63 protein-coding genes and 11 pseudogenes (1 of these 74 only partly in view) are annotated in these 57,671 nt (G+C 33.8%); 56 read left to right on the top strand and 18 right to left on the bottom strand.

The window, feature by feature from the left end:
• The 4 genes in view from pstC to phoU are tightly spaced (at most 40 nt apart) and all read left to right on the top strand, a layout consistent with a single transcriptional unit that may run on beyond the window.
• Positions 1 to 516 carry the 3' portion of a phosphate ABC transporter permease subunit PstC gene (gene pstC, locus JCM21714_RS00540; RefSeq protein WP_035720861.1) on the top strand. It extends 432 nt beyond the left edge of the window, so only the last 516 of its 948 coding nucleotides appear in the window; the start codon falls outside the window, past its left edge; the stop codon is at positions 514 to 516.
• Positions 516 to 1,388 (top strand): phosphate ABC transporter permease PstA, encoded by an 873-nt coding sequence (gene pstA / locus JCM21714_RS00545; protein ID WP_035720863.1) that lies wholly within the window; start codon positions 516 to 518, stop codon positions 1,386 to 1,388. Before pstC ends, pstA begins: the two co-directional genes overlap by 1 nt.
• Positions 1,389 to 1,404: 16 nt before the next feature.
• Positions 1,405 to 2,166, top strand: coding sequence for a phosphate ABC transporter ATP-binding protein PstB (gene pstB / locus JCM21714_RS00550; RefSeq protein WP_035720865.1), 762 nt, complete (start codon positions 1,405 to 1,407; stop codon positions 2,164 to 2,166).
• A 40-nt stretch (positions 2,167 to 2,206) separates the two neighbouring features.
• Complete coding sequence (gene phoU / locus JCM21714_RS00555; protein WP_035720867.1) at positions 2,207 to 2,866, top strand: phosphate signaling complex protein PhoU; 660 nt, start codon at positions 2,207 to 2,209, stop codon at positions 2,864 to 2,866.
• A gap of 39 nt (positions 2,867 to 2,905) precedes the next feature.
• On the opposite strand, the gene JCM21714_RS00560 is transcribed toward phoU, so the two are convergent.
• Both JCM21714_RS00560 and JCM21714_RS00565 read right to left on the bottom strand, forming a co-directional pair.
• Complete coding sequence (locus JCM21714_RS00560; protein ID WP_035720871.1) at positions 2,906 to 3,382, bottom strand: endolytic transglycosylase MltG; 477 nt, start codon at positions 3,380 to 3,382, stop codon at positions 2,906 to 2,908.
• Positions 3,383 to 3,409: 27 nt separating this feature from the next.
• On the bottom strand, positions 3,410 to 3,754 hold the full coding sequence (locus tag JCM21714_RS00565) for a hypothetical protein (RefSeq protein ID WP_035720873.1): 345 nt from the start codon (positions 3,752 to 3,754) through the stop codon (positions 3,410 to 3,412).
• 161 nt (positions 3,755 to 3,915) lie between these two features.
• Here JCM21714_RS00565 and rpmG point away from each other — a divergent pair, with 161 nt between their 5' ends.
• The 6 genes and pseudogenes from rpmG to JCM21714_RS20015 all read left to right on the top strand — a co-directional run bounded on the left by rpmG (position 3,916) and on the right by JCM21714_RS20015 (position 6,546).
• Positions 3,916 to 4,065, top strand: a complete 150-nt coding sequence (gene rpmG / locus JCM21714_RS00570) for a 50S ribosomal protein L33 (protein ID WP_035720875.1) — start codon at positions 3,916 to 3,918, stop codon at positions 4,063 to 4,065.
• Between the two features lie 76 nt (positions 4,066 to 4,141).
• Positions 4,142 to 4,704 (top strand): annotated as a pseudogene (locus tag JCM21714_RS23400) (5-formyltetrahydrofolate cyclo-ligase).
• Positions 4,705 to 4,756: 52 nt separating this feature from the next.
• Positions 4,757 to 4,933 (top strand): protein YqgO, encoded by a 177-nt coding sequence (gene yqgO / locus JCM21714_RS20010; RefSeq protein ID WP_158413454.1) that lies wholly within the window; start codon positions 4,757 to 4,759, stop codon positions 4,931 to 4,933.
• Between the two features lie 77 nt (positions 4,934 to 5,010).
• A complete protein-coding gene (locus JCM21714_RS17885) occupies positions 5,011 to 5,649 on the top strand; it encodes a hypothetical protein (protein ID WP_052000304.1) in 639 nt (212 codons plus the stop codon).
• Positions 5,650 to 5,681: 32 nt separating this feature from the next.
• Positions 5,682 to 6,365 (top strand): rhomboid family intramembrane serine protease, encoded by a 684-nt coding sequence (locus tag JCM21714_RS17890; RefSeq protein WP_268748268.1) that lies wholly within the window; start codon positions 5,682 to 5,684, stop codon positions 6,363 to 6,365.
• A gap of 13 nt (positions 6,366 to 6,378) precedes the next feature.
• Positions 6,379 to 6,546, top strand: a complete 168-nt coding sequence (locus JCM21714_RS20015) for a tetratricopeptide repeat protein (protein ID WP_158413455.1) — start codon at positions 6,379 to 6,381, stop codon at positions 6,544 to 6,546.
• A gap of 47 nt (positions 6,547 to 6,593) precedes the next feature.
• On the opposite strand, the gene JCM21714_RS00585 is transcribed toward JCM21714_RS20015, so the two are convergent.
• Positions 6,594 to 7,466: a hypothetical protein gene (locus JCM21714_RS00585; RefSeq protein ID WP_035720877.1), complete on the bottom strand. Its 873-nt coding sequence runs from the start codon at positions 7,464 to 7,466 to the stop codon at positions 6,594 to 6,596.
• 104 nt (positions 7,467 to 7,570) lie between these two features.
• Between JCM21714_RS00585 and JCM21714_RS00590 the strand changes: the two genes are divergently transcribed.
• From JCM21714_RS00590 to JCM21714_RS00605, 4 genes and pseudogenes are all read left to right on the top strand, one after another.
• Positions 7,571 to 9,028 (top strand): spore germination protein, encoded by a 1,458-nt coding sequence (locus tag JCM21714_RS00590; protein WP_035721779.1) that lies wholly within the window; start codon positions 7,571 to 7,573, stop codon positions 9,026 to 9,028.
• 58 nt (positions 9,029 to 9,086) lie between these two features.
• Entirely contained in the window at positions 9,087 to 9,278 is a 192-nt protein-coding gene (locus tag JCM21714_RS00595) for a YqgQ family protein (RefSeq protein ID WP_035720879.1), read from the top strand.
• A 13-nt stretch (positions 9,279 to 9,291) separates the two neighbouring features.
• Positions 9,292 to 10,249, top strand: a pseudogene (locus JCM21714_RS00600) (ROK family glucokinase).
• A 137-nt stretch (positions 10,250 to 10,386) separates the two neighbouring features.
• The gene (locus JCM21714_RS00605) at positions 10,387 to 12,270 is read left to right on the top strand and encodes an LTA synthase family protein (protein WP_035720881.1); all 1,884 of its coding nucleotides are present in this window, start codon (positions 10,387 to 10,389) and stop codon (positions 12,268 to 12,270) included.
• A 211-nt stretch (positions 12,271 to 12,481) separates the two neighbouring features.
• On the opposite strand, the gene JCM21714_RS00610 is transcribed toward JCM21714_RS00605, so the two are convergent.
• From JCM21714_RS00610 to comGA, 9 genes are all read right to left on the bottom strand, one after another.
• Positions 12,482 to 12,661, bottom strand: a complete 180-nt coding sequence (locus tag JCM21714_RS00610) for a DUF2759 family protein (RefSeq protein ID WP_035720883.1) — start codon at positions 12,659 to 12,661, stop codon at positions 12,482 to 12,484.
• Positions 12,662 to 12,876: 215 nt separating this feature from the next.
• Positions 12,877 to 13,119, bottom strand: a complete 243-nt coding sequence (locus JCM21714_RS00615) for a DUF2626 domain-containing protein (protein ID WP_035720885.1) — start codon at positions 13,117 to 13,119, stop codon at positions 12,877 to 12,879.
• Positions 13,120 to 13,260: 141 nt separating this feature from the next.
• Positions 13,261 to 13,614 carry a hypothetical protein gene (locus JCM21714_RS00620; RefSeq protein WP_035720887.1) on the bottom strand — a complete coding sequence of 118 codons (354 nt, stop codon included), beginning with the start codon at positions 13,612 to 13,614 and terminating at the stop codon, positions 13,261 to 13,263.
• Complete coding sequence (locus JCM21714_RS20020; protein WP_235182524.1) at positions 13,580 to 13,969, bottom strand: ComGF family competence protein; 390 nt, start codon at positions 13,967 to 13,969, stop codon at positions 13,580 to 13,582. The genes JCM21714_RS00620 and JCM21714_RS20020 overlap by 35 nt, the downstream gene beginning before the upstream one ends.
• Before the next feature lie 13 nt (positions 13,970 to 13,982).
• The gene (locus JCM21714_RS19665) at positions 13,983 to 14,294 is read right to left on the bottom strand and encodes a hypothetical protein (protein WP_035720893.1); all 312 of its coding nucleotides are present in this window, start codon (positions 14,292 to 14,294) and stop codon (positions 13,983 to 13,985) included.
• A gap of 17 nt (positions 14,295 to 14,311) precedes the next feature.
• A complete protein-coding gene (gene comGD / locus JCM21714_RS00635) occupies positions 14,312 to 14,749 on the bottom strand; it encodes a competence type IV pilus minor pilin ComGD (protein ID WP_235182525.1) in 438 nt (145 codons plus the stop codon).
• Positions 14,750 to 14,754: 5 nt separating this feature from the next.
• Complete coding sequence (gene comGC / locus JCM21714_RS00640; protein ID WP_035720898.1) at positions 14,755 to 15,063, bottom strand: competence type IV pilus major pilin ComGC; 309 nt, start codon at positions 15,061 to 15,063, stop codon at positions 14,755 to 14,757.
• Positions 15,064 to 15,079: 16 nt separating this feature from the next.
• The gene (locus tag JCM21714_RS00645; RefSeq protein ID WP_235182526.1) at positions 15,080 to 16,126 is read right to left on the bottom strand and encodes a type II secretion system F family protein; all 1,047 of its coding nucleotides are present in this window, start codon (positions 16,124 to 16,126) and stop codon (positions 15,080 to 15,082) included.
• Positions 16,127 to 16,306: 180 nt separating this feature from the next.
• Positions 16,307 to 17,089 carry a competence type IV pilus ATPase ComGA gene (gene comGA / locus JCM21714_RS00650; RefSeq protein ID WP_369403374.1) on the bottom strand — a complete coding sequence of 261 codons (783 nt, stop codon included), beginning with the start codon at positions 17,087 to 17,089 and terminating at the stop codon, positions 16,307 to 16,309.
• Positions 17,090 to 17,216: 127 nt separating this feature from the next.
• Between comGA and JCM21714_RS00655 the strand changes: the two are divergent.
• Together JCM21714_RS00655 and JCM21714_RS00660 are read left to right on the top strand one after the other, a co-directional pair.
• Positions 17,217 to 17,690 (top strand): annotated as a pseudogene (locus JCM21714_RS00655) (shikimate kinase).
• 52 nt (positions 17,691 to 17,742) lie between these two features.
• Entirely contained in the window at positions 17,743 to 17,925 is a 183-nt protein-coding gene (locus JCM21714_RS00660) for a YqzE family protein (RefSeq protein WP_035720901.1), read from the top strand.
• Between the two features lie 270 nt (positions 17,926 to 18,195).
• Here the strand turns inward: JCM21714_RS00660 and JCM21714_RS00665 are convergent, their stop codons facing one another.
• From JCM21714_RS00665 to JCM21714_RS00675, 3 genes and pseudogenes are all read right to left on the bottom strand, one after another.
• The gene (locus JCM21714_RS00665) at positions 18,196 to 18,993 is read right to left on the bottom strand and encodes a YqhG family protein (protein WP_035720904.1); all 798 of its coding nucleotides are present in this window, start codon (positions 18,991 to 18,993) and stop codon (positions 18,196 to 18,198) included.
• Positions 18,990 to 20,646: pseudogene (locus tag JCM21714_RS24605) on the bottom strand (DEAD/DEAH box helicase). The gene JCM21714_RS00665 and the pseudogene JCM21714_RS24605 overlap by 4 nt, the downstream one beginning before the upstream one ends.
• A gap of 347 nt (positions 20,647 to 20,993) precedes the next feature.
• Positions 20,994 to 21,389, bottom strand: coding sequence for a rhodanese-like domain-containing protein (locus tag JCM21714_RS00675; RefSeq protein ID WP_035720906.1), 396 nt, complete (start codon positions 21,387 to 21,389; stop codon positions 20,994 to 20,996).
• A 173-nt stretch (positions 21,390 to 21,562) separates the two neighbouring features.
• Between JCM21714_RS00675 and mntR the strand changes: the two genes are divergently transcribed.
• Together mntR and JCM21714_RS00685 are read left to right on the top strand one after the other, a co-directional pair.
• Positions 21,563 to 21,976 (top strand): transcriptional regulator MntR, encoded by a 414-nt coding sequence (gene mntR, locus JCM21714_RS00680; RefSeq protein ID WP_035720908.1) that lies wholly within the window; start codon positions 21,563 to 21,565, stop codon positions 21,974 to 21,976.
• Between the two features lie 70 nt (positions 21,977 to 22,046).
• Complete coding sequence (locus tag JCM21714_RS00685) at positions 22,047 to 22,940, top strand: patatin-like phospholipase family protein (RefSeq protein ID WP_035720910.1); 894 nt, start codon at positions 22,047 to 22,049, stop codon at positions 22,938 to 22,940.
• Positions 22,941 to 22,954: 14 nt separating this feature from the next.
• Here JCM21714_RS00685 and JCM21714_RS00690 read toward each other — a convergent pair whose 3' ends face one another.
• The gene (locus JCM21714_RS00690) at positions 22,955 to 23,347 is read right to left on the bottom strand and encodes an SA1362 family protein (protein ID WP_035720913.1); all 393 of its coding nucleotides are present in this window, start codon (positions 23,345 to 23,347) and stop codon (positions 22,955 to 22,957) included.
• Positions 23,348 to 23,666: 319 nt separating this feature from the next.
• On the opposite strand from JCM21714_RS00690, the gene JCM21714_RS00695 reads away from it, so the two are divergent.
• The 30 genes and pseudogenes from JCM21714_RS00695 to spo0A all read left to right on the top strand — a co-directional run bounded on the left by JCM21714_RS00695 (position 23,667) and on the right by spo0A (position 47,703).
• Positions 23,667 to 24,047, top strand: a complete 381-nt coding sequence (locus tag JCM21714_RS00695) for a YqhR family membrane protein (RefSeq protein ID WP_235182556.1) — start codon at positions 23,667 to 23,669, stop codon at positions 24,045 to 24,047.
• 47 nt (positions 24,048 to 24,094) lie between these two features.
• Positions 24,095 to 24,526, top strand: coding sequence for a type II 3-dehydroquinate dehydratase (gene aroQ / locus JCM21714_RS00700; RefSeq protein ID WP_035720916.1), 432 nt, complete (start codon positions 24,095 to 24,097; stop codon positions 24,524 to 24,526).
• A gap of 24 nt (positions 24,527 to 24,550) precedes the next feature.
• Entirely contained in the window at positions 24,551 to 25,618 is a 1,068-nt protein-coding gene (locus tag JCM21714_RS00705) for a M24 family metallopeptidase (protein ID WP_035720919.1), read from the top strand.
• 25 nt (positions 25,619 to 25,643) lie between these two features.
• A pseudogene (gene efp / locus JCM21714_RS00710) lies at positions 25,644 to 26,203 on the top strand (elongation factor P).
• A 225-nt stretch (positions 26,204 to 26,428) separates the two neighbouring features.
• A complete protein-coding gene (locus tag JCM21714_RS20640) occupies positions 26,429 to 26,626 on the top strand; it encodes a hypothetical protein (protein ID WP_052000306.1) in 198 nt (65 codons plus the stop codon).
• Positions 26,627 to 26,735: 109 nt separating this feature from the next.
• Positions 26,736 to 27,350: an AAA ATPase domain-containing protein gene (locus tag JCM21714_RS18975; protein WP_235182527.1), complete on the top strand. Its 615-nt coding sequence runs from the start codon at positions 26,736 to 26,738 to the stop codon at positions 27,348 to 27,350.
• Complete coding sequence (spoIIIAB, locus tag JCM21714_RS00720) at positions 27,347 to 27,859, top strand: stage III sporulation protein SpoIIIAB (protein ID WP_035720921.1); 513 nt, start codon at positions 27,347 to 27,349, stop codon at positions 27,857 to 27,859. The genes JCM21714_RS18975 and spoIIIAB overlap by 4 nt, the downstream gene beginning before the upstream one ends.
• A 14-nt stretch (positions 27,860 to 27,873) precedes the next feature.
• Positions 27,874 to 28,080, top strand: a complete 207-nt coding sequence (spoIIIAC, locus tag JCM21714_RS00725) for a stage III sporulation protein AC (RefSeq protein WP_018934528.1) — start codon at positions 27,874 to 27,876, stop codon at positions 28,078 to 28,080.
• Between the two features lie 6 nt (positions 28,081 to 28,086).
• Positions 28,087 to 28,479 (top strand): stage III sporulation protein AD, encoded by a 393-nt coding sequence (gene spoIIIAD, locus JCM21714_RS00730; RefSeq protein WP_035720924.1) that lies wholly within the window; start codon positions 28,087 to 28,089, stop codon positions 28,477 to 28,479.
• A gap of 15 nt (positions 28,480 to 28,494) precedes the next feature.
• A pseudogene (gene spoIIIAE, locus JCM21714_RS24610) lies at positions 28,495 to 29,657 on the top strand (stage III sporulation protein AE).
• A 14-nt stretch (positions 29,658 to 29,671) separates the two neighbouring features.
• A complete protein-coding gene (gene spoIIIAF, locus JCM21714_RS00740) occupies positions 29,672 to 30,280 on the top strand; it encodes a stage III sporulation protein AF (RefSeq protein WP_268748269.1) in 609 nt (202 codons plus the stop codon).
• A gap of 1 nt (position 30,281) precedes the next feature.
• On the top strand, positions 30,282 to 30,929 hold the full coding sequence (spoIIIAG, locus tag JCM21714_RS00745) for a stage III sporulation protein AG (RefSeq protein WP_052000308.1): 648 nt from the start codon (positions 30,282 to 30,284) through the stop codon (positions 30,927 to 30,929).
• 22 nt (positions 30,930 to 30,951) lie between these two features.
• The gene (locus tag JCM21714_RS00750) at positions 30,952 to 31,542 is read left to right on the top strand and encodes a SpoIIIAH-like family protein (RefSeq protein WP_035720930.1); all 591 of its coding nucleotides are present in this window, start codon (positions 30,952 to 30,954) and stop codon (positions 31,540 to 31,542) included.
• A gap of 849 nt (positions 31,543 to 32,391) precedes the next feature.
• Positions 32,392 to 32,883 carry an acetyl-CoA carboxylase biotin carboxyl carrier protein gene (gene accB / locus JCM21714_RS00755; protein ID WP_035721782.1) on the top strand — a complete coding sequence of 164 codons (492 nt, stop codon included), beginning with the start codon at positions 32,392 to 32,394 and terminating at the stop codon, positions 32,881 to 32,883.
• Positions 32,884 to 32,898: 15 nt separating this feature from the next.
• Positions 32,899 to 34,257, top strand: a complete 1,359-nt coding sequence (gene accC / locus JCM21714_RS00760) for an acetyl-CoA carboxylase biotin carboxylase subunit (protein ID WP_035720933.1) — start codon at positions 32,899 to 32,901, stop codon at positions 34,255 to 34,257.
• 30 nt (positions 34,258 to 34,287) lie between these two features.
• Positions 34,288 to 34,683, top strand: coding sequence for an Asp23/Gls24 family envelope stress response protein (locus JCM21714_RS00765; RefSeq protein ID WP_035720936.1), 396 nt, complete (start codon positions 34,288 to 34,290; stop codon positions 34,681 to 34,683).
• A 218-nt stretch (positions 34,684 to 34,901) separates the two neighbouring features.
• A complete protein-coding gene (nusB, locus tag JCM21714_RS00770; protein ID WP_035720938.1) occupies positions 34,902 to 35,282 on the top strand; it encodes a transcription antitermination factor NusB in 381 nt (126 codons plus the stop codon).
• 13 nt (positions 35,283 to 35,295) lie between these two features.
• On the top strand, positions 35,296 to 36,156 hold the full coding sequence (gene folD / locus JCM21714_RS00775) for a bifunctional methylenetetrahydrofolate dehydrogenase/methenyltetrahydrofolate cyclohydrolase FolD (RefSeq protein WP_035720940.1): 861 nt from the start codon (positions 35,296 to 35,298) through the stop codon (positions 36,154 to 36,156).
• A 143-nt stretch (positions 36,157 to 36,299) separates the two neighbouring features.
• Entirely contained in the window at positions 36,300 to 37,655 is a 1,356-nt protein-coding gene (gene xseA, locus JCM21714_RS00780; RefSeq protein WP_035720942.1) for an exodeoxyribonuclease VII large subunit, read from the top strand.
• Positions 37,648 to 37,884, top strand: coding sequence for an exodeoxyribonuclease VII small subunit (xseB, locus tag JCM21714_RS00785; protein WP_035720945.1), 237 nt, complete (start codon positions 37,648 to 37,650; stop codon positions 37,882 to 37,884). Before xseA ends, xseB begins: the two co-directional genes overlap by 8 nt.
• Complete coding sequence (locus JCM21714_RS20650; RefSeq protein ID WP_235182529.1) at positions 37,885 to 38,076, top strand: hypothetical protein; 192 nt, start codon at positions 37,885 to 37,887, stop codon at positions 38,074 to 38,076.
• On the top strand, positions 38,048 to 38,773 hold the full coding sequence (locus JCM21714_RS00790) for a polyprenyl synthetase family protein (protein WP_235182530.1): 726 nt from the start codon (positions 38,048 to 38,050) through the stop codon (positions 38,771 to 38,773). The genes JCM21714_RS20650 and JCM21714_RS00790 overlap by 29 nt, the downstream gene beginning before the upstream one ends.
• Before the next feature lie 694 nt (positions 38,774 to 39,467).
• Positions 39,468 to 40,046: a hypothetical protein gene (locus JCM21714_RS00800; protein ID WP_035720950.1), complete on the top strand. Its 579-nt coding sequence runs from the start codon at positions 39,468 to 39,470 to the stop codon at positions 40,044 to 40,046.
• Positions 40,047 to 40,077: 31 nt separating this feature from the next.
• A pseudogene (dxs, locus tag JCM21714_RS00805) lies at positions 40,078 to 41,981 on the top strand (1-deoxy-D-xylulose-5-phosphate synthase).
• Positions 41,982 to 41,986: 5 nt separating this feature from the next.
• Positions 41,987 to 42,811 carry a TlyA family RNA methyltransferase gene (locus JCM21714_RS00810; protein WP_035721783.1) on the top strand — a complete coding sequence of 275 codons (825 nt, stop codon included), beginning with the start codon at positions 41,987 to 41,989 and terminating at the stop codon, positions 42,809 to 42,811.
• A gap of 62 nt (positions 42,812 to 42,873) precedes the next feature.
• The gene (ahrC, locus tag JCM21714_RS00815) at positions 42,874 to 43,323 is read left to right on the top strand and encodes a transcriptional regulator AhrC/ArgR (protein WP_035721785.1); all 450 of its coding nucleotides are present in this window, start codon (positions 42,874 to 42,876) and stop codon (positions 43,321 to 43,323) included.
• A gap of 18 nt (positions 43,324 to 43,341) precedes the next feature.
• Complete coding sequence (gene recN, locus JCM21714_RS00820; protein WP_035720952.1) at positions 43,342 to 45,063, top strand: DNA repair protein RecN; 1,722 nt, start codon at positions 43,342 to 43,344, stop codon at positions 45,061 to 45,063.
• 130 nt (positions 45,064 to 45,193) lie between these two features.
• A pseudogene (gene spoIVB / locus JCM21714_RS00825) lies at positions 45,194 to 46,500 on the top strand (SpoIVB peptidase).
• Between the two features lie 442 nt (positions 46,501 to 46,942).
• A complete protein-coding gene (locus JCM21714_RS24615; protein ID WP_439644437.1) occupies positions 46,943 to 47,245 on the top strand; it encodes a response regulator in 303 nt (100 codons plus the stop codon).
• 32 nt (positions 47,246 to 47,277) lie between these two features.
• Positions 47,278 to 47,703, top strand: coding sequence for a sporulation transcription factor Spo0A (spo0A, locus tag JCM21714_RS24620; RefSeq protein WP_439644441.1), 426 nt, complete (start codon positions 47,278 to 47,280; stop codon positions 47,701 to 47,703).
• Between the two features lie 58 nt (positions 47,704 to 47,761).
• Here the strand turns inward: spo0A and JCM21714_RS00835 are convergent, their stop codons facing one another.
• Complete coding sequence (locus JCM21714_RS00835; protein ID WP_035720954.1) at positions 47,762 to 48,862, bottom strand: mechanosensitive ion channel family protein; 1,101 nt, start codon at positions 48,860 to 48,862, stop codon at positions 47,762 to 47,764.
• A gap of 177 nt (positions 48,863 to 49,039) precedes the next feature.
• On the opposite strand from JCM21714_RS00835, the pseudogene safA reads away from it, so the two are divergent.
• The 3 genes and pseudogenes from safA to JCM21714_RS00845 all read left to right on the top strand — a co-directional run bounded on the left by safA (position 49,040) and on the right by JCM21714_RS00845 (position 51,137).
• Positions 49,040 to 49,591: pseudogene (gene safA, locus JCM21714_RS00840) on the top strand (SafA/ExsA family spore coat assembly protein).
• 198 nt (positions 49,592 to 49,789) lie between these two features.
• Entirely contained in the window at positions 49,790 to 50,062 is a 273-nt protein-coding gene (locus JCM21714_RS23415; protein WP_369403377.1) for an amino acid kinase family protein, read from the top strand.
• Positions 50,004 to 51,137 carry an aspartate kinase gene (locus JCM21714_RS00845; protein WP_369403410.1) on the top strand — a complete coding sequence of 378 codons (1,134 nt, stop codon included), beginning with the start codon at positions 50,004 to 50,006 and terminating at the stop codon, positions 51,135 to 51,137. Before JCM21714_RS23415 ends, JCM21714_RS00845 begins: the two co-directional genes overlap by 59 nt.
• A gap of 23 nt (positions 51,138 to 51,160) precedes the next feature.
• Here the strand turns inward: JCM21714_RS00845 and JCM21714_RS00850 are convergent, their stop codons facing one another.
• A complete protein-coding gene (locus JCM21714_RS00850; RefSeq protein WP_035720957.1) occupies positions 51,161 to 51,403 on the bottom strand; it encodes a DUF2627 domain-containing protein in 243 nt (80 codons plus the stop codon).
• A gap of 130 nt (positions 51,404 to 51,533) precedes the next feature.
• Here JCM21714_RS00850 and JCM21714_RS00855 point away from each other — a divergent pair, with 130 nt between their 5' ends.
• The 5 genes and pseudogenes from JCM21714_RS00855 to JCM21714_RS00875 all read left to right on the top strand — a co-directional run bounded on the left by JCM21714_RS00855 (position 51,534) and on the right by JCM21714_RS00875 (position 57,656).
• Positions 51,534 to 53,147 carry an AAA-type ATPase lid domain-containing protein gene (locus JCM21714_RS00855; protein ID WP_148294947.1) on the top strand — a complete coding sequence of 538 codons (1,614 nt, stop codon included), beginning with the start codon at positions 51,534 to 51,536 and terminating at the stop codon, positions 53,145 to 53,147.
• 1 nt (position 53,148) lies between these two features.
• Positions 53,149 to 54,222 (top strand): butyrate kinase, encoded by a 1,074-nt coding sequence (gene buk, locus JCM21714_RS00860; protein WP_035720963.1) that lies wholly within the window; start codon positions 53,149 to 53,151, stop codon positions 54,220 to 54,222.
• Positions 54,223 to 54,237: 15 nt separating this feature from the next.
• Entirely contained in the window at positions 54,238 to 55,671 is a 1,434-nt protein-coding gene (gene lpdA / locus JCM21714_RS00865; RefSeq protein WP_035720966.1) for a dihydrolipoyl dehydrogenase, read from the top strand.
• Positions 55,664 to 56,666 (top strand): annotated as a pseudogene (locus tag JCM21714_RS00870) (thiamine pyrophosphate-dependent dehydrogenase E1 component subunit alpha). The gene lpdA and the pseudogene JCM21714_RS00870 overlap by 8 nt, the downstream one beginning before the upstream one ends.
• Positions 56,666 to 57,656, top strand: a pseudogene (locus JCM21714_RS00875) (alpha-ketoacid dehydrogenase subunit beta). Before JCM21714_RS00870 ends, JCM21714_RS00875 begins: the two co-directional pseudogenes overlap by 1 nt.
• Positions 57,657 to 57,671 lie beyond the last annotated feature (15 nt).

Consider the following 57,671-nt stretch of genomic DNA (forward strand, 5'->3'; position numbering starts at 1 on the left):
TTTTTTGCATTAACATTTGTTTCGCCATTATTAGGAAATATATTTTCTGAAATGAGAATTTTTAATGCACTAAGTGCTGGTATAGTTGTTGGTATTATGATTATACCTATGATTGCTTCTTTATCTGAGGATGCAATGAGTGCTGTACCTCATAGTTTACGAGATGGGGGGGCACTTGGATTGGGAGCCACACGTTTTGAAGTTGCGATAAAAGTTGTGTTACCTGCTGCCTTATCTGGTATTATAGCTTCAATTGTTTTAGCACTTTCACGAGCGGTAGGTGAAACGATGATCGTGACGATTGCTGCAGGTGCAACACCTAATTTAACATTTAATCCGACTGAATCAATTCAAACCTTGACTGCATTTATAGTACAGGGTGCTACAGGTGATACCTCTTTTCATTCTATTATTTATAAGAGTATTTACGCCGTAGGATTTACATTATTTATTTTCACTTTGATTATGAATATTCTGTCACAATATATCTCTCGTCGATTTAAGGAGGATTATTAATGACACAACAAATAAATATAAGCCAAATAAAAGGCCGAGTTACGCGTAATAAAATATATAAAGGAATTTTTATTCTGGCTATCAGTTTGGCTATGCTGGCATTAGCAACACTTTTATATCGAATATTAAGTCAGGGTCTTGGCTATTTAAGTATAGATTTTTTAAAGAATTATCCAGCGCCATATATAGAAGAAGCAGGAATATTTGCTGGATTAATGGGTTCTGTTTTTATGATGTGTATCACTGCTCCAGTGTCTATTATATTGGGAGTTTCAACTGCTCTATACCTAGAAGAATATGCGACACAAAATAGATTCACTCGTTTTATCCAGGTAAATGTGCAAAATTTAGCCGGAATACCCTCGATTGTTTTTGGTTTATTGGGTTTAACGTTATTTGTCTATTTATTAGCAATGGGATATACATTAATTGCTGGTGCTCTAACAATGAGTCTACTCGTTCTTCCAGTTATTGTTGTAGCCTCACAAGAAGCAATTCGGTCTGTACCTAAAGAAATAAGAGAAGCATCGATTGCTATGGGTGCTACAAAATGGCAAACCATTTGGCGAATCGTACTGCCTGCATCAATTCCTGGTATAATTACCGGAGCCATCTTAGCATTATCGAGAGCAATTGGCGAAACCGCCCCCCCTTTAATTATTGTGGGTGCCGCTGCCGCTATTTATACTATACCAGATTCCTTCTTGTCCAAGTATACCGTTATGCCGATTCAAATTTATAGTTGGACAGCTCGTCCACAGGAGGAATGGCAATTTGTCGCAGCAGCTGGAATTATAGTATTGTTAGCAATTTTACTATGTATGAACGCAGTCGCGGTTTGGATTCGTAATAAATTTCAAAAAAGATATTAAGAAAGAAGGGCTATTGATGACAGCAGCAAACGTATTTAGTATAGAAGATTTCAATTTATGGTATGGAAACGATCAAGCTTTGTATCACATTAATATGGCAGTTCCAAGAAAAGAAATAACAGCAGTAATTGGACCATCTGGTTGTGGAAAGTCAACTTTATTAAAAACATTAAATAGAATGATAGAAACAATTCCAATTGTGAATACTTCTGGAATTATAAAATATAATGATAATAACATCTTTGAAAAAAAACAAATGGTTGAAGAGTTGAGAACGCACGTGGGCATGGTATTTCAAAAACCAAATCCATTTCCGAAATCGATTTATGAAAATGTAGCATATGGTCCAAAAATTCATGGAATTAAAAAGAAGAATGTATTAGATGAAATTGTAGAAAAAAGTTTACGCGGTGCGGCAATTTGGGATGAAGTAAAAGATCGTTTAAATCAAAATGCTTACGGATTATCAGGTGGACAACAGCAGCGTATTTGTATTGCTAGATGTTTGGCAATTGAACCAGATGTAATTTTAATGGACGAACCAACGTCAGCATTAGATCCAATTTCCACTTTAAAGATTGAAGAGTTAATCAAAGAATTAAAAAAAGATTATACGATTATTATTGTTACGCATAACATGCAACAAGCCGCAAGAATTTCTGATAAAACAGCATTTATGTTAAATGGAGAATTAGTAGAATTTTCTGATACGGATCAAATATTCTCTAATCCTAAAGATAAACGCACGGAAGATTATATTACCGGTCGATTTGGTTAAGCATCATTGAGTAGCGAAATGCAGAGAGAGGACGTGTCAAATGGCAGGAAGAGAAATGTTTCAAACAGAAGTTAAGAAGGTAGAAGAACTTATCATTTTATTAGCAAAGAAATCAAAGGATCAATTACATCAGGCTGTAGATGCTTTATATAATAGTGACATAGAACTGGCTGAACAATTAATTAAAGCTGATAAAGAATTAGATAAACTAGATTTTCAAATAAATGAAGCAGCTATATTGTTAATAGCAAGACAACAACCTGTTGCAACAGACCTGAGAAGATTAGTTGTAGCGATTCGTATATCATCAGATTTAGAAAGAATGGCAGATAATGCTAAAAATATTGCTAAATCTACCATACATTTAGGTAAAGATCATGGTATTAAAATACATCATTCTATCAGAGAAATGGAAGAAATTGCTGAAAAAATGATTGATTTAGCAATTAAGGCGTATGAAAATGAAGATATTACATTAGCTAGAAAATTAGCAGAGATGGATGATTTGATCGATGCCATGTATTCATCTATGTTACGTGAATTATTAGAAGAAACAGCAACAGACCCTCAAAAAATTCAACATATAATGCAAATGGCTTTTAGTGGCCGTTATGTAGAGAGAATAGGTGACCATGCTACAAATGTTGGAGAAGATGTGATGTATCTAGTAAAAGGTGAATCTGCGGATTTAAATGAATAGGTAAACAATAAGAGGATGAACTATTAATAGATCATCCTCTTATTGTTTTGTTAACATATTTGCGATTTCCTCATTATTCATTTGATCATGAAGTGTAAATTGACCGATTTGAATGGATCTGCTTAATTCATTTTCCTTTAGGTATGAAATAAATGCGTCACGATCCGATATAATACTCTGGTCTACTAATAGGTCAACAATATCGGTGATCGACATACCTGATTCGATCGTGATGGTAGCTATGACTGGAGTTTCTTCAAGTGTTGACTGACCATTCTCTTCCTTACTGTCTAAGGAATGTTTTTTCAGTTCCATAACCTCTTGTTCTATATTTGATAACTTTTCCTCCATATTTTGCTGATAGACAAAATAGCCATCCTTTTGAAGTTGATCGATTTTTTCATCTGTAGAAAGATTATCAGAGCTTGCAGATGGGTTTTCTAATAAGAATACTCCACCTAATATAACAGCAGCTACTAACAATCCAGAAGAAAAGGCTCTAATAAATTGCTTCAACATAATCCCCCATTCTCAGTTGATCGTTTAAAATTGTTTAATAATAGAAATAACATCATACTCATTCATATTTATTTGTTTTGCTATGTAATCTGTATCATGACCTTGATTATATAATTCTTTTACTTTTCTCATCACAGGTGTTTGGTGAGGTGAACTTGGATGCATCGATTGTTCGACAGATAAATCGTCTATTAACAATTCTTCCTCTAATACATTGATTTTTTTCTTTAATTGATAGGTCTCCTGTAATGATGAAATCGAAAATTGTTCAAATTGATCCTCTAGTTGTTTGAATTTATCTTGCATAAAGAATGATACTATCCATAGAATAACGGCTATAATAATAATCGTACCTAAAGTAAATAACATGTTGTTCCTCCTAATTAAAACCAACTTCCACATATATAGTTATATCATATTTGAGAATACAATAAAACATATACTTGAAATTCACTTATTTTTTTGCTATTATACTTTTAGGAAAGATTTGATAAAAAAGTAGATGTATGATTTAGTTTGGAGGGAAAACCATGCGCGTTAATATTACTTTAGCTTGTACAGAAACAGGTGATCGTAATTATATTACAACTAAAAATAAACGTCAACATCCTGAACGTTTAGAGCTGAAAAAATATAGCCCACGTTTGAAAAAACATACGTTACATCGTGAAACAAAATAATTACAAAAAAACTCTTACCATTTTATTAATGGTAAGAGTTTTTTAGATATATAAATAGGATAGGATGAATAAGGAGATGAATAAAAAACATATTAGACAGGATACTCTAGCTGCATGGAATAGGATCAGCAATAAAGAGGAGATTGAGCATGCGATGTATACTCGGTTATTTCGACTTGAGATTTGGCAGAAGGCTAATATTATTGGAATCACATATTCTAAAGAATCAGAGTGGAATACAAATGTTCTTATTAATCAGGCATGGCAAGAAAACAAGATAATTACTATTCCACGGACTGATTTCGCATATTCGACGATGCAATTTTATCACTATCAACATGGAGATAGCTTGGAATCACGAGGATGAAAATAAAGGAGCCATTAGCAAATTGTGCAAAACTAGTGAAAAAAAATGAACATGACCTCATTATTATTCCTGGCATCGTTTTTGACACTAAAGGGTATAGAATTGGCTATGGGGGTGGCTTTTATGATCGTTATTTAAGAGAATATCAGGGTCAAAAACTTTCCTTGGCAGCAAGTTTTCAAATCAAGTCAACGATTAGTAAGGAAAAGTACGACATCCCAGTTGACATAATCGTTACAGATTTTGGCACTATTTATTGTAGTCACACATAAAAATATTAAAATGGTGAAATACTTTAGATAATAACTTGAGGGAGTGTCAAAATTGAGATTATCTAAAGTAATGCTGCTTATAACTGCTAGTATAACCATTGTTTTTGTTTTTCGTCATGCGATTATAAACGGATTAGCTAAAATTTCATTCTTGCGGAAGTTAGGTGTGCGGTTAGCGATGAAAATACCTTTCATTCGAAATAAAATGATTGGTTCCATATTTAAATAACTGTGACAAATCCTTATTGTTATTCTCATCTAAAAGATTCGTGGTATGATTAGAATAGTAATAAGGCAGGTGTTACTATGTATATTAAAAATCAACTTATTCAAAAAAAATTAGTACTTCATTTAATGGAAAAAGAAGAATTTGAATTGTTATCGTTCTCTAATACGCGGGAAGAATATTTATTGTGGAAAAAAGAAAAAAGAAAGACAGATATTGTTAGAGTCTCTTTAAACCAATATGACTGGAAGAGAGACTTAGCTTCATCTGTTGAAACCTTTGAGAAACGAGCGGTTCAACAATTGAGACTTCCATTCTTACAAGAACGAATCAGCTTTCATCATATGTTTATATGTGAGAATCAACCTGTTGATGATTGGGAGGAATTAATTTCATCTTCAGGTCGTGCCAATAAAATAGACCAATCATATATTTATATATATGGAAAAGATAAAGAAGAGATAGATCGTTTTTATCAACAAAGCAACGTAAGCAGTTCGTTTCTTTTCTCTGTTCCGGAAAATTTGTTAGAGCTAGAATATCAAATAGAATTACTGAAACAGCGGATCACGCAATTACATAAAGAAGCTGAGAAGGAAATCTTAGCAATGTTTAGTAAAGGTAAACCGCGCTATTCGTATGTTTTATTAGCTATTAATATATTGGTTTTTCTTTTTCTTGAGTATGCAGGGGGGGCTCCACTAATCCCGAAGTTCTAATAGAATATGGAGCTAAATATAATATCGCTATGATGGAAGGGGGGGAGTGGTGGAGAATAATCACTTCCATGTTTCTGCACATAGGAGTTTTACACCTTGCCTTAAATATGCTTGCATTATATTTTGTCGGAACATTGGTGGAACGTATTTATGGTAATACTCGTTTTCTGCTTATCTACTTTTTAGCTGGTATTGCTGGCGGAATAGCAAGTTTTGCTTTAAATCCAAGCATAGCCGCAGGTGCTTCGGGTGCTTTATTCGGTTTGTTTGGTGCCCTATTATTTTTTGGTATTAAGTTTCCAAAAGTATTCTTTAAAACAATGGGTACAAACGTCATATTTGTTGTTATTCTAAATATAGTTTTTGGATTTGCTGTCCAACAAGTTGATAATGCTGCACATATCGGAGGTTTAATTGGTGGCTTTATTGCTTCCTGGATGGTAATGTTTCCAAAAAACAATGTCTATATTCAGCAGCTTATCGCTTTAGCTGTTTATGCTTTCTGCATATTTTCTATGCTGACTTATGGAATCTCAAATGATGAAGTACAATTTAATGAAAGAATGCAGATCCAACGAATACAAGATCTTTTACAAGAAGAAAAATATGAGAAAGTTATCGATATTTCAGATCAAACATTGCCATTTGCAAATGACTTTCTGCAGAATATTATTTTATCGCTCACTTGCCAATGTCCATTTAGAATTATACGATAAAGCTCAAGAAGATTTGGAAGCCGCTGTCCAACAAAAGCCAAATTTTGAGGAAGCATGGTATAACTTGGCATTAATATATCAACAAAACGAGAATTATACCAAAGCATTGGCAGCAATTAAGCAGTTATTATTACTTAATCCCGAAAAAGAAGTATATCAAGATTTATACAAAGAAATCTAAGAAAAGATGCCATAAAATGCTGTTTTTATTTACAAATAATAGATTATTTAATGACTAAGTGATATTTTTTGATATAGTGTTTCTAGTTGGTTTTGTTCGTTGCTAAATAGAACGATTAAATGATCAAGGTCTTTATCAATTAATATCAATGGCATCATTTGATTTTTTGTTTTAGTTTGGTTAGAAATTGGTAAAATATATTCTTTATATATTCCTTCCCATAGTTGTCCAATAATTTTATCTGTTTGTTCTTGCGAAAGCTGACTAATGGGCTGTTCTTGAAATTGCACAATATCGATGAAAGGAATTAAAATATAGTCATCCGCTTGGATATTGGATGCTGTCAACCATTCTTTCCATGTAAATTGAAGCTGCTGATTTGTAGTCTTTTCAATTGTTTCCCTCCATTCTTCTTGTGATGATGAAGAGGGTTCTCTAAATGATTCCAGAGCACTGTAAGGTGAATCAATGACGTAGAGATGATCACTGGACATCTGTTGTATGCTTTTGATTTCATCGTTTGGATAGTGTGCTTCCCCCCCATGATGAAAGCTGAGCGCCTGAAAGTGACTGCTATCGCTTTCCTCGAAAGTCAATTCGAGCTTAATATCCTTTTCCTGTTCCTTCCATAAACCTTTCATACCTTTTAATCGACCATCCATATATAGTAAAGAGACATCTTGCCTTAAGTAGATTACGTCATGAAGGGTACTTTTTGATGTCCATTTAATTAGGTATTGATCATTTCCCGTTTCATGTAATAAGCGTAATTCTGTTGTGGCTGAGTCAAAAGAAATAGATTCATCTAATGGAAAATATTTTATCATTTCTTCGACTGGACGTTGGGATAGTAATAGTAATAGCAGTACTATCATCATACATATACAGGTTATAATCTGTGCTTTTCTTGTTTTTATCATCAAATATCCCTCATTTGGATATTTCAACTTGTCCATTAACATTCCGCATTAATCTTTAGATATGGAGTAAACTAATGCCAGAAGCTAAGAAAGTAGGGATGCTAATGGAGCAAGAGAAACGTTTGTACCATAACTATGATAAAAATGTTCAATATATACACGATTATTTATCAGTAGACAAGAGTTTTGACCTTATTCATCTAGATGTTCAGTATGCCGGTAAAAAGATGGCACTATTTTTAATTGATGGTTTGGTGAAAGATGATATTCTACATTATTTAATGAGATTTTTAGCTGAATTAAAAGATGGTGATTTAGAAGAAAATGCTTTGGATAAGTTAATTAAGAGGAATATTCCATACGTTGAAATTGATGTGGAACAAGACTTAAACAAGGCTGCAGAGTTAGTTTTAGCAGGACCAACAGCATTATTGGTAGAAGGTCTTGACAAGATAATCATGATTGATGCACGGACATATCCTGTTAGAGGTCCTGAAGAGCCTGATTTGGAACGAGTGGTTAGAGGTTCAAGAGATGGATTTGTTGAGACCATCATTTTTAATACAGCACTCATTAGAAGAAAAATACGTGATAAGACGTTGAGAATGGAATATACTTCAATCGGCAGAAGGTCAAAAACAGATATTTGTATTTGCTATTTAGCAGATATTGCTGATTCTGATAAAGTAGAAATGTTGAAGCAACATTTAGATAAAATAGATACGGATGGTTTACCAATGGCAGAGAAAACGATCGAAGAATTTCTGAGTGGTAAAACATGGAATCCGTATCCAACAATACGCTACACTGAAAGACCTGATACTGCTTCAGAACACATATATGAAGGACATATCCTTATTATTATTGATGGTTCTCCTAGTGTGATGATAACCCCTGCAACATATTGGCATCATTTACAACATGCAGAAGAGTATCGTCAAAAACCATTTATTGGAGTATATTTACGAATGGTTCGTTTTTTGGCGGTGTTTGCCTCTTTATTTTTACTACCTTTTTATTATCTATTATCGACTGAGATGGGAATATTACCTGAGGAATTAGCGTTTATAGGACCAAAAGAGATAGGCCTGCTTCCACTAATCGTCCAATTTCTAATAGCGGAGGTTGGGATAGATGTATTAAGAATGGCTGCTATTCATACACCTTCATCATTAGCGACCGCCCTAGGACTGGTATCAGCCATTATTATCGGACAAATTGCAGTGGAAGTTGGTTTGTTTTCCAATGAAGTTGTATTATATCTTGCTGTTGTAGTAATGGGTACATTTGCAACCCCCCCTAGTTATGAATTAAGTCTTGCTAATCGTGTCACCCGAATTATGTTATTAATCATTACAGCGCTATTAGGTGTGAAGGGATTTGTGATAGGTTTTACCTGTTATATATTATATTTAACTAACTTAAAAACCTTTTATATAGGATATTTCTGGCCTTTCATTCCATTTGATGCGAAAGCTTTCATGAACGTATTGATACGCCAACCAATACCACATGATAAGAATCGTCCGTCATTTTTAAACCCTCAAGATCCTGATCGTTAGAAAAGTTTTTTATTTCCTTTTACAATCGCATTTGTTATAATATCCTAGGTGATATGAAATGGAAAGTATTTACGATTTACGAAAACTATTATTAAAATTCGGAACGATCATCTATATAGGTGATCGTTTAGCTGATTTAGAACTCATGGAAGAAGAATTAAATGAGCTTTATCAAATGAAAATGATATCAAACGAAGAATTTATACAAGGAAGTCTACTTTTAATAAGAGAAAAGGAAAAAATTAAATAAAGGGTGAGAATAAATGGATAAAGATATACTAATTGGGGTAGATATTGGAGGAACAACTGTTAAAAATGCCATTATTTCAATACAAGGGGAAATGATCGATAAATGGGAAATTCCAACCGTACTTAAGAACGGTGGAAAAAGCGTCCCACAAGATATCTGGAATTCCATTGAAAAAAATTATCTGAATTAAGTATAAGTAAAGACCGATGTTTAGGGATGGGTGTAGGCGCGCCAGGTTTTATTGAGCCAGGAACGGGTAAAGTTGCTATAGCTGTAAATATTGGATGGAAAGATTTTGCTTTAAAAGATATATTAAGAGATTTATCAGGTTTACAAGTATATGTGGACAATGATGCCAATATAGCTGCACTCGGTGAAAATTGGAAAGGGGCAGGAAACCAAGTAAACAATATGTTAGCTGTTACCTTAGGAACTGGTGTCGGAGGAGGAATCATAGCTAATGGCCAGGTAATTAGTGGAGCTAATGGTACGGGAGCTGAAATAGGTCATATTACCGTTGAAAAAAATGGTGCTTCATGTAATTGTGGTAGAAAGGGTTGTCTGGAAACAGTTGCTTCAGCTACTGGTATTGTTCGACAAGCTGAGGAATTATTAGCTGAAGGTAAAGCCTAAAGTTAAAAGAGAAAAAAAATCAAATTAATAGAATCACAACAAAAGAGATATTTGAAGCTGCAGCAGATGGTGATCAGGATGCGATGCATTTATTAGATCGTACTTTTGATATATTAGGTTTTTCGCTTGCAAATATAGCAGTTATAATTAATCCTGCTAAAATTGTGATCGGTGGCGGTGTATCAAAAGCAGGGGATGCTTTATTATTACCAGTTAAACGCGCATTTGAAACGTATACACTGCCTCGGACAAATGAAGCTTGCGAATTTGTATTAGCTGCTTTAGGAAATGATGCCGGTGTTTACGGTGGAGCATACTTAGTATTACAAAATAATTAACTCAAATTAATAAGGCTTGTAAACTAATTGTAACTTTTTTTAAGATTGTTGAAACTTTTGTGTGATGTTGTTCGTCTATAATAAATAAAGAGAGAAAAATAGAAAATAGGTTCTATCATTTTGAGGAGGATAATCAAATGTTTAATAAAAAGCTACAAATGCCCTTATATTTATTTGCAACGCTATTATTTGGGCTAAAAACATATATAATTTATAGATTTGTGTTTAATATTTCATTAGATAATATGATGCAAGAATTGATTTTGTTTATAAATCCATTTATTGGTGCTCTGTTTTTCTTTATGTTAAGTTTGTTTTTTAATCAAAGAAGACAGATTAAGTTTATAAAGTATGGTATTCTAATTGGATCGATTATTTTATATTTCAATATAGTATTTTATCGAAATTTCTCAGATTTCATTACTATACCTTTATTATTTCAGGGAAGTAATGCTGCAGATTTAGGGAGCAGTGTTCTTGGCTTAATAAAATATTGGGACATTGTATTGTTCGCTGATGTAGTTATTGTCTGGACAGTAGCTAAGAAGTACGGGACTCAAATTACAGGTACTTTCACTAAACGATATAAACGATTAGTTTTGACAACGTCTGTTGTATTGTTAGTTGTCAATTATGGGCTTGCTGAAATGGAAAGACCACAATTATTACAAAGAACTTTTGATCGTGAATATTTAGTGAAAAATATTGGGGGGGTATTTAATTATCTTATTTACGATGCTGTACTTCAATCAAAATCTCAAGCACAAAGAGTTTTTGCTGATGGCAATGAATTAAAAGAGATAAGCGACTATATCAAAGATGAAACTACTACTGATGGTAGTAAAGAAATGTTTGGTATAGCAAAAGATAAAAATATTATCTTTTTAGAGATTGAATCTCTGCAATCCTTTGTGATAAATAATACACTTCATGGTGAAGAAGTTACACCATTTTTAAATGATTTAATTGATGATAGCTACTATTTTGAGAATTTCTATCATCAAACAGCACAAGGGAAGACATCAGATTCAGAATTTTTAATTGAAAATTCCTTATACCCATCACCAAGAGGCGCTGTTTATTTTACACATGCACAAAATGATTATCATTCTTTGCCTGAAATCATCGGTAATAATGGTTATACTTCATCTGTTTTTCATGCTAATGATAACAGTTTTTGGAACAGAGATGTTATGTACGAAAATATAGAATATGATCAATTGTATGATATTGATTCTTATGAAGTTACAGATCAGAATTCAGTTGGTTGGGGTTTAAAAGATAAAGAATTTTTTAAGCAATCTTTAAAATATATTGAAAAAATGGAACAACCATTTTATTCAAAATTTATAACTTTAACTAATCATTATCCATTTGAATTAGACCCAGAAGATGCTACGCTTGAAAAGTATGATTCTAATTCAAAAACATTGAATAACTATTTTCAAACAGTTAGATATACAGATGAAGCAATCGAAGAATTTTTCCAATATATGAAAGATATTGGTTTATATGAAGATTCTGTATTCATTATAATGGGAGATCATTATGGTATTAGCGACTTTCATAAGAAAGCAATGAGCCAATATTTAGATAAAGAATATAACGATTATTTACATGTTCAATTACAAAAAGTACCATTCTATCTTCATATTCCTGGTCAAGAAGGAGAAGTAATTTCAAAGATATCTGGTCAAATTGACGTGAAACCTACCATTTTAAATTTATTAGGTATTGATGACAGTAATGACTTGTCCTTTGGTACTGATTTATTTGGAGATGAACGAAAAGACTTTATAGCGCTAAGAGATGGTAGTTTTATAACCGAAGAATATATATATTCAAATGATTCATGCTATGATCGTCAAACAGGTGAAGTAATTGAAAATACCATTGAAACAGATGGTGAAGAACAATCTGCTTGCCAGCCTTATGTAGAAAAAGTTCAAAAGGAATTAAATTATTCCGATAAAATCATTTTTGGAGATCTATTAAGATTTTATGATTTCGCTGATGAGTAATAAAAAAGAGATGAACATATTAATGTTCATCTCTTTTTTATAAGGTAGGAAAGGCCTCCTGTACTTTTTATAACTTGCAATGGCTACATCAGTTAGTTAAGTTAAGTTCAATATTATGCAATAAAAAATCCGAACGATAATAAATTCTCATTGCAGAATTCGCATTATCGCTCGGATTTTAGTGTTATTCGATTAGTTTTGTACCATTCTTTTAGTTTTGAAATAGTGGACGTATTAATTCCCAATATAAAGTTCCAATAGAAAAGAATCCAAAAACGAGCGCAGCTATACCTGCAAAGGCAACTCCGAACATGTTATGTGCCTTAAATTCACGTACAATAGCAACTACACATAGAATCGTTACTAAAAGAATTATAAATCCTAATTCCATTTTTTATCCTCCTCACATGTGAGAGTGTATCCATTCCAGTTTGAACATTTATCAATTTAATATGTATAGAGAAGATCCATATATATTTTAAAACAAAAAGATTCTTTTGTCTATTATAATTAATAAAGATAATCTATACATAAACAAGATTTTTTGATCGATCTAAAATTAGAGAAAGGCGCTCAGATCTTTACTGGATCAAAGCGCCTTAATCTTTAATGTCCGAAACCAGGAACAAGAATAAAGTTGGTATAGAAAGTAAAACCAATAAAGAATACAGTACAATAAGCACCAAATAAATACATATACATTCTTTCAGATAATTTTAAGAATCCAACACCTAGAAAAAAGATAGTTTGTGCTAAAAACAAATATGCCATATTTATCATATCACCAACATAAAACATTACTGTAAATATTCCTGTCCAAAAAGCGAGCATACGGAAAACTCGATCCATTGTTCCCCCACCTCCTTAAAATCACTATGTATCAATCATATTATAAACGAGTAAATCAAAAATGTAAATTATTCTAATACAAGGATTTTATCTTGTATTAGAATTGTTCATAATATGGCTACATTAATGATATTTTATACATCATTCAGGGTATTTCAAATTTATCGTTCGTGAACTACCCTTAATTGTTTCTAAATTCATTTGAAATACATTATTCAGATCTTCCTCAGCTAATAAGGTGATATGAACACTTCCATCTGGAAAAACATAGTCATAAGGTGGGGGATTTTTCTCCTGTTTAAGGGAGATAATAGCTTTTTGATAAAGCATTTCTAAAAAGTATTGTTCTTCACTTAATTCATTTAGTCTTTGCTGGTGATGAAACTGTTCTATTTGATGAAATGTTAGTAGTAAAGCTATTAGTAAAATAAAACTGGTTAACGGAAATATATAGCCGTCTTCATTTTTCCATTGTTTTAAGAAAAACTTTTTCAAATTGCTCACCACTATTAGTTAGAATTGATATTACAATCTCGTCAGAATATTCTACGGCAGTAAACTGATTAATATTTCGTAATAATTCTTCATGGCCTTTTCCATTAACTTGCCTTCGAATCTTATTATTATGAAAAGAGACTATCACCTCATCTCCTGTGTTTTGCAAGAAATATACTTGATTAAGATGAACGTATATTTTTTGTGACCATTGAACTTCTAATTCCAAAACATGATGAAAATGGCTAACCATTAAAAGTTCTTCTTGATCTTGGTGCCTCCATAAAAGATAAACATGTGATAGCCAGGACATCAATATTAGCAAAAGGAGAATGGATAGTAAGGCTTCTACCATTATATATCCTTTTTCATATGGGCTTCCCATATAAGCATTTCGTTTGTAATCGTTGCTTTGCATTTCTCCAACTAACACATCCTTTAATTAAATTAGTGGTTGTAGTATATCTGAGGGTGACTGGCGTACTAAGTATGTCATTGTATATGATTGTATCCTCAACAATTGGTGATACCATTGTTTTGTGCAATTCTTCAGAAAGAAAATACATGACTATTTCTTCATCATTTGTTATTTTCTTTTCCAGTAGCAATTGGTATTGAATGGGTAATAATGTTAAACAAATGGTGAAAAACAGTGCAACTGAAATTAGTGTTTCTAGCAAGTAAAACCCCCTTTTGATTATGTTTTATAATCATAACATCTTCCTTTGCCAAAAGGACATATTATAAAATAAACACTATAGTCAGTTTTAATTTTTAGAGTACCTGGTTTGTGGAGGTTTCCTTTAGGCGAAAATTGGATTGGCAGCTTTAGTGTAACAGGCTCTATCTCCCATTTAGGCGGATAACTTCGTTCAATGATATTTGTTCCTAATCCACCTTTTCGAATTTGATAGCGATTTTGTTGACGTTCAAAATGAAGATAGTAATTTTCATGTTTTGTCATGGCCAGTTGTTGCAAATACAATAAATCCTTATCAAATTGTTCGATAAATGCTTGATACTGAAAAGTATCATAAGTTTTTAGTGAAATACTAAAACTTATCGCTAGAATGATAGTGGTTAATGAAAGAGCAATAAGCATTTCGATCAGTGTAAATCCGGATTGATTAGTCATCAGCTTCAATTATCAGTTAACCCTAATTTATATGGTTCTGCTGTAATGACTGAAACAATTCTAGTATCGTTATCACATGTTAGGGAATCTACATAATCACCTTCCAAAACAGTAAGATCATCAGGCTTTTCACCATTATCAATTTCGTAAGCAATGACTTGATTTTCTACCATTTGAAGTAGTGCTTCACACCCTTTATCTTGAATCGTATCACTTTTATCAGCTAAATTAGGAACAATTAAAATTAACAGAATACTAATGACAGCTAGTACAATTAACATTTCAATTAAGGTAAACCCTTTTTGATTTTTCATAGAAATTCTCCTTTATTTACATAGTTTTAATATAGTCAAACATCGGTAACATTAATGATAAATAGACAAAAACGATAAATAACGCTAAAACACTTAACAAAATTGGCTGAAGAATGGTTATCCACTTTTTTAAATATGCTTCTATCTGAGCAATTAAATGATCAGCATATAGTGCTAATTCCTGTTGTATTTGAGTTTGGTTTCGATCTTTTATCAAGATTTTGGCTAACTGATCTTCTAGTAGTCTGCATTGTGGCAAAATGGTGGCATAGCTATATCCCTGGGCCAAGTGATCACTAATTATGGTGCTGTAATAATTTACAATATTCTGTTGCTTTTCTGATTTAAGTATTTGCAAGCTATCTTTCATCGTTAAGCCGCTATTAAATAGACTTGCTAAATGATTGGCCATTAGATAGGTAGTTTGCATGCGCTTGTAGTTTTTATAGATAGGAATGTAAAGAAAAAAGGTTATTTTCGCATCAATGTTTAGTAAGTTTTTAAATAATAAGCTGCTGATGAATATCGATATTCCACCAAGTACACTAAAAATGGTTCCATAAAAAATAATATTGATAACAAACTCTGCTGTATGAAATACACTTGTAACATTGTTATTGGTTCCGATTAATTGTGTAAAGGAAGGAAAAATCGATGTTTTCATAAAATAGAGAATGATGAAGAAAAATACAAATAGAAAAAGTGGATAACGCGATAATTTTTTCAACTTTTCAATAAATTGCATGCGCTGTTGCAAAAGCCGACAACACTGCTGTAATCCATTGGTTAAATTACCATGTTGCACAGCTATTTTAAGAAAATGAATAACTTCACTATTGAAATGGACTCTTTCTAATGTATTAACAAATGATTCTCCACCATATAATAAATTTTCCATTTCCTGAAGGAGAGGTCTTAAATGCTTTTCCCATTTTAGAATATCTAATACATCATTAAGACTATAGCCATTGTTTAGTAATTGTTCAAAGCGATGTAAAATATGATATTGATCGTTTAGTGATAAATTATTGTGACGTGTATTATGGATCCATAATATAACCATATGCATAGGCTTTTCTCCTTAGGTTATGGAAAGATGATCGAGATTTGTAATCATGATATTGTAAAATCTGCTCAATATCTTTTGAGTCTAATATTTCCAAGATTGCTGCCCGCTGATCCTTATACTTGGTGAGATTTAATGAAAGGAGCTGTATCGATGCAACTGCAACTAAATTGTGTTCTAAATCGATTTTTTTATTCCCATTTCAAGTAGCCGATGAATTGTTCCTTTTGCATTATTGGCATGTAAAGTCGACAAAACAAGATGTCCTGTGTTCGAAGCACGAAAAGCAAATTTTGCTGTTGCCTGATCGCGTATTTCTCCTACCATAATAATATCCGGATCATGTCTTAGAGCTGCTTTTAAACCTACATCATATGTCATACCTGCCTTTTCGTTTATCTGTACTTGTAATACATTTTCTAACGGTTTTTCGATTGGATCCTCCAATGTAATCGTTTGAAACTTATTATCTGCCATGAAAGCTTTAATAATTGCATATAAGGTGGTAGTTTTACCTGTACCAGTGGCACCGGTTAATAAAATTAAACCAGTTTTGTAATTAAGCCAGTTTTTTATAGTTGTTAGTTGATTGGGAAATAAAAATAGTTGATGCAGGGAATGTACTTGGTGCTGGGGCAATATGCGAATAGCCAAACTTTCTAAATGGTTAGCAGGTAATGTCGATAAACGTAGAGAATACATTTGATTTTGGAATTGATAGTTAATGGAGCCTTGCTGTGGTAAACGATTTTCTCCAATATCCATCTTCCCGGCAAATTTGTAATAAGAAATAATTATCGAATACTGTGGTATAGTAAGGGAAGTATGAAAGATTCTTGTACCGTTGCAACGAAAATATACAAGTATGTTACGCTCGTGAGGAATGAAGTGGATATCTGATGCATAGTCTTTAATGGCAGCCTGCAGTATTTGGTTGGAGATTACCGAGGCTTTATTCAATTAAAAGTTCACCTCCTATTTTTATCATGGTACAATACATATATTCGACATCAATCTCTTTATTCCTTCAAAAAAATAAAAAAAGATGGAGGACTTTAAAATGGAAAGTATATATCTTATTGGTTTTATGGGAAGCGGAAAAACAAGTATCGCAGAAATGTTACAGCAAAAATTAAATTGTAAACTACAAGATACAGATAAAATGATTGAAGATCAATATGAAATGGTGATTCCCCGTATATTCGAAGAAAAAGGGGGGGAAAGAGTTTTCCGAGAATATGAGACTGCGGTTTAAAACAAACAGATAACGAAGATACCATTGTTGCAACGGGGTGGGGGAATTATTGAAAAAGAAGAAAATTGTAACTGGCTTAAAAAACATAGAAATGTCTTCTTTTTAGATACATCCTGGGAAGAAATTAATCGTCGCTTAGTGGATGACGAATTACGACCAATTTGGAATAACCAAAATAGAGATAAAAAACAATTATTAGCAAGGCGGTTACCGGTATATCGCGAAGTAGCGAATTTTATTATTAAAACAGATGGTAAAGCAATCGAAGCAATTGCAGAAGAAATCGTCTCTAAATTAGATGCATAGTATTACATATTGTTGGACATAATATAGGTAAAATTACAAAGGTGTGATTCTATTGCCCAACAATGATTATGTCAAATATATGACCCAAAGAATCGTCAAGTATATGGATACACCAAAAGATGAACGGAAAAACTGGAAAGAACAGCGAAAGCAAGAAAATATACCAGTTTCAAATAAGTGGTTTGGTGTATTACCATTTGCCTTTCGATTGCTTATTCAAAAAAGAAAGCATTAAGTTTTTATCTCCATAAAATCTTTTAAACCTGTTTCTATAAAGAAACAGGTTTTTATTTTTGTCTAGGAAATTATAGAATTAAGCCCTGTGGATAAAGTAAACGCGAGTAGCCACGTCCAGCTCCGAGCGCCAAAAACTAGGCGACTTCACGAATCATCTTACGATAAGTCATCATCGGTTCGCATGCTCTCCGTGATTCCTTTATCTCAGTTGATTCGCTCCAGTCGCTACGTTTTTAACCGGCGCTCTGTGCTTTTGTTCTGTCATTTATTATTTTTTCAAAATGAATTGGGTGGAACTTTCGGTTAAGTAAAATAATCCTGCATTAATCAAGTTAATTTCAATTTTTGGTTCCAGACGTTCATGTAATCTTTCATTCTCTTTTTCAAGAATGTCTCGATTCTCTTCTTGCTTATCAAAAAAGTAATGTACTAATTGTAATTCCTCTTGTAACAAATCTTTCGATTCTCTGGCCCATTGTATATTCGCATCCAACAACTGCTGTTCAATAAATTGAAAGATTCGATTAAATCCACTGATTGGTTTTATGATAGGTGAAATCGTATAACTATAGTCACTCATAGTCCGTTGTAAGACAAATGAATCAATATGTTCCATCATATTTGTTGTAATCGATCCATTTAATAAATGTAAACCGATAGAATAGACTTCCTGCTTTTTTTGACTTCCAATGTAATGTACTGCTACATTAGCAATTAACCATGGTAACAGTGCAGTTTGGACTTGAATATTTGTCTCTTCATATAACATTGTATAGCGAGCTTTCTGTTTGATATGGTTAAATATTTGTTGTAACCGTGGACTACCGAAATGAATCCACTCTTTATTATTTTCTGGTTTCGCTGTACTAGTATCCAATTGTATGGACATCGGTTCTCCCTGACGCCCTGTTTTATCCATATAATGCCAGTAAAAAGGTCGATTCATTAAAACTTGATCTAATTCTCTTGTTAAATGTATAGTCATTTCAGTTCCATTTTCAGTCACAACAACGCACTCGTGACTTGTAAAATATTGTTCTAGAAAGTTGTGTAAATCTGTTATCATAACATTTGCTCCTTATTTGGAGGATCGCTTTGATAGGACTGGATAACTGACGTGAGATTCTCTAGTTTGATTTTTGTTTCTCCGTCTGATTTTGATTCTTGAAATATCTGTTCTACTTCTTTTTCTAAATTTGTGACATTTAAATCAGACAGAATATGATCAAGCTGTCCGATTACATTTTCGAATAATTGAATTTTATTATACAGTAAATTCATGACATGTTCTTCCATTGTACTTTTAATGGCAAAATTATAGATCATAACATTTTGTTCTTGACCATAGCGATGGATACGGCCAATTCTTTGTTCGAGTCTCATTGGATTCCAAGGTAAATCATAATTAATAAGATGATGGCAAAACTGAAGGTTAATCCCTTCACCAGCTGCTTCTGTTGCAATCATTACTTGTGCTTGATTTTGGAAAAGTTGCCTCATCCAATCTTTCTTTCCCTTTTTAAAACCACCACGATAAATAACAGTTGGGATGTTTTCTTTGTGGAGCAGCCACTGTAAGTAAATTTGAGTAGCACGATATTCAGTAAATACTATAAATTTTTCGTTTGATTGATTGATAAGTTCTATAAGTTTTAAAGCTTTTGCATGGTGTGGAAGTTGTTCAATCATGGATAAAATAGTAAAAGCTTCCGGTAATTGATTTTCAGTATATTCATGCAGCCATTTTTTCAAAGATAAATAACAAGCCTCACGAGAACTGCAAAATTCTCTTAAGTAGGTGATAGAGGAGATCGATTTAAATTCCCTTAAAAATTGTTCCATTTTTTTATAGATATTTAATTCTTCTTCAGAAAATGAAATCCAAATGGTCTCAATTTTTCTGACCGTCCAATGTATTCCAGTATCTATTCTTCGGTTTCTTATCATGATTTTACTAATTAATTGTTTTAAATAGGGATCCTCATCAATATTACGGTTTTGTTCACGGTAAGTCTGGATAAAGTCTTCATAAGTACCGAGATAGCCGGGCTTTAGCAAACTAATTAAATTAAAGATGTCTGTCAATTGATTTTGGACTGGGGGTTGCAGTTAGAAGTAAACAATACTTTTTTGATAGCTGTTGTACAAATTGAAAGTTTTTTGTTTTGTGGTTCTTCAATTTGTGCGCTTCATCGACAATTACCATATCATAATTTTGTGCTAATATTGCTTGACGATGCTTTGCTAACTTTGCCGTATCCAGTGTGGTGATTAAAATAGCTGTGTCTTGCCAATTTACACGTTTACTAGCAGTAAGAGCAGGTATTAAAAATTTTTGATTTAATTCAACCGCCCATTGATTAACTAGTGAAGCAGGCACTAATATAAGTACTTTTTGGACGAGATTTCTTAATAAATATTCTTTTAATATAAGTCCAGCTTCAATTGTTTTTCCTAATCCAACTTCATCTGCCAGTAATGCTCTGCCATTCATTTTTTGAATAGCGTTTTTCGCAGATTCTAATTGGTGTGGCAAGAACTCCATGTGTGGCAAGAATTTAGGTGCTGCCAATTCATTAAAGCTTGTTATTTTCATGGTATCTGCAATTTGATATGCCTGCTTAAATAGTTTCCAGTCTGCTAATAGAGCTGGGTTTTTTATTGCTTCAGTATAATTTTCTACAAACGCATTATCTCTGATTACTGGTATATTATGCATCAAAAGCCATCCTATCGTAGTCCAATTTCTCTTTATTGTAGCCTGATAAGATAAAGTTATACGTAAGAGTTCTTAACTACATTCTTTATTTATGATAAAAATAAAGTTAGCTGAAAAGAAAACCCCATGGAAAGGGAAGCGAACAGCCGGAGCGGCTGTTTAGCAGTAAAAATCTTTCAAAATTGCCACAGGCGTTATGGCGCATTATCTTTCTTTTATTCATCAACTTAGTTTGAGAAATATAGAAATTAAATTTTAAACTAATTACTCAGAGGGTGAAATACGTTTATACTTTGATTTATGCGCTTGTTTTTTTTATAAAGAAAAACCGAGTGGTTTCACTCGGTTTAGTAATCTAACTTTTTTGTTTTTTTAATTTTTCCGGACCATTTTTTATAGCCGCCTTGCAATTGATACAAATCCTTGTATCCCTTTTTGTCTAAAATTAATGCTGCTCTCATGGATCTTGAACCATTTTGACAATATAAATAAATAGGTTGGTCTTTTCTTAATTCAGTTAGTCTTTGCTTTAACTGTGTCATGGGAATGTTTCTTGCTCCCAATATATGACCACCATCGTATTCTTTTGGTTCTCTAACATCAATCAATTGAGCTTTTCGATATCCTTCGCGAAATTCACTCTCTGATAAACTATTAAGGATTTTCTTTTGTTTAAAGTAGCGATAGACGGTAAAGATAATGAATATTACCAAAATCCCGATTAAAATGTATAGTTCTGTCAATTTGCATCCCCCATTAAATTTCTTTTCTTACCTCTAACAAGGATTATACCATTTAATAGTATCAAATAAAGCAAAAAACTTCGATAGAGTTAATTATATTAGATGGCTTGTTTCAGTGATAAAACTATTGTATGCTTTTATTTACATAATAAACTTATTATTGGAGGATTGTTATGCCTACACCAACTATGGAAGATTATATAGAACAAATATACATACTGATGGAAACAAAAGGATATGCACGGGTTTCAGCTATTGCTGAAGCACTTCAAGTACAACCATCATCTGTAACGAAAATGGTTCAAAAGTTAGATAGAGATGAATACCTCAATTATGAAAAGTATCAAGGTCTTATTTTAACCTCCAAAGGAAAAAAAATTGGTGAAAGATTAGTTTACCGACACGAACTTTTAGAAAGATTTCTACGAATCATCGGAGTGAAGGAGGAGAATATTTATACTGATGTGGAAGGAATTGAACATCATCTAAGTTGGAACTCGATTGATAGAATTGGTGATGTTGTACAATTTCTCGAAGATCCAGAGCATGCGGAAGTATTGAAAGCCTTACAACCAAAAGATGATTAAATCGTATTGTTCTATCTACTGGTAAATTTATATATATATATATAATATACCAGTTAGTTAGGGTGATAAGATGAAAATTGATGGTGTTTTTTCTGGAGGTGGTGTAAAAGCTTATACCTTCTTAGGTGCACTACAGGCTTTAGAAGAAAAAAACATTCAGTTTGAAAGAGTGGCAGGAACTTCAGCCGGTGCATTATTCGCAACATTTATTGCAGCTGGTTATACTGCGAAAGAAATGAAGGATATATTTTTAGATCTACCTCTGGATAGTTTTTTAGATCAGTCAAAGCTGAGTAGTTTCTTTCCGTTTATTAAATGGTTAACCTTATTTCAAACAATGGGTTTATATCGTGGCAATAACTTTGAATTATGGTTACAGGAAAAACTATCTGATAAGGGAATTATCCATTTTACTGATTTACCATTTGATAAATTAAAAATTGTTGCAGCAGATTTAACATTAAATCAAGTTGTTATTTTTCCAGATGATCTGAAGAGAAATTATCATATAGAACCATCCTATTTTAAAATAGCGAAAGCTGTCCGCAGTAGTATTTCAATTCCATATTTCTTTCGCCCTTCTAAAATAATGAATCCATTAACCAGGCAAAAAAGTTATCTGGTAGATGGTATGATTCTTAGCAACTTCCCATTATGGCTATTTGATAGAGAAGATGCAGCTCGTGTCCGTCCCATATTAGGTATGCAATTAACAGATCAAAAGCAATTTTATCATCATGCAAAAATCTCTAACGCTATTGAGATGTTATTAGCTTTAATGGGCACAATGCGAAACGCTTATGATACCAAGTATATTTCAGAAAATATAGCAAAGGATATATTGTTTTTTCCAATTAATGATGTTAACGCAACGGACTTTAATCTTTCAAAGGAAAAGAAAGAAAAGCTCATTGATTTAGGTTACAAACGAACAATTCAGTATTTATTAAAATGGAGCAGATAAAAGAAGAACAGAACCTATAAAGAGGCTCTGTTCTTCTTTTTCTGTTTATTACCATTTATCACGCGAAGTTGTGGAATGTTTTTTCGGTTTTGTTTCAATGAATGATTAATCTTTTTGTGCGATGTATTTTGTTTGATTGGGGTAGGCTGCATTTTACTATAATTATTACGATAGTTATATTTCTGTTTTGACTGTTTAACAGCTTTTCGGTATTTTCGTATATCATTTGGCTGCCGTTTTCTAATCAGGAAGAAATAAACTAAACCAAAAATAACTGCACCAATAGTTAGCGATAATAAGAGAGAAGTAAGGAAGCCAAGTGCGTTGGTGATTAATGCTGTGACAAAACCTAATATTGCTAAGCCTATCAGAAAATACACCAGAGCAGATGTAATGGTCTTTTTCATGCAAGCATTCCTCCTTTACAATTCATGATATGGGAATTTAGGTTCTTTCTATAGTTATACCCTTTATTAGTTAGTTTTTATACAAGAATATCATATTAATTGAAAAATAATGATACTTACAAGAATTTTTATTTAGATATTGACAGTTTCTGAACATGAGGTAAGCATGAAAAAAAACATTTGTGGTTACGCTATAAACTGAGGTGATCACTTTGAGACGTATAAAACAAGAAGAAAATCTAGAGAAAAAAACTTCTCTAATCCCGAAAGTAATTAGCATCGGTTTTTTGGTGGCCTGTTATGGAGTATAGCTGGAGCGATTACAGGATATTTTAATTTTACAACCATTACACCAAAAAGTTTTGTATTACGATCCTGGTTGCATACAGAATGGTCGGATCGATGGATGGGACAGATCCTTTCAATACTGGTAATCAGTTTATTATCTATTGGCATTGCCTGTTTATATTATCTTTTATTAAAAAAATATGACGGAGTCATGCCAGGAATTATAGTAGGGATTATTATATGGTTTATTTTATTCTGGTTAATGGAGCCGATATTTCCAAATATTCCTGAGTTTTATCGTTTAGATGGAAATACAATTGTTACAACAATATGTTTATTCATACTATATAGTGTATTTATCAGTTACTCTATTTCTTTTGCTTACCTTCAGCATATTGATAAAAAACAGTAAACATTTATGTTATTATGATATAGAAAGAATCTGGATGGAGTGAAAATATGGGGGGGAAATTATTATTGTTAAACGGTCCAAATCTTAATCGTCTCGGTAAAAGAGAACCAGGTATTTATGGGAGTAAGACACTTTCAGATGTAGAGAAAGAGCTTTCTGCTGCTGTGGAACCTTTTGAATATCAAATTGATGCGAAACAGTCTAATCATGAAGGACAACTTATTGATTGGATTCAAGAGTCGGAAGGAAGTTATGATGGAATTATTTTTAATCCGGGAGGTTATACACATACCAGTGTAGCTATTCGTGATGCTATTAGTTCTGTAACCGTTCCTGTAATTGAGGTCCATATTTCTAATGTACATCAACGTGAAGCATTTCGTCATACATCCATGCTGGCACCCGTATGTGAAGGTCAGATAGTAGGATTAGGAACGAAAGGTTATTTCTTGGCTGCAAAGTATTTTATAGAAAATTAGAATAATGTAGAAAGGATTTTTTGAATGAAGCGGTTAGAGAAACTAAGAATTTTAATTAAAGAAGAGCATATAGATGGTTTATTGATAACAAGTGCAGTAAATAGAAGATACATAACAGGTTTTACTGGAACAGCTGGAGTTGCGCTTATCACATCCAATGAAGCATATTTTATTACAGATTTCCGATATACTGAGCAAGCAAATGAACAAGTTACAGGGTTTGAGATTATCGAGCACAAGGGACCAATTCAAGAGACGATTGCGGATATGGTAACGTCATTAAAATTGCGTAATATTGGTTTCGAGAAGAATGATCTAACTTATGCATTGTATGAACAATATAAAAAAGTAATCAATGTTGAATTTATACCAACCAACGAAGTAGTTGAAAAATTACGCTTGATTAAAGACCAAGATGAGATTAATATAATAAAAGAAGCTTGTAAAATTGCAGATAATGCTTTTGATCATATTTTGAGCTATATAAAACCAGGAGTTAAAGAAATTGATGTTGCAAATGAACTAGAGTTTTATATGCGCAAGCAAGGAGCTACTTCTTCAAGCTTTGATATTATTGTAGCTTCCGGTTTCAGATCTGCTTTACCTCATGGTGTTGCATCATCAAAACAAATAGAAATTGGCGAATTAGTGACGTTAGACTTTGGCGCTTTATATAAAGGCTATAGTTCCGATATAACTAGAACGGTTGCTGTAGGAATGATATCTTCTGAATTGCAAACTATTTATCAAACGGTTTTAGAAGCGCAATTAAAAGGTGTGGAGGGATTAAAAGCTGGTATTACAGCCAAAGATGCTGATGCACTTACTCGAGACCATATTGCACAAAAGGGATTTGGTAGCTATTTTGGTCATGCGACAGGACATGGATTAGGGTTAGATGTTCATGAAAAACCGGGATTATCATTCCGTTCTTCGGAAACATTAAAAGCAGGTATGGTTGTAACAGTGGAGCCAGGTATTTATGTGCCAAATGTTGGTGGTTGTCGTATTGAAGATGATATTTTAATTTATGACAATGGTTGTGAACGTTTAACGAATTCACCAAAAGAATTAATTCAATTACCAGTATAATAAGGGAATATAGAGGAGGAATTTGATGATTTCAGTAAATGAATTTAAAACAGGTCTGACCATTGAAGTAGATGGTGGAATATGGCAAGTATTAGAATTTCAACATGTTAAACCAGGTAAAGGTGCGGCATTTGTTCGGTCTAAATTACGTAATTTACGTAATGGTAATATACAAGAAAAGACATTTCGCGGTGGGGAAAAAGTAAACAGAGCGCATATTGAAAATAATAAGATGCAATATTTATATGCGAATGGAGATACGCATATGTTTATGGATACTAATACATATGACCAAGTGGAATTACCTGCTAGCCAACTCGAAAGAGAGTTACAGTTCATTAAAGAAAATATGGAAGTAAATATATTGACATATGGAGCGAAACGATCGGTATCGACTTGCCTAATAACGTTGAATTGGAAGTTACGGAAACAGAACCTGGTGTCAAGGGGGGGGATACAGCAAGTGGTGGTACAAAACCTGCTACATTGGAAACAGGACTTACCGTACAGGTACCATTCTTTGTCAATCAGGGAGATCGCCTAATAATCTCTACAGCTGATGGAAAATACGTTTCTCGAGCATAAATAGAAAACTACTAAGTAGCTTACTTAGTAGTTTTTTTGTCAAAAAAAGGATCAATTTTTAATAAAGTCATGTTTTTATACTTCTTTTTAAAGAGTTATGATATCTATTTCCTCGGATCTAATTCATATGAAAATTGAAGGTGTTCCATTTTAAAAAGGTTATATCTACTATTTTCTCGCATAGAATATTTATAGAAATAGATCAAGGAAAAGAGGAAAATAATTATGGAACAAGTCTTACAAATCCTTCCTAGCGATATTTCTAACTGTATTAAGAAATATATGGATCGAGAACAGATTGATATTCAAGAGATTAGACTTCGAGTCAATCAACCTATCGAAATTAATGATGGTAAGCATGTATTTTGGTTAAAGAATCATTTTTTTCAGCCTCAGATGCTACGCTATTTCTTAACAAGATAAGTGAATTTTCTTTGTACCGCTTAGAAGAAGAGTTAAGAAATGGATTTATAACAATAGCAGGAGGCATCGAATCGGTATTTCAGGCTCTGTAATTGTTGAAAATAGTAAAGTGAAGGCAATTCATCATGTGAGTTCCTTTAACATTAGAATAGCAAAACCGCAATTTGGTATGATTCAACCTTATTTGTCCTACATCTTAACTGATAAGATTCAAAACACCTTAATTATTGGGCCCCCACAATCAGGTAAAACTACATTGCTACGTGATTTAGCTAATTATTGTGCAACTAGCACCTCAACAAGAAGCAGTTATAAAACAGCTATAGTAGATGAACGGTCAGAAATTTGTGCATCAATTAATGGAGTACCGCAACATCTATTAGGATCTCGTATTGATGTACTTGACAGATGTCCTAAAGCAGAAGGTATGATGATGTTTATTCGTTCGATGTCTCCTGAATTAATTATAGTAGATGAGATTGGTAGTCAAAAAGATGTCGAGGCTATTGATGAGGTGATACATGCTGGTGTACAGCTTGTCTGTACGGTTCATGGACGATCATTTGCAGAAATTAGTGAAAGACCGACGATAAAAAATATTATAAAGAATAAAATTTTTCAACGTTTTATGGTGTTATCAAATCAAACAACTGTGGGAGAAGTCATAGAAATATTAGACGAGGAAGGACAGTCTCTCTATCGTTCAAGAGTGATGATCAAATGAAATGGATTGCATCAATTGTACTTATATTCTCATTAACTTTGCTAGGTCATGAGTATGCCAAGAATTTAGCTAATCGACCCAAACTAATTAGGTTATTTAAAACAGCATTACAAATTCTTGAAGCAGAAATTGTATATAGTCATGCCACGATACGAGAAGCGCTAATTTCTGTTACAAAACAAACTCCAGAGCCGATATCTAACCTGTTTCTACATATTGCGAAAGATATTCAACAGGAAAAGGAAGAATTGTTTCCAATATGGGAAAAACATATGGAAGATTTTCATAAGAATTCATCGATACAAAAAGATGATGCAGAGATCCTTAATCAATTTGGAAGAACATTAGGCCAGTACGATATCTACCAGCAACAAAAATATGTAAGGTTAACTATTACTCATCTGGAAAGAAATCTCGTAGAAGCAGAAGAAAAACATCAACGTTACGGAAATATGTCAAGAAGTATAGGCTTTTTAACAGGGATGTTAATCGTTTTACTCTTGTTATAGAGAGGAGTTATCGCGTGATCGGTGACACTAGTGTATTATTTCAAATTGCAGGAATTGGAATTATTGTTGCGATGATTCACACCATATTAAAACAAATGGGAAAAGAAGAATACGCTCAATTCGTTAGTTTAGTTGGATTTATTATTGTTTTATTATTTGTATTGAACAGTATTTCTGATTTGTTCCAACAAATAAGAGCTGTCTTCTTTCTTAAAGGATAAATATATATGGAGATAATCGGTGTAATAAGTATTGGAATTATTGCCACTGTTTTCTTTTTGCTTTTGAAGGACAAGCAGCCTAGTATTGCGTTTCTTATTGTTGTTCTTACTGTATTATACTTTTTTATTTATGTCATTCAGTATGTTCAGGAAATACTTCAATTGATTACGTATTTAGGTGAGAGGGCTAATATTAATGATGTGTATATAAAAACGATACTTCAAATAATTGGTATCTCTTATATCACAGAAATTGGAGCCAATATTGTTAAAGATGCAGGATTAGAGTCAATTGCTGTAAAAATTGAAATGATTGGGAAAGTATTCATTCTTATTTTAGCCATTCCCATATTTAAGTCTCTGATAGAAACAATTATTAATATTTTCCCAGTCTCCTGACAAGGAAGGATTCTTATGAAGCATGTAAAGAAAATTATTTTACTATTTATGGTGATCTCTATCATTCCAATAGAAGTTTCAGCGGAAGTAACCAATCAGAAAGAGGAATACCATAACCTGATCGAAGGAACGGAATTAGAAGCATATTGGGATTACTTGGGGGATGAGTATCAGGACGCACTGCCGGAACTATCAAAAGAGAGCTTATGGAATATGATCAAGGGGGGAAGGCGAAGTTACACTTCAGTCATGGTTGAAAGGATTTCTTCGGTATTTTTTATATGAAATTGTAGAAAACGGTAAATTATTAGCTACTTTAATGTTACTTACATTATTTTGTTTATTATTACAGACGATTCAAAATGCTTTTGAAAATCAGGTGGTAAGTAAAGTAGCATATGCGATCGTATACGTGATGTTGATTATCATTGCATTAAAAAGCTTTCAGTTAGCCAGTAGCTATGTATTAGAAACAGTAGAAATGGCTAAAAATTTCTTGATTGCTTTATTACCATTACTTTTAGGCCTGCTCGCTTCACTAGGACATCTTGTAACCATTTCTTTTTTTCATCCGATCATAATCTTTTTAATACATGCCAGTGTATTTATTATTTCAAAGATTGTTCTGCCACTATTTTTAATTTCAGCAATATTACAAATCGTAAGTACGATAAGTCCTGAATATAAAGCCACCAAGTTAGCAAATTTAATAAAAAATATCGCTATTAGTCTGATGGGGGATTTTGTTAACTGTGTTTTTAGGAGTTATCTCTGTGCAGGGAGCTGCCAGTGCGATTCAAGATGGAATTGCAATGAAGACGGCTAAATTTGTGACAGGTAATTTTATTCCCGTGATCGGAAGAATTTTTACTGATGCAACAGATACAGTTCTCAGCGCAACGATATTAATTAAAAATGGGATTGGTATGGTAGGCGTAGTAATTTTAATAGGTATTGTTTTATTCCCAGCTATTAAAATTTTTGCTATATCTTTAATGTATAAAGTAGCAACAGCAATTTTACAACCGGTTGGAGATGGACCTGTAATTGAATGTCTCGATATCATTGGCAGACATATTCTTTATTTATTTGCTGCACTGTTATTAGTAACATTTATGTTTTTCTTTACGATAGTAATTTTAATTATATCAAGTAATATTACCATGATGGTGAGATAGGGGGGGGCAAAATCATTGAATACTTATCCAATTGGATTCTTCAAATTATTATATATATGATATTAGCCATGCTTGTTGATTTGATTTTACCTAATTCCAACTTAAAGCAATATGTCAAATTAGTTGTAGGTTTACTACTCATTTTAATCATATTACAACCAATACTCTCCATATTTAAAGTGGATGTTCATCAAATGGTAGATCAGTTAATACGTACGAATACTGATCCAACAGTTGAAGCAAATATAGAAAATCAAATGAATAAACAAAAAAGTGAAATAGAACAGATACAAGCTGCATATATATTAGATGAAATGGTTGTCCAAATGGAAAATTTAGTAGAGGAGGAGTTACAGGAAACATACGGTTATCAAATTGTTAATGTAGAAGCAAATTGGATCAATTCTGCAGCAACAGATAGTAAGGAACTGGAACGGGTGGATGTCCAGCTTATTCCCAGTGATGACCAAGAAAATAAGGTAGAAAAGGTGTATATTCAAATCGGTGAGACAGATCCTCCAACGTCAAAAATTCCAAAAGATGAGGCAGATATTAAATTATTTTTAGGAGAAAGATGGGACATTGAAGAGGATATTATTCATATAGCATGGAAGGAGGAATAAGGTGCCTGAATGGATGGATAAGATTATGTCGAGCTTAAAAGTTAGAGATAAAAAACCATCAAAACTTCAATATATCGCATTACTCATTCTACTAGCAGTTTTTATCTTAATGGTAAGTAATTTGTTTGGTGAAAAAGAAAGTGATAATCAACTAACTAATCCTCCTGTTTTAATGGAGGCCTCTGAAGATGAAAACGAACAAGAAACATGGAAACAATCAGAAGGAACAACAGCAAGTTCAAAAATAGCAGATGTAGAAGCTGTATATGAAAAAGATTTAATTCTGTTATTAGAAAAAATAACAGGTGTTGCAGATGTAGAAGTAATGGTTAATTTAGATGCAACAAATGAGCAAGTGTATCAGAAGAATTTAGTAATAGGATCACAAATAACTAATGAAACCGATCAAAGTGGTGGTAATCGAAAGATTGATGATGAGACAAGAGAACAGACTGTTGTCATTATTCGACAAGGTGAAGAAGAAGTGCCGCTTCTAGTACAAACAAAAAAGCCAGAAGTTAGAGGGGGGGTTCTAATTGTTGCAAAGGGTGTGGATAATCTTGAAGTGAAAAAGTGGGTAATGGATGCCGTATCAAAAGTATTAGATGTACCAGCTCATCGAATTTCGGTTATGCCGAAAAACACATAGTTTCTAGGAGGGGGGGAAAAGAATGTTAAAAAAACAAACGGTATGGTTGTTAACAATGTTAAGTTTAATGATTGTTTTAAGTGTGTATTATTTGAATGCTCCAAATGAAGGTGATTTAGCTTTTGTTGACTCTGAAGAACAGCAAAATCAAACTGCCTCATCTTCTGCGGTTGAACAAATGGATGAATTAGTTACAGATGAAATGAAAAACGTAACAGAAGAAGGTAATGTTGAAGAATTAGATACTTCTTCCATCAATTCTAATGAGTATTTCACGGCTGTTCGTATGGAAATAACGAATAAGCGAAGTATAGAGAAAGAAAGACTTGAAGGTATTACTGCATCAAGTGAAAGCAGTTCAGAAGAAGTAAATGAAGCATATGAAGCTATGAAAGAAATCGAAATGCTTAATGAAAAAGAAAGTATTTTGGAAGAAACGATAAAGGTTTTAAATGGATATGAGCAGGTGCTGGTGCGAAATGTGTCCGATAATAATGTTGTGGTAACGGTGCAAACCGATTCGCTTTCTGCTACAGAAGCTAATGAAATCATTCAACACGCTAAAGACGAATTCGGTGAAATTAAAATCGATGTTGTATACCAAGCAAGTTAGTATTTTTTCCAAAGCTTTGCTGACAGTCCAGACTGTCAGCATTTTTATAGTTCAAAATTAGATATAACTCTACTGTTCATTGCATTAACAACCTTTTAAAACAAGTTGTACTTTCTTGCACATAAGGAAGATTATACGACATAACTCTTGTGACAATTTTGAACTTGTATTTTCCTGCTAAGCAGCCGCTCCGGCTGCCCACTTCCCTTTCCGTGGGGGGTTTTCTTCTCAGCTAACTTTTCCAAGCAAAGATCGCTTGAAAAAGTGGATCTTCAAAGAAAACATTCCCACAGGAGTGAAAGCGGGCGCCTTCGCTATTAATTTGCTCTACAACGATTAAGACCAATATCATTTTGACTTTCCAAAAGGATAATACCTATAAATCGAGATAGGAGAGTCACAATTTTACCACTTGCTGTTATTGTAGAATATTATTTAGCGCAGGCGTCCACTTCGACTCCTGGGGGATCAGCGTGATCTGAAGATCCACTTTGTAAAGTGTCTTTCTTTACAAAGTTAGCTGAAGACACGCCCCCCCGGAAAGCGAAGTGGGCAAGCCGAAGCGGTTGTTACACCTAATATAAATTTCAAAATGACTACTCATTAAATCGAAGTTATGTCGCATCATCTTTCCTATGTACAATAATATGGAGTATTTGGTGGTTTGGCTTTTATTAGTTAAATTGCGAAGATTCTTCAGTTTATTTTGAAAAGGGAAGCTAAAGTTGTGGAAAATCTAATCATTCCTATAGACAAGGGTTGCAGTTTTTTTTAGTATTGCGTAAAATATTAGAAGGAGTTATTAGTACCTGTTATTAAATGTAACAAAAGATGAAGGGGGGTGCAGAAATGCTAACAGTAGAAGAAATCAATCAATTAATCGAAAAAATTGATCAATCATCCATTGATGAATTTATGTATGAAGAAAAAGGAGCAAAAATTAAACTAAAGAAAAATAATGGGGGGGTAGTATCTACATCCACAGCATTACAATCTAATATCCAAAATACGCCTCAACCAGTTATGGAATCTGTTCCAAAACAAAGCGCTGAAAAAGAGGAAACAGCAACACAACAAGAAACGGAAACGAAAGCAAACTATGATTATGAGATCGTTTCACCGATGGTTGGAACATTTTACAGCTCGTCATCACCTGATCAACCTGTTTTTGTACATGTAGGAGATCAAGTGAATGAAGATTCCGTTGTATGTATCGTGGAAGCAATGAAACTATTTAATGAAATAGAAGCAGATGTAAAAGGGACAATAACCGAAATACTAGCGGAAAATGGTGAATTAGTAGAATATGGCCAACCATTATTTCGAATTAAGAAGGCATAAGGGGGGGATGACATTGTGATTAAGAAACTTTTAATTGCTAACCGTGGAGAAATTGCAGTTCGAATTATCCGATCTGCTAAAGAAATGGGAATTGAAACGGTCGCAGTATACTCAGAAGCAGATAGTGAAGCCTTACATGTTCAGTTAGCAGACGAAGCATATTGTATAGGGCCTAAATTGAGTTCAGATAGCTATTTAAATTTTACTAATATAATGAGTGTAGCAACTTTGACTGAATCTGATGCGATACATCCTGGATATGGATTCCTTTCAGAAAATGCTGATTTTGCAGAAATATGTGTTGCATGTAACATTACGTTCGTTGGTCCAAGTGCTTATGCTATTCAAAAAATGGGTACTAAAGATGTTGCAAGAGAAACGATGAAACAAGCAGGTGTTCCTGTTGTTCCAGGTTCGAATGGCATTATTAAAGATGAAGAAGAAGGACTGAAGGTAGCAAAGGAAATCGGATTTCCGGTCATTATTAAGGCTACAGCTGGTGGTGGTGGAAAAGGTATTCGCGTGGCCAGGTCTGAACAAGAATTAAAGAAAGGTATTCGAGTTACTCAAAATGAAGCAGAAAAAGCCTTTGGTAATCCAGGTGTATACTTAGAGAAATTTATTGAAGATTTTCGTCATGTTGAAATACAAGTCTTAGCGGACAATCACGGCAATACCATTCACCTTGGTGAGCGTGACTGCACGATTCAACGAAGACTTCAAAAATTAATAGAAGAAACGCCGTCACCAGCTATTACTGAGGATATGAGAGCGAAAATGGGTGAAGCTGCGGTAAAAGCAGCAAAAGCAGTTAATTACTCTGGAGCAGGCACAATCGAATTCATTTTTGATAAACAGGAAAATACATTTTATTTTATGGAGATGAATACGCGTATTCAAGTAGAACATCCAGTTACGGAGATGGTAACCGGGGGGGTGGATATAGTTAAAGAACAACTTTATATCGCAAATAATGAAAAGCTAAGATATAAACAAGAAGATATCTCTTTTAAAGGATGGGCAATGGAGTGTCGTATTAATGCTGAGAATCCTAGCAAAGACTTTATGCCATCACCAGGTAAAATAGAAATGTATCTTCCACCAGGCGGCTTAGGTGTAAGACTTGACTCAGCAGTATATCCAGGATATCAAATACCACCTTATTATGATTCCATGATTGCAAAATTAATCACATATGGTAAGACAAGAAAAGAAGCAGTAGATCGAATGAAACGAGCACTTGACGAGTATATTATAGAAGGCATTTATACGACAATTCCTTTTCATCAACGTATGATGATCCACCCAGTTTTTGTTGAAGGTGATTTTAATACGGGATTTTTAGAAAAGTATAGTATAATGGATAAAGAGTAAGATTATCATAATTAAAGGGGGGGCTTCATCATGGCTGAAAACCAACTACTTAACGTAGGAGAATCTACATCCTTAGGAAAAGTGGAAATAGCGCCAGATGTATTAGAAGTTATCGCTGGTATTGCTACAGCAGAAATCCCTGGTGTATATAGTATGAGAGGAAACTTTGCGTCAGACGTTGCTGAACGTTTTGGAAAGAAAGCGTCGCACGGTAAGGGAATAAAAGTGGAATTAAGTGAAGAAGCTGTTTTTATTGATATTTATATTGTTGTTGATTATGGTCACTCAGTTCCAAGATTAGCGGAAAAAATCCAGTTCAATGTTAGGCAAGCAATCGAAAATATGACAGCGATCCAGATAAAAGAGATTAATATCCATATAGTTGGTGTGCAAATGGAGCATTCAACTGATGAGAAAATGGAATAAAATTTTTATAAAAAAAACAGCATAAATTTGGAATTAAAGTCCTGCAGTAAAAAAACTGCATGGGCTTTTTACGTTTATTTAACTTGAGAATATATAACATTGTTCCTCTTCTCATGATTTTCCGATGTAAGATTATATGATTTTATGGTAATAATTTTTATAACATGATATTATGTGAAGATGAACAATATGATCGTGATAAGGAGTAGGAAAAGTTAATGAAAAGAAGAATTGCACGTGAGAAAGCATTACAGATTTTATTTTCTCTAGATACGGAAGAATATAATATTGAAACAACTTTAGAGCACACATTGAACGGGGAAGAGCGCGATACATTCTTATTAAAGATTGTAAAAGGTGTTGCTGAAAATCAACAACATATCGATGAAAAGATAGCAAGTAATTTAGAAAAGTGGTCAATGGCAAGACTTGCCATTGTGGAAAAAACCTTACTTAGAATTGCTGCGTATGAATTATTTTATTTAAAAGATGCACCTGAAAGTGTAATAATAAATGAAGCTATAGAAATTGCCCATGTTTTTGGGGACGAGAAATCAGGTAAATTTATTAATGGTGTATTATCAAAAATGGTTAAATAAAGGGGGAGTTTTTGTGTCAGCAGAAGTTATTTATGGAAATGAGCTAGCCCAATCATTACGAGATGAAATGAAAAAGGAAGTAACGGAACTTCGAAATAAAGGAATAATACCCGGATTAACAGTCGTATTAATAGGTGATGATCCCGCTTCTAAATCGTATGTGAAAGGTAAACAGAAAGCATCAGATTATGTGGGTGTAGATTCAGAATTAATTGAATTACCGGATACCACCACACAAGCCCAATTATTATCTCTAATAAATGAACTTAATGAAAAAGAATCTGTGCATGGAATTTTGGTTCAATTACCCTTACCAAGTCATATCGAAGAGCAAGTTGTCATTGAAGCAATCTCTCCAGAAAAAGATGTAGATGGTTTTCATCCTATTAATATTGGTCGAATGATGACTGGAAAGGATACGTTTTTTCCATGCACACCGTATGGGATTATCCAAATGATGAAGTCTAAAAATATTTCGTTAGAAGGCAAACACGCTGTAATAATTGGCAGAAGTAATATTGTTGGGAAACCTGTAGGTCAACTATTGCTAAATGAGAATGCTACGGTAACTTATTGTCATTCAAGAACGAAGGAAATGGAAAAATACATAGAATCTGCTGATATATTAATTGTTGCTGTTGGAAAAGCGAATTTTATCAATGGGGGGGATCATATTAAAGAAGGAGCAATCGTCATCGACGTAGGTGTCAATCGAATTGAAGATGGATCATTAACAGGCGATGTAGATTTTGATTCTGCAAAAGAAAAAGCAAGTTATATCACTCCTGTTCCAAAGGGAGTAGGACCAATGACGATTACGATGCTGATGCATAATACGATCAAGTCTGCTAAGAAAATCAATGGTTTAGCCTAAATAAACCATTTCAACTTGAGGAATATTTATAAATTATATAAGATAGAATTTAAAGGTCATTCTTTTTCATCAGAATGACCTTTTATATAGAAATCAGAATTGATAGATGCATGAACGAGCTATAACTGAGAAAGGATGGTTTTGTGGAAGATAAATATTTATCTGTAACTGCTTTAACCAAATATATTAAGAAGAAATTTGATGTGGATCAACATTTAAATCAGATATGGCTCAAAGGTGAAATTTCGAATTTTAAACATCATTCGAGAGGTCATATGTATATGACCATAAAAGATAATAACGCAAGTATTCGCGCGGTAATGTTTCAAAGTCAAAATCAATCTCTTCGCTTTCGTCCTGAAAATGGTATGAAAATATTATTATCAGGTAATATAAGTGTCTTTGAATCACAAGGTCAATATCAACTGTATATACAAGAAATGCAACCCGATGGTGTTGGTGCATTACATTTAGCATTTGAGCAATTAAAAGAAAAATTATCTTTAGAAGGTCTTTTTGATCAGGAATATAAAAAAAGCATACCAAAATACCCTAATAAAATTGCTGTTTTAACTTCTCCAACAGGTGCGGCAATTCGTGATATTATCTCGACGATAGAAAGAAGGTATTCGATCGTTGAGATTCTAATTATTCCAGTACTTGTGCAAGGTAAACAGGCGATTAATTCTATCGTCGATGGCATATCAAAAGCAAATCAGATGAAATCCATCGATTTAATTATTTTGGGGCGTGGCGGCGGATCGTTAGAAGAACTTTGGAGTTTTAATGAAGAAGCAGTAGCAAGAGCTATTTTTAAATCAGAAATACCGATTATTTCAGCTGTAGGACACGAAACAGATATTACTATTAGTGATATGGTGTCAGATCTAAGAGCACCAACTCCAACAGCAGCTGCAGAGTTAGCTGTACCATCTAAAATTGAATTGCTGGAAACCATTCAAAAGTTGGATAAATTCTTATCGAATCGACTTCTGTATCGAATGGAACGAGCACGTGAAAAGCTGATTTCTCTCGAAAATTCGTATGTGTTTAAATATCCAGAACGTTTAGTGGAAGAGAAAGAACAACGATTTGATGGGGGGGTACTAGATAAGTTATCCAAACAGATGCAATATATAATCACCACTAAAAAAGAACAGTATAGCTTCCTTCATCAACATTTCCACCACTTTAATCCGATGAATCAGATAGAAAAAAATGAAGAGGAGATTTACCAATTGATGAAGCGATTGGGGAGAGCTAATATACAGCAAATGAATAATAAAAGAAAGGAATTCACTAAAATGCTCTCTCAACTTGATCTATTAAATCCTACAAGAATAATGAGTAGAGGTTATTCGATTACTTATCAAGAAAATAAATCGATATTGAAAAGTGTGAAGGATACCAAAATAGATTCATCAATAATAGTCAGGTTATCAGATGGAAGTTTAGAATGCACAATTGATCAAATTAGAGAGGAAGATCCAAATGAATGAAAAGAAAAATGAGTTATCTTTTGAAGAGGCACTTGAACAGTTAGAGGAAATTGTGAATAAAATGGAAGAAGGCGAAGTTCCTTTAGAAAAAGCAATGGAGTATTATGCGAAAGGTTCTAAATTATCTAAAATATGCCATGATAAACTGGCCAAAGCTGATAAACAAATAAAAACAATTCTTACAGATGAGAATAAACAGGAAAGTTTTGAAATCCAGGAGGATAAATAAATGAAGGATTCATTTCAAATATTACTAAAAAAAGAACAAGCTGCATTTGATAAAGTACTAAAAGAATATCTACAGCAGTTAAATATGCCAGCTTATTTAAAGGAAGCTGTACTCTATTCGATAAATGCAGGGGGGGAAAAGACTGCGTCCGCTTTTAATGAGGTTGACGTGTGCAGAACTTGGAGGAAATGAAGAACATGTTTATCCAGCAGCTATAGCACTTGAAATGATACATACTTATTCCTTAATACATGATGATTTGCCTGCAATGGATGATGATTCATATCGTCGAGGCAAACTAACAAATCATAAAAAATTTGGAGAAGCGACTGCTATATTGGCAGGAGATGGATTATTAACTAATAGTTTTCATGCCATCAGTACTTCACCTTTATATTCAGCTGAAGAAAAGGTACATATTATCTCAAAACTAACAACTGCTAGTGGATTAGAAGGAATGGTTGCTGGACAACTACTAGACATGGAAGCAGAAAAGAAATCGATTTCTATTCTTGAATTAGAACATATCCATCATTTAAAAACGGGGGGGCGATTAATCTCTTTTGCTGTGGAAATAGGTGGTTATATAGCTGGCTTACCTTCAAACAAACTGCAAACTTTAAAAAGTCTAGGAGAGTATTTAGGTATAATATTTCAAATTCAAGATGATATTCTTGATGTGGAAGGAGACGAAGAAGTTATCGGTAAAAAAGTGGGAAGTGATTCAGAAAATGATAAAAGTACCTATCCAAGTATTCTTGGGCTTGAAGGAGCAAAAATTTATAAGGAAAAATATTTAGAAGAAGCAATGAAATGTATAGAGATTGTTGGTTTAAAAAATACTGTATTAGCAGATATAACTCGATACTTAAGTGAACGCAATCAATAATGATTGAGAAAATATAATAAATATGTTATATTTAATGTAAGTAAATGGAATGGTGCAGTATTCTAGTCAGTCCCCCCCCGTTTCTGAAGGCGGGGCTAAAAATCCGCCAAAGGGCATATCGATGAAGTTCCTTGTGTTGGCTTGAGGCGCCCAGCCTTGGGTTGATGCTGGGAGTTAAGGTTTGAGGGCGATCCGCAAAGGCATGTGGGCGTAGACCCTCTTTCCGCGGAGGCCCATCTCTGTGTTCAATACTTAGCCAAGGATTGAGCATGGACTGGGGTATGAACCTGCGTAATAAGGAGGGGGGGATCCTTATTCGTAGCGTAGCCTGCCTTGAGTGGTACGAAGGGATTATAGGTAAGAGAGTGTTCGAACTTGATGGCCACTTGATCGAATATTTTTTTCTATATGAAATTCGTACTGCAAAAGAGGCTAAGAAACGGTTTAAGATTGTTGAGGAAATCTCCTAGACTGTTCCTATGTGACATTTGAAAGGGATTATAGTACGGACTAAGTGGTAATCCAGTCTAGTGTCAGGTGACTGCACTAAGTCAGATTTAAAGGGTAACCGCCAATCTGGCAACAGTTGGTATCTGATTGGGAAAACCTACTGGACCTAAGCCGTAGTTTTAACCTTTTAAGTGACCATTCCAGCTACTATACATAATGTGATGAAGTAACGAGGTTGCCAAGGATGAATAAACAACAATTACAAAAGTCGATAAAATTTAGTTTAAGCATTGCCGTTATCACGTTTGTGTTAGCGGCTATTTTTTCAATAGTATCTTCTTCCATATTAAGCGGAGTATTACCGATTATAGGTTTATTCATCGTGTTTATCATTGTCCTAATCGGGGTATTTTTTGATATGTTAGGAATAGCTGCAACAGCTGCTGATGAAGTACCGTTTCATGCAATGGCAGCAGAGAAGGTAAGCGGTTCCAAACAGGCGATTTTAATTATTAGAAATGCTGATCGTTTTGCCAGCTTTTGTAATGACGTAATCGGCGATATTTCTGGTATAATAAGTGGAACTGCTTCCGCGATTGTTGTATTACAAATTGCAACAGGATTTGGATATGAAGATGGGACTACCTTTCATATAACACTAGCTGTTATTTTAACCAGTTTAGTTGCGGCGATAACAGTCGGTGGGAAAGCATTTGGAAAGTTCATAGCAATTCGCTCCTCCACAAAAATTATCTTTATGGTCGGTAAAATAATTGCATTTTTAGAAAGAAAATTTAAAATAAAAGTATTATCAAATAAATAGAATCTTTAAAATAGATAGGGAGGATTCCTTTATGGATCTAACCAAGATGAAAAATCCAAAATTTTTAAAAGAATTAAATACAGAAGAATTAGAAATATTAGCAGCTGAGATCCGTCAATTTTTAATTAATAAGCTTTCCGTAACAGGCGGACATTTAGGAGCGAACTTAGGTGTAGTTGAATTGACTCTTGCTTTACACAAACAATTTAACAGCCCTAAGGACAAATTGATTTTTGATGTAGGACATCAATCTTATATTCACAAAATGTTAACAGGGCGAACAGATCAATTTGATACATTAAGACAATTTAAAGGACTTTGTGGGTTTCCTAAAATGAACGAAAGTGAACACGATGTATGGGAAACAGGCCATAGTTCAACTTCGTTATCTGCTGCAATGGGAATGGCTATAGCACGAGATATGAAGAAGGAAAAAAATTTCGTCGTACCAATTATTGGAGATGGAGCCCTTACTGGTGGAATGGCTCTGGAAGCCTTAAACCATATTGGACATGAAAAAAAGAATTTAACTGTTATTTTGAATGATAATGAGATGTCGATTGCTGGAAATGTAGGTGCTTTACATAATGCATTAGGCAGAATGAGAAGTGCTGGAAAATATAATCGAGTAAAAGACGAGCTTGAAGTATTATTGAAACGAATTCCTGCTGTAGGTGGTAAAATTGCTCAAACGGCAGAACGTGTTAAGGATAGCATGAAATATTTTATGGTACCTGGTATGCTATTCGAGGAATTTGGGTTCACTTACTTTGGACCAGTGGATGGACATGACTTCAGAGATTTAGAAAAACATATTGCATATGCTAAAAAAACAGAAGGACCTGTTCTTATTCATGTTATCACGCAGAAAGGAAAAGGATACAAACCAGCTGAAATGGATGAAAAAGATAAATGGCATGGTGTTGGTCCGTATAAAATTGATTCTGGGGGGAGAAAATAAAACCAGTCAATACTGCTCCGGCCTGGAGCCAAGTTGTTAGTGATACTCTCGAAACAATTGCCGCGACTGACGATCGATTAGCGGTTATTACACCAGCTATGATTCTCGGATCTAAATTAGAAAAATTTCAAGAAAGATTTCCGGAACGTCTGTTTGATGTGGGGATTGCTGAGCAACACGCAACAACCATGTCTGCCGGTCTTGCAACACAGGGTATGAAACCATTTTTAGTGATTTATTCTACATTTTTACAGCGTGCATATGATCAACTTGTACATGATGTATGTCGTCAAAATCTGAATGTTGCATTTGGTATTGATCGCGCTGGTCTGGTAGGAGCTGATGGGGGGGAGACACACCAAGGTGTTTTTGACATTGCCTTTTTACGGCATTTACCAAATATGGTTATCATGATGCCAAAGGATGAAAATGAATGTCAACATATGGTTTACACCGCGACTAACTATGATAGTGGTCCAATTGCTGTAAGATTTCCCAGAGGAAATGGACTTGGTGTTCCGATGGATGCTTCTTTATCGACTATTCCTATTGGAAAATGGGAGGTCCTTAAAAAAGGTGCCGACGCAGTAATTTTAACTTTTGGTACGACAATCGAAATGGCACTTGCTGCAAGTGAAAATTTACAGAAACAAGGAATCCATGTAGAAGTGATCAATGCACGTTTCATAAAACCATTGGATGAGACAATTTTGCACGAAAGAATGCAGAAAAATATTCCTATACTTACTTTAGAGGAAGCAGTCCTAAAAGGCGGTTTTGGGAGTGCTGTATTAGAATTTGCAGAAGAAAACAATTATCACCCATATATTAAAAGAATGGGTATTCCGGACCGTTATATCGAACAAGGTGAAGTAGATCAATTATTAGAAGAAATAAATTTAACAAAAGATCAAATTATCACAGAAATAAATCAACTACTACTTTCAAGTAATGATAAGCAAAAAAGGGCATGATAGAGATGGGTAAGAAAATCAGATTGGATCAACTTATTTTTGACAGGGGGGGATTAAGTGAATCTCGCGAAAAAGCAAAAAGGACCATTATGGCTGGCTTGGTTTTTTCTGATGGGCAGAGATTAGATAAGCCTGGTACAAAAGTAAACAATGATATAACAATAGATATAAAAGGAAAAGCTATGCCTTATGTTGGGCGTGGTGGTTTAAAGTTAGAAAAAGCTCTAAATTATTTCCGTCTGGATATAAGCGGTAAAGTAATGGTTGATGTAGGTTCTTCTACAGGAGGATTTACAGACTGTGCCCTTCAAAATGGTGTGAAAATGAGTTATGCGATAGATGTAGGTTATAATCAGCTGGCTTGGAAGCTACGCAATGATCCAAGAGTGGTCGTAATGGAGAGAACTAATTTTCGTTACGTAACTCCTGATATGTTAACAAAGGAAATACCTAATTTTGCAAGTGTAGACGTTTCGTTTATTTCTTTAAAATTAATCTTGCCACCTCTATTTGATTTATTAGGTGAAAACAGCCAAGTTGTTATCTTAATAAAACCTCAATTTGAAGCTGGGAAAGATCAAGTAGGAAAAAAAGGTATCGTCCGTGATCCTAATGTCCATTTACATGTATTACATCAAATCTTAATCTTTTCAGAAAGTATTGGATTTCAAATAAACGATCTAACGTTTTCACCAATAACTGGTGGAGACGGTAATATTGAGTATTTAGCACTGCTAACCAAAGGCAAAATTAGCAGTAAACCACTAAACATCAATGATTTAGCTCAAGAAGTCGTAAACGAGTCACATCAGGAATTAAATCAATCATAGGATTGGGCTACATGTATAGTAGTCCATTTTGCTATGAAAAAGAATTGCTGGAGGAAGGTCCGATGAATAAAGCGCAACGACATATAAAAATTCGCGAACTGATCACAGAAAGCGAAATTGAAACGCAAGATGAGTTAGTCGAGGAGCTAAGAAGTCAAGGTTATGGTATCACGCAGGCGACGATATCACGGGACATAAAGGAATTACATCTGGTTAAAGTTCCGACAGCTGATGGCAGATATAAATACAGCTTGCCTGCTGATCAGAAGTTTAATCCTTTAAGTAAATTACGTCGATTTATTATGGATGCTTTTATAAGTATTGATATAGCAACACACTTTATTGTTATGAAAACCTTGCCAGGTAATGCGCAAGCAATGGGCGCTTTAATCGATAATCTCGGATGGGAAGAAATAGTTGGAAGTATTTGTGGAGATGATACAATTCTTATCATTTGTAAAACAACAGAAGAAGCAGAAGCTATTAAAGAAAAATTTCTTAAGATGCTTTAACAAGGTGGTGAGCTACATATGCTAACGGAATTCTCAATCAAAAATTTTGCAATTATTGATGAACTATCCATCCATTTTCAAAAAGGCTTAACAGTACTTACTGGGGGGGAAACTGGTGCAGGAAAGTCAATTATTATTGATGCACTAGGATTACTAATTGGCGGCAGAGGATCAGTCGAGTTTGTTCGACATGGTGAAAAGAAAGCAGAACTTGAAGGATTATTTATTATCGACGATACCACACATCCTATATATCAAAAAACAGAGGAATTAGGAATAGAAATTATGGAAGACCATATGCTTGTGTTACACCGAACAATTTCTCATACAGGAAAAAGTATATGTCGTCTAAATGGAAAGCTGATTACATTGGGCATTTTAAAAGAAATTGGCCAAAGCATTATGGATATACATAGTCAGCATGAAACCCAAACTTTATTGGATAAAGAAAAACATATAGAATTATTGGATTATTTTCATGAAACCACACATCCATCTTTTAAAAAAGATTATCAAAAACTATATTCTCAGTGGCTTCAATTAAAGAATAAGTATGAAGCAAATAATAAAAATGAACAAGAGCTGGCTCAGCGCATCGATTTATTTGAATTTCAATTAAAGGAAATTCAAAATGCCGATTTACAACCTCTAGAGGATGTATTATTAACAAATGAGCGTAATGAATTAAATCATTTTCATACCATACATCAAAATCTTAATGATGCTTATAATGCTTTACATGGAGAACAAAAAGGGTTAGATTGGTTATCACATGCTTCCAATAATTTAGAAGAGGCAGGAGAGCATAATAAAGAAATTCAAAGTATGCACGAACAATTTGTTAATCACTATTTTCTTATAGAAGAGTTATCCTATCAAATCCGTCACCATCTTGATCAAATGGATTATGAACCAGCACGTATAGAAATTATCGAATCCAGACTAAATGAAATTGATCAGTTAAAACGCAAGTATGGTACATCCGTTGAAGAAATAATGACCTATAGTGCTAAAATTGAAGAAGAATTAGAGGAAATAAAAAACCGTGATCAGCATTTGTCAAACTTAGCAGCTACATTAAACGCTTTGGCGAATGATCTTTTAATAGAAGCAAAAGAATTGCATACCATTAGAAATAAAGCTGCAAAAAAATTAGAAAAAGCGGTTTTATCAGAATTGAACGATTTGTATTTGGAAAAAACCAAGTTTCGGGTAGATATTAATTATGTTAAATCAGAAAAAGGGATATCTTTAGATGGATTTAAAGTTTCACCACATAAAAATGGTATTAATCAAGTGAAATTCCTTATTTCTACAAATCCGGGTGAACCTGTAAAGGAACTGGGTAAAATTGCTTCAGGAGGAGAAATGTCTCGTATAATGCTGGCTTTGAAGAATATATTTTCAAAGCATCAAGGAATTACGAGCGTTATTTTTGATGAAGTCGATACTGGTGTTAGTGGGCGTGTCGCTCAATCCATGGCTGAGAAGATATATAATATATCCTTTGGTTCTCAGGTGTTATGTATTACGCATTTACCACAAGTTGCATCCATAGCTGATACTCATTTAAGAATTGAAAAAGTCATAAAAAAAGAGCGCACACATACAACGATTAAAGAATTGTCATTTGAAGAGCGTATTGATGAGATCGGTAAGATGATTACTGGTGCAGAATTAACCGACACATCCAGGACGCATGCCAAAGAATTAATCGAGATGAATCATAAAAAAAGATAGGATTTTATTTATTCATTTTTAAAAGTGGTAAAGTTCGCCCGTTTTTGTTAAGTTTAACGGGTTTAAAAAGCCCTCCTTAAGGTCAAATTAATGATACAGATAAAAAACAGTCTGTATTACAAGGAGGGTGATGTTAGTGAAAGAAAGTTTTTTTAGAAAAGCGATAGGATTAATACTCCTTGTCACATTATTTGTACTACCATGGTATTCACCATTTCAAATATACCTTTCCATTCCATCAGAGATAAAGACATTTTCACAATCAGATACCGTTGATTTACCAAAGTTAAGTGATGATATTGCAGTTACTTCGATGAAACAAGGAAAAATTCAACATGCAACTGATTTATCGGAATACTCTCTTGAGGAAAGCGGTAATGATGAACTGACATATACTGTTGCAAATTTTCCTGTCAAGAAAGTGAATTTGGAAGTATATGATGATTTCCGAATAATCAGGTGGTCAATCTATAGGAATAAATTTACACACACAAGGGGGGGTCTTAGTAGTAGGACACCATCTAGTGTCAACTGATGAGGGGGACCATTTCCCCCCCAGGTGAAGAAGCCAATATCCAAATTGGAGATAATATCTTGTCCATTAATGATACTGCAATTACAAAAATGGAGGAAGTTGCTCCACTAGTTATAGAAGCAGGCAAGAACCAAGATCCATTAGAAGTAAAAATAAAAAGAGGAAATGAAGAAATTTCTACACAATTACAACCAGCATATGATATTAAAGAAAAAGATTATCGGATCGGTCTGTATATTCGCGACTCAGCAGCAGGAATTGGTACGATGACTTTCTTTGATCCTAATACTAAGAAATATGGTGCGTTAGGTCATATTATTTCTGATATGGATACAAGGAAACCCGTAGAAATTAATAATGGCTCAATTGTACGTTCTCAGATTACAGATATTAAGAAAGGTGAGCATGGCCTTCCAGGTGAGAAAAAAGCTGACTTTATAATTGATGATGTCCAATTAGGAGACATTACAAAAAATTCTCCTTTTGGTATATTTGGTACTTTAAAAGAAGCCTTAGTTAAGGGCAATGGTAAATGGTCAAAACCAATGCCAATTGCTCTTCCCAGCCAAGTAAAAGAAGGTCCAGCACAAATCTTAACTGTAATTAATGGTGAAGAAATAGAAGCCTTCGATGTGAAGATCGTTAACAGCATCAATCAATCTGCACCAGCAACTAAAGGGATTATATTAGAAATAACAGATCAACGACTGTTAGAAGAAACTGGTGGCATTGTGCAAGGTATGAGTGGCAGTCCAATCATACAAAATGATAAAATTATTGGTGCAGTGACACATGTATTCGTAAACGACCCTACAAGTGGCTACGGGGGGGTTCATATTGAATGGATGTTGGATGAAGCTGGAATTGATATTTATAAACAGGAAAATAAAAAGGCTAGTTAATTCTTATTTTTAAAAAAAATTGAAATCCGAACGATGATTCGAATTCTGCTACGAATTTTCTTATCGATCGGATTTTTTATTTACATATGATAGGTGGGTACTGCGCAGCAACTCATGAGGCATATTAAGGATCAAAGTAATCAATGTGAAAGGATTCTTTCATGTAACAACCGCTCCTGCTTGCTCATTTCGCTTTCCGGGGGGGAGCGATACTCTTTAGCTAACTTTGCAAAGAAAATAAAAACTCCCAATTGCAGTTATTAGCATATCTTGTTACAATACATTAAAAATTATTCGACATTTCCAAATTTTAAAAGAAAAATAAAATATTTGATGTAAAAAAGAAGGATTTCTCATGCTTTTGTCGAAAATGTTAGGTAAGAACAAAATTGTGAACACTTGATTTGAAGGAGGAAATTTTTGTGGAGAAGACGAAGTATTATTGGTAGATGATAATCGTGAACTGGTTAATTTGATGGAAGAATACCTATTAGAACAAAAAGATATAGAAGTAGTAGGGATTGCATATAATGGAAAAGAATGTATGGATAATGTTGAGGAATTAGCTCCAGATGTTATTGTATTAGATATTATCATGCCTCATATAGATGGTTTGGCTGTGTTATCTAAATTAAAACAAAATGATAAGACGAAGCATATCAATATTATTATGTTGACAGCTTTTGGACAGGAGGAGGTTACAAAAAAAGCCGTTGATTTAGGGGGGCGTCTTATTTTATATTAAAACCATTTGATTTAGAACATCTTGCAGAACAAATCAGACAAGTGCACGGTATTCAAACTGCTGTACATAATGATAGAAGATCAAATAGCAATAACAATAGGAAGCTCGATTTAGAAGCGAATATTACACATATTATTCATGAAATTGGTGTTCCTGCACATATTAAGGGTTATATGTATTTACGGGAAGCAATTACAATGGTGTATAACGATATAGAATTATTAGGTTCCATTACAAAGGTTCTATATCCTGATATTGCTACAAAATTTAATACAACGGCATCCAGAGTTGAACGAGCAATTCGTCATGCCATTGAAGTGGCATGGAGCAGAGGAAATATTGATTCGATCTCTTCATTATTTGGTTATACCGTAAGTGTATCAAAAGCAAAACCAACAAATTCTGAGTTTATTGCAATGGTTGCTGACAGATTACGATTGGAACATAGGGCAAGCTAAATAAAAACACATTTGTTTAAGCAAATGTGTTTTTTATTTTGCAAGCATTGTTTACATACTATTTACTTTCATCAATTTCATTCTTTAATTCATGCTTCTCATGATCAATATACAAGGAACGGGATGGGTATGCTACAGAAACATCTGCTTCATCAAGAATTTCCATTATCTTAAAATTTACTTGTTCTTTTACTGCTAAATACTCTTCCCAAATAGTTGTATTAGTGAAAAAGTAGACCATAATATCTAAACTGCTATCATTATATTCTGAAAAACGGACAAATATTATATCAGGATGAATATCAGGGTTACTTTTCAAATATTCTCTTATTTGATCTATCACCATTTCTAATTGTTTTTTTGTTGTGTTATATTCTACACCGAGCGTAAAGGAAATTCTGCGTTTTCCCATTTCACTCCAGTTAATAATAGGTTCATTAGATAAAGTAGCATTCGGTATAGTGACAAGTGAATCTTCAAAAGTACGAATGATCGTGCTGCGAAAATTTATATCTTCCACGATACCTTCTATACTAGGGGGGGATTGAATCCAATTTCCTATTGAAAAGGGCTTTTCTGTAATAATTACTACACCACCAAAAAGATTTTTAATAACTTCCTGCGCAGCAAGGGCAAATGCTAGTCCTCCTAATCCTAAACCTGCTACAAAGCCTCCAACATTATAATTAAATTCTTGTGCAATAATACTTAAACTAATCGCCACAATAATGACACGTACTGCTTTCGAAAGGAAAGGAATTAATATTTGATCCACATCAATATTGATTTTTTTACTGATCTTCATAAAAAGAATGGATGTTTTAGATGACAAGTTGTAAAGCCACCATGTGATTACTATAATGACTGATACGCGAATCAAACTTTTGAATAGCGAATTTTCCTGACTAATATATGGGAAATATCCTGCAGCAATGTATATCCCTATGATCATAAATAATACTCTTAACGGTTGCTCAAAGGCTTTTAAGGCATGATTCAAGAATTCTGTTTTGCCACTATTAGACAGCCTTAAAAATAAGTAAAATATGTATTTAATAAATAGTTTGCGAAAAAGAAAAGCAAATAAAATAATGCCTAAGCTTATGGCCATATGTATATACTCTTCGTATGTAATGCTCTCCCAAAATCTCCAATTCAAATGGTAGACCTCCAACCTCTTAATTATATAGATACTTTATCACGATATTATTTTATTTCCAACTATTTATCATGAATAATTTTGGGTGAATAACAAAATCTATATAAAAAGAAAAGAGAAGTGTTTCATTAGAAAAGAATAATAATAGGCTGTTTATCACTTTTTTTATTTCTCGCCGTGAATGATTCTGTACTTGCTGCAACACATACGGTACGTCCAGGAGAAAGTCTTTGGAGAATATCAAAAAAATATCAAGTAGGTTTATCAGAAATTATTGAAGTAAATGAACAAATTAAAAACCCAGATTTAATTTATCCAAACCAAAAGATGGCCATTCCAACAATTGATGAAATTAAAAAAGTTGAACATCAGGTGATCCAGTATACGAACCAGGAAAGAGAAAAGTATGGCCTGGCTCCTTTAAAACCTGACTGGCAATTGTCACGTGTAGCCAGATATAAATCTCAGGATATGAATAGCAATAATTACTTTAGTCACTAAAGTCCTACATTTGGATCCCCATTTAATATGATGAGAGACTTTGGAATTACTTATCGATCTGCAGCAGAAAACATTGCGAAAGGACAACAAACGTCGTATAGTGTTGTACCAGCTTGGATGAATTCCAGTGGACATCGAGCAAATATATTAAATGAAAATTAAACGCATATTGGTGTAGGGTATGTTGAAAACGGGAACTATTGGACACAAATGTTTATCTTAAAGTAGAAAATTAAATTAAAAACACCTTATCTCCTTATATGCATCGATTTATCTTAGAATTTTATGTTATCAAACATCCCATAAAGATAAGCGATTAAATTCTTCTGTATTTTTAACTTTAGACGTTACTTTTCTTTAACAATTTCCTTTAAAGTATGATACTATTTTTAATGGAATAAAAATAATTATTGGAGAGGTTAAAAGATGAAAGTAGCTAAATTTGGAGGAAGTTCAGTAGCGAATGCTGAACAATTACAGAAAGTAGCACAAATAATTAAAGATGACAAGGAGCGAAAAGTGATTGTAGTATCCGCGCCTGGAAAAAGATTTTCAGATGATGTAAAAGTTACGGATTTATTGATTGAACTAGGGGGAGTCATACTTCCAAAAGCAACCTATCGAAGGAAAGTTAGAAACTATTTTAGATCGTTTTCGGGAAATTACGACAAAACTAGAGTTATCCGATTACGTTATTGATGAAATTAGAGCTGGTGTCGATGCAATATTTGCTTCTAATGATAGTAACGAATTAAAAATGGATGCTTTAAAAGCAACCGGCGAAGATTCATTAGCTAAAGTATTGAATGCTTATTTACAATCTTTAGGATTTAATGCTACATACCTTAATCCCAGAGATGCTGGTATTGTTGTTAGCGACACACCTGGAAGTGCACAAATATTAGAGGAAAGCTATAAAAATCTTTATAAATTAAGAGATCGTGAAGAAATTGTCGTAATTCCAGGTTTCTTTGGTTATTCCAAGTCTGGGAAATTAATCACATTTTCACGTGGAGGATCTGACATTACCGGTTCGATTGTTGCAGCTGGCGTAAAAGCTGATTTGTATGAAAACTTTACAGATGTAGATTCCGTTTTTTGTGTGAACCCAACGATCGTTGATAATCCAAAAGAAATAACTACACTAACGTATAAAGAAATGCGGGAATTATCCTATGCAGGTTTCTCTGTGTTTCATGATGAGGCTCTTATTCCAGCATTTAAGGCAAACATCCCGGTTTGTATTAAAAATACAAATAATCCAACTGGAATTGGAACCATTATTGTTTCCAAAAAAGAACCACAATTAAATCCTGTAGTTGGCATTGCTAGTGATACTGGATTTATTAGTATTTATGTTAGTAAATATTTAATGAACAGAGAATTAGGTTTCGGAAGAAAATTATTAACGATTCTAGAAAATGAAGGTATTTCTTTTGAGCATACACCATCAGGAATTGATGATATTTCAGTGATTATCCGTGAATCCAGTCTAACAAAAGAAAAAGAAGAACGAATCATTGCACGTATCAAAGAGGAATTGGACCCTGATTATGTAAGTGTGGAACGCGACCTTGCCTTAATCATGGTAGTTGGAGAAGGTATGGATAGCACTCTTGGTCTGGCTGACAAAGCTACGCATGCTTTTAATAAAGCACAAGTAAACATCGAAATGATGAACCAAGGTTCGTCTGAAGTCTCTATGATGTTCGGTATTAAATCTGATAAAGTAAATGACGCAGTAAAATCTTTATACGAAATCTTTTTTGGATAATTTAAAATAAATAACAGGTATTCCTAATTGGAATACCTGTTATTTTTGTCACCTTTATTTAATTGACGCTTACGATCTCTGTGAACGATGAAACCACCAATGAAATAAAGGCCACCTAAAAAGAGTAATAGACCAATTATAAATTGAACTACGATATGCATGAAAATAGCTGTTAACTCGCCAAAAAAAGCATCTCTCATTAACTTTATGCCATATGTAGCAAAAACAGCAGGAAATACTAAAATTAATAATGCAATAATTCTCAAATGACTTCCTCCTATTGCAATGGAAATAATAATATTATAGCAAAAAATATTACGAAAAGAAAATAACAATTCCTTGCAATTTATTGCGCATAATTCTATGATATTAGTATGAAAAAAAGTGCAAGGTGTGATGAAAATAAATTCAAATAACTTTAATATGTATGAAGATTTATTTCATAAACTTCCGGTTGGTATAATATTGATTAATAAACAAGATAATATTACTTTAATTAATCAGACTGCTGGAGAGATCATATCCTCTGAAGCTGATCATCTAATAGGCAGGGAAATTCAAACCATACTAAAAAACCCGTCATATGAGCAAGTAAAGCAGTTACATCTTCAGGTTGAAAAAAAGGATACTATAAAAGAAACCAATCAGCATGTTGTTACAACATATACACCATTTCTAAGTAATAGTGACACTTTAGATGGTGTTCTGTTAGTAATGGAGTCGCTGGATAATTTTAAGCAAAAAGTAAGTGCTCTCACGGAAGCGGATTTTTATCATCAGATTCTCCAGGAATTATTAAAAACAGATCTAATTGCATTTCGAATTTTACAGACTGATGGAATAGAGTTGTTTTCCAGTGAGCTTTGGAAATCAGAAATGAATGATGATAATCCATATTTTGTAGACTGGGTTGATCAACTTGCCATGAAAACACTTACGGCCAGAAGAGAAAGAAGCGATCGTTATCAAGTTGAATCGACTGCAATGAATGCTGTTGATATTATAACGAAACCTATAAAACGAGAAGGAATGTTAAGTGGCTGTATTCAGTTTTTAAAAAAAGAGGAAAATAGTGCTTTAAAACAACAATTAAAAATAACGGCACAAATGCTTAGAAAGTTAGAAAAGACATATCAAATCGAAGATATTATTGGTAATTCACCAGAAATAAATATTGCGCGTGAACAGGCAAAAATATATGCAGAAACCAGTGCTCCTGTACTTCTCCGCGGTGAAAAAGGAACAGGTAAGGCAATGTTAGCCAGAATCATGCATATGACTAGTAATCGTAAATACTATCCTTTTATCAGAGTAAACAGCTCATTTTTTATTTCTGCTGCAGATTTAAAAGAAGCATTTGTATCTATAAGCAAAAGGGGGGGGAAAAATGGGACCGTTTATATTTATTTTAATGAAGAACCCTCCATTTTGCTGCAGAATAAATTGTTATCCTTAATGGAAAATCAACCATCTATTCGTTTTGTCTTTGGTGTAAAGGAACCAAGCCAATTAGCAGAATGGCATTCGGCATTTTTGGATGAGTTACAAAGGTATCAAATTGTTTTACCAGCACTAAAACAACGCATTAATGATTTGCCACTCTTAATAGATCATTTTGTTAATCATTATAATCAAAAATATGATACACAAATCAGAAAGATAGAAGAAGATCTTATGGACTGCTGGAAAACAATGAATTGGCCTGGTAATATTATGGAGTTGGAAGATAAGATCGAGCAAATCGCAAAAAATATTTCTTCATTTACTGAAACTGTTGGGATAGACACTGTTAAAAATCTCCCGAAAAATCCAAACACTTATTTAGAGAAAGATGACGATGGACTATCTTTACAAATGGCGCTGGATCAATTTGAAAGAGAATATTTATTTAATGCATTAGAGAAACATCAGTATAATAAAACCAAAACCGCAAAAGCACTGGGAGTATCTGTTCGAAATCTTTATTATAAAATGGATAAATATAAAATAGAGCGGGGGGGTGTAACCTAAATTGAATAAAGATTTTCGAATTTTAGTTATTAATCCACTAGTGGACGGAACCCATATTGCGTTATTTGAAAATAATCACTGTTTATTCGAAAAGTTACTCCCTCTAGAAAATATTATTATAAACACAGACTTACTTTCACAAGTTAATAACAGAAAGTCTATAATCGTTGATACAATTCTATCAATTGGAATAGACATAATATCGGTAAATGCGATATGTGGAAGAGGTGGACTGTTGCAACCAATTGAAGGTGGTACGTATCTGATCAATCAAAAAATGGTAGATGATTTGCGGGAAGAAAAAAATGGTAAACATGTTTCTAATTTAGGTGCTTTACTAGCCAATGCTATTGCGGAAGATTGGAATGTGGATGCCTATATTGTAGATCCAGTAGTTGTTGATGAGATGTTAGATATTGCAAAAAAAACAGGAATACCTTCAATAGAACGCAAAAGTATTTTCCATGCACTTAATCAGAAAGCGGTTGGAAGATCTCTAGCAGCTTCATTAAATGCTAATTATCATGATCTCTGTTTAGTGATTGCCCATATGGGTGGAGGCCTAACTGTTGGAGCTCATCAATATGGACGAGTCATTGATGTGAATAATGGATTTGATGGTGATGGACCCCCCCTTTCCTTTGAACGGGCAGGAAGCCTGCCAAATAAAGACTTGATAGAACTCTGCTTTAACGGATGTAAAAGCAAAGAACAACTGCAAACAGAAACAATTTATCAAAGTGGTATAAAAGCATATTTAAATATTGAAAGAAGAGTTGAATTAGATCTGCTTTGGCGAACAAAATCAGATGAAGTAAAAAAAGTATTTGATATAGTTGGTTATCAGGTTGCCAAAGAAATTGGCAAAATGAGTACTGTGTTATCAGGAAATGTTAATGCTATCGCAATAACGGGAGATTTAGCTACATATGACTATTTAAATCAGCAAATCATCCAACAGGTAAGCTGGATTGCTGATACCTATGTATTTCCCGGTGAAAATGTCATGCTAGCCTTAGCGCAAGGTACGTTAAGAGTCCTGCAGGGAATGGAAGAAGTAAAATTTTATGAATGAAGGAATGGTGAAAAAATGGCTTTAAATTATGACCTTGTTGTGCTTGGCGGTGGAACAGGTGGCTATGTCACTGCGATCCGTGCAGCGCAATTAGGCTTAAAAACTGCTGTGGTAGAAAAGGAAAAACTAGGGGGGGGAACCTGTCTTCATAAAGGATGTATTCCCACCAAAGCTTTATTAAAAAGTGCTTCTGTTTTTCAGTTAGTGAAAGAAGCAGATAGATATGGAGTAGAGGTGGAAAAACCGCTCTTTCAAATAACAAAAGCTATCGAACGTAAAAACAAAATAGTAGATTCCTTATATGAAGGGGGGGTAAATCACCTCATAAAATCTCATAATATTGATGTTTATCACGGGTTTGGCAGGATATTAGGTCCATCTATCTTCTCACCAATGGCTGGCTCGATTTCAGTAGAGTATGACAGTGAGAAAGAAAATGATATACTAATACCGAAAAATGTTATTATTGCTACAGGAACGTTTCCAAGTATATTACCAGGAGTGAATGTAGATCATCAGCATATTGTCACATCGGATGACTTAGTAGAAATATCTGAATTGCCACAATCTATTATCATAGTTGGAGGAGGAGTTATCGGTATTGAATGGGCTTCTTTTTTACATGATGTTGGAGTGAAAGTGACCATAATAGAAGCACAGGAATCGATTTTACCATCATTTGATAAGGATATTATTAATACAATGAGGAAAAATTTAGTTAAAAAAGGTATTACGATTATTGAGAATGCAAATCTTGATATTGATTCCATTACAACAGATAATAAAATACAACTTACATATAAATTAAACAATCAGACACATTCATTATCTGCTGAGAAACTATTGTTATCAGTAGGAAGAAAAGCGAATACCAGAAATATCGGGTTGGAAAACACAGAAATAGTTATTAACGATAAAGGATTTATTTCGGTAAATGAGCATTTTCAAACGAAAGAAAGTCATATTTATGCGATTGGAGATGTAAATGGTGGTAAACAGTTAGCCCATGTTGCTACATATGAAGGTAAGAAGGCTGTAGAGCATATTGCAGATATTACTATGAGTTCGCTAAGTGAAAATGAGATTCCTTCATGTGTATATGGTAATCCGGAAATAGCTATGATTGGGCTTACAGAAACGGAAGTACAGCACCACGGTTTTGATTATCAAACAACTATAACGTCTTTTAAAGCGATTGGAAAGGCGCATGTAAATGGTCAAACAGATGGATTCATCAAAATCATCATAGATAAAAATACGGAGGACATTTTAGGTATTCATATGATTGGCAGTCAGGTAACAGAGTTAATTGGACAGGCAAGTACTGCAAAATATTTTGATAGTTCTGCATTAGAGTTATCAGAGGTGAGCTATCCACATCCATCATTAAGTGAAATTATTGGAGAAGCTGCTTTAGCAGCTGAGGGGGGGAGGAAAATTCATGGTTAACCAAACTTATTCATTAGCAACAGACAATGAAACGTTACTAAAAATGTATTACGAAATGTTATTAGCTAGAAGAATTGATGAAAGAATGTGGTTATTAAACCGCTCAGGTAATATTCCATTTGTTGTATCCTGTCAAGGACAGGAAGTTATGCAAATTGCTGCTTCTTTTGCGTGTAATAAAGAGCATGATTATATTTTTCCATATTATCGAGACTTAGGTGTCGTGCTTCACTTTGGTATGACGACAAGAGAGGTTTTCCTTCAAGCATATGCCAAAGCGGAAGATCCAAATTCAGGTGGAAGGCAGATGCCTGGTCATTTTGGTCAAAAGAAAAATAAACTTGTAACAGGTTCATCACCAGTTACTACTCAAGTTCCACATGCGACAGGATTTGCATTGGCAGCAAAGATGGAAAATAAACCATCCGTTTCATTTGTAACTATGGGGGGAAGGCTCGACAAATCAAGGAGACTTTCACGAAGGAATTAACTTTGCAGCTGTTCATAAGTTACCTGTTATCTTTATGGTAGAAAATAACCAATATGCAATAAGTGTTCCGTATAATAAACAAGTCGCTTGTGAAAACATTTCAGATCGTGCTATCGGATATGGAATCAAAGGAATTAAAGTAGATGGCAATGATACTTTTGCCGTTTATGATGCAGTTAAAGAAGCGCATGATCGTGCATTAAATGGAGATGGTCCTACACTGATTGAGGCTGTATCCTATCGTTTAACTCCTCATTCCAGTGATGACGATGATTCGACCTACCGATCAAAAGATGAAGTCACCACTCAAAAATCTAATGATGGTGTAGCTAAATTTAAAGAATATTTATTAGAACAAGGTTTTTTAACAGAAAAATCTATTGAGAAGCTTGAAGTTGAAATAAAAAATGAATTAAATGATGCAACAGAATATGCAGAAAATGCTCCATATGCGGATGCTTCCACTTTAACAAAATATGTATACGCAGAGAAGGAGGACTTCTAATGGCCGTTTTAACCTATATTCAAGCAGTTAACCAAGCATTAAAAGAAGAAATGGAACGTGATAATAAAGTGTTCATATTAGGGGGGGAGGATGTAGGGAAAAAAGGCGGAGTTTTTTTAGCTACTGAAGGGCTTTTCGATAGATTCGGTGAACAAAGAGTAATCGATACACCTCTAGCAGAATCTGCGATAGTTGGGGGGGTAGGTGTCGGAGCTGCAATGTATGGAATGCGTCCTGTTCCAGAAATGCAATTTGCAGATTTTATTATGCCTGCTGTCAATCAGATTATCTCAGAAGCAGCCAAAATCCGATATCGTTCTAACAATGATTGGAATTGTCCCATAACCATCAGAGCACCATATGGTGGAGGTGTTCACGGAGCTTTATATCATTCACAATCGATAGAGGCCGTCTTTGCTAATCAACCAGGATTAAAAGTTGTTATGCCATCTAGTCCCTATGATGTAAAAGGGTTACTGAAGGCAGCAATCAGATGATGATCCGGTTTTATTCTTAGAACACAAGCGAGCTTACCGGCTTCTTAAAGAAGAAGTGCCTGAGGAAGATTATACGGTTCCTATTGGTAAAGCGGATATAAAACGAGTTGGAGAAGATGTAACGGTTATAACCTATGGATTATGTGTGCATTTTGCAAAACAAGCCGCTGAAAAGTTAGAACAGGAAGGGATTAGTACTGAAATAGTAGATTTAAGAACGGTTTATCCCCCCCTTGATCAGGAAACCATCAAAGCTGCGGCATCGAAAACAGGCAAGGTTTTATTAGTGACAGAAGATAATAAAGAGGGAAGTATTATTGGTGAAGTGGCGGCGATCATTAGTGAACATTGTATGTTTGATTTAGATGCGCCTATTAAGAGATTAGCGGGGCCAGATGTTCCAGCAATGCCATATGCCCCACCATTAGAAAAAGAATTTATGATGAATGCTGATAAAATTGAACAAGCAATCCGTGAATTAGCAGAATTTTAAGATGGGAGTGAAATG

The sequence above is a fragment of the Gracilibacillus boraciitolerans JCM 21714 genome (assembly GCF_000521485.1).
GTDB lineage: Bacteria > Bacillota > Bacilli > Bacillales > Amphibacillaceae > Gracilibacillus > Gracilibacillus boraciitolerans.

Excerpts from the sequence above, each read along its gene's own strand:
- JCM21714_RS00595 (WP_035720879.1), top strand. The coding sequence starts at position 9,087 with ATGGAAAGTATTTACGATTTACGAAAACTATTATTAAAATTCGGAACG.
- JCM21714_RS20650 (WP_235182529.1), top strand. The coding sequence starts at position 37,885 with ATGAAGGATTCATTTCAAATATTACTAAAAAAAGAACAAGCTGCATTT.
- JCM21714_RS00685 (WP_035720910.1), top strand. The coding sequence starts at position 22,047 with ATGAAAATTGATGGTGTTTTTTCTGGAGGTGGTGTAAAAGCTTATACC.
- JCM21714_RS00645 (WP_235182526.1), bottom strand. The coding sequence starts at position 16,126 with ATGGTTATATTATGGATCCATAATACACGTCACAATAATTTATCACTA.
- mntR (WP_035720908.1), top strand. The coding sequence starts at position 21,563 with ATGCCTACACCAACTATGGAAGATTATATAGAACAAATATACATACTG.
- xseB (WP_035720945.1), top strand. The coding sequence starts at position 37,648 with ATGAATGAAAAGAAAAATGAGTTATCTTTTGAAGAGGCACTTGAACAG.
- JCM21714_RS17890 (WP_268748268.1), top strand. The coding sequence starts at position 5,682 with ATGGAAGGGGGGGAGTGGTGGAGAATAATCACTTCCATGTTTCTGCAC.
- JCM21714_RS00615 (WP_035720885.1), bottom strand. The coding sequence starts at position 13,119 with ATGGATCGAGTTTTCCGTATGCTCGCTTTTTGGACAGGAATATTTACA.
- phoU (WP_035720867.1), top strand. The coding sequence starts at position 2,207 with ATGGCAGGAAGAGAAATGTTTCAAACAGAAGTTAAGAAGGTAGAAGAA.
- spoIIIAB (WP_035720921.1), top strand. The coding sequence starts at position 27,347 with ATGAAATGGATTGCATCAATTGTACTTATATTCTCATTAACTTTGCTA.
- JCM21714_RS00665 (WP_035720904.1), bottom strand. The coding sequence starts at position 18,993 with ATGATAACAGATTTACACAACTTTCTAGAACAATATTTTACAAGTCAC.
- JCM21714_RS20640 (WP_052000306.1), top strand. The coding sequence starts at position 26,429 with ATGGAACAAGTCTTACAAATCCTTCCTAGCGATATTTCTAACTGTATT.
- JCM21714_RS00855 (WP_148294947.1), top strand. The coding sequence starts at position 51,534 with ATGAAAATAAATTCAAATAACTTTAATATGTATGAAGATTTATTTCAT.
- JCM21714_RS00565 (WP_035720873.1), bottom strand. The coding sequence starts at position 3,754 with ATGTTATTTACTTTAGGTACGATTATTATTATAGCCGTTATTCTATGG.
- JCM21714_RS00765 (WP_035720936.1), top strand. The coding sequence starts at position 34,288 with ATGGCTGAAAACCAACTACTTAACGTAGGAGAATCTACATCCTTAGGA.
- JCM21714_RS17885 (WP_052000304.1), top strand. The coding sequence starts at position 5,011 with ATGTATATTAAAAATCAACTTATTCAAAAAAAATTAGTACTTCATTTA.
- pstB (WP_035720865.1), top strand. The coding sequence starts at position 1,405 with ATGACAGCAGCAAACGTATTTAGTATAGAAGATTTCAATTTATGGTAT.
- comGC (WP_035720898.1), bottom strand. The coding sequence starts at position 15,063 with ATGAAAAATCAAAAAGGGTTTACCTTAATTGAAATGTTAATTGTACTA.
- JCM21714_RS00810 (WP_035721783.1), top strand. The coding sequence starts at position 41,987 with ATGGGTAAGAAAATCAGATTGGATCAACTTATTTTTGACAGGGGGGGA.
- JCM21714_RS00690 (WP_035720913.1), bottom strand. The coding sequence starts at position 23,347 with ATGAAAAAGACCATTACATCTGCTCTGGTGTATTTTCTGATAGGCTTA.
- rpmG (WP_035720875.1), top strand. The coding sequence starts at position 3,916 with ATGCGCGTTAATATTACTTTAGCTTGTACAGAAACAGGTGATCGTAAT.
- ahrC (WP_035721785.1), top strand. The coding sequence starts at position 42,874 with ATGAATAAAGCGCAACGACATATAAAAATTCGCGAACTGATCACAGAA.
- recN (WP_035720952.1), top strand. The coding sequence starts at position 43,342 with ATGCTAACGGAATTCTCAATCAAAAATTTTGCAATTATTGATGAACTA.
- nusB (WP_035720938.1), top strand. The coding sequence starts at position 34,902 with ATGAAAAGAAGAATTGCACGTGAGAAAGCATTACAGATTTTATTTTCT.
- pstA (WP_035720863.1), top strand. The coding sequence starts at position 516 with ATGACACAACAAATAAATATAAGCCAAATAAAAGGCCGAGTTACGCGT.
- aroQ (WP_035720916.1), top strand. The coding sequence starts at position 24,095 with ATGGGGGGGAAATTATTATTGTTAAACGGTCCAAATCTTAATCGTCTC.
- JCM21714_RS00605 (WP_035720881.1), top strand. The coding sequence starts at position 10,387 with ATGTTTAATAAAAAGCTACAAATGCCCTTATATTTATTTGCAACGCTA.
- comGD (WP_235182525.1), bottom strand. The coding sequence starts at position 14,749 with ATGACTAATCAATCCGGATTTACACTGATCGAAATGCTTATTGCTCTT.
- JCM21714_RS00750 (WP_035720930.1), top strand. The coding sequence starts at position 30,952 with ATGTTAAAAAAACAAACGGTATGGTTGTTAACAATGTTAAGTTTAATG.
- JCM21714_RS00585 (WP_035720877.1), bottom strand. The coding sequence starts at position 7,466 with ATGATAAAAACAAGAAAAGCACAGATTATAACCTGTATATGTATGATG.
- JCM21714_RS00590 (WP_035721779.1), top strand. The coding sequence starts at position 7,571 with ATGGAGCAAGAGAAACGTTTGTACCATAACTATGATAAAAATGTTCAA.
- lpdA (WP_035720966.1), top strand. The coding sequence starts at position 54,238 with ATGGCTTTAAATTATGACCTTGTTGTGCTTGGCGGTGGAACAGGTGGC.
- JCM21714_RS00610 (WP_035720883.1), bottom strand. The coding sequence starts at position 12,661 with ATGGAATTAGGATTTATAATTCTTTTAGTAACGATTCTATGTGTAGTT.
- spoIIIAD (WP_035720924.1), top strand. The coding sequence starts at position 28,087 with ATGGAGATAATCGGTGTAATAAGTATTGGAATTATTGCCACTGTTTTC.
- JCM21714_RS23415 (WP_369403377.1), top strand. The coding sequence starts at position 49,790 with ATGAAAGTAGCTAAATTTGGAGGAAGTTCAGTAGCGAATGCTGAACAA.
- JCM21714_RS20020 (WP_235182524.1), bottom strand. The coding sequence starts at position 13,969 with ATGGTAGAAGCCTTACTATCCATTCTCCTTTTGCTAATATTGATGTCC.
- JCM21714_RS00705 (WP_035720919.1), top strand. The coding sequence starts at position 24,551 with ATGAAGCGGTTAGAGAAACTAAGAATTTTAATTAAAGAAGAGCATATA.
- JCM21714_RS00800 (WP_035720950.1), top strand. The coding sequence starts at position 39,468 with ATGAATAAACAACAATTACAAAAGTCGATAAAATTTAGTTTAAGCATT.
- accB (WP_035721782.1), top strand. The coding sequence starts at position 32,392 with ATGCTAACAGTAGAAGAAATCAATCAATTAATCGAAAAAATTGATCAA.